This is a genomic window from Duganella sp. GW821-FHT07G03, assembly GCF_059418605.1.
In genome coordinates this window covers 1-56,656 of sequence record NZ_JBWKQE010000035.1, presented here as the reverse complement: position 1 = coordinate 56,656, position 56,656 = coordinate 1, and the positions used below count along the sequence as shown (strand labels likewise).

Sequence of the window (56,656 nt, the reverse complement as noted above, 5' to 3'; positions counted from 1 at the left end):
CTTCGCCATCCAGTTTGAAGACCGGGTGCCGCAGGCTTAAACGAAAACCCGTTTACACAGAATACAGTACACCCCCGAGGGGTGGTGGGCTCAAGAGGGAAAGCTTGGGTATTCCAAATCGCAACTTGACCTAAATCTGTCCCATCTTGGCCGGTTGAGGCTGAATTGATGTGCAACTTCCATTGCGCTGCATAAATCAATCGATGAGTTCACACGCTATAGTTGTAGCTATGTGATTCATATCAGTGGCAAATAGCTAAGCTTGGTTAGCATGAACTCAGTTTTATTGACAACATTGGCGTTGCCGCTGCAGTGTACGGAGTTGCTTCTGGGGCGATGTGGCTGGGCAGCTCAGCGTACAGTATGGGCATGATTCGCGGAACTGCTTTCAAATTAGTATCGCACGATTAGGCTCGACTTGATATTCAGGGAGGGACGGGATATGTGCGTTAAACAAATAGCTACGCTGGCATTATCGCTCGGAATCGTTGCGACGTTTGTTTTTGGCGTTGTGCGATTTGGATATAGTACAGCGGTATGCATTCTCACGCTGGACTTGCGCCTTCTCTCCATAGTCACGCTGAGCGGCTTGGCAGTCATGCTGGCATGTGTTATCGCATTGCGCAGGCGTAGATATCGCAACAGATGACGCCGAAAAAAAGCCGCTCAACGAGCGGCTTTTGCTTGATTACTCTTCGCGGCGCAAGTGCGGGAACAGCAGCACGTCGCGGATGTTCGGCGAGTCGGTGATGATCATCATCAGGCGATCGATGCCGATGCCGCAACCGCCGGCCGGCGGCATGCCGTATTCCAGCGCGCGGATGTAGTCGGCGTCGTAGAACATCGCCTCTTCATCGCCTGCATCCTTGGCAGCCACCTGCGACAGGAAGCGGGCCGACTGGTCTTCCGCATCGTTCAACTCGGAGAAGCCGTTGGCGATCTCGCGGCCGACCATGAACAGCTCGAAGCGCTCGGTGATGCCTTCGCGGGTATCCGAGGCACGGGCCAGCGGCGACACTTCGACCGGGTAGTCGATGATGTAGGTCGGTTCCCACAGCTGCGCTTCGGCGGTTTCCTCGAACAGCGCCAGTTGCAGCGCGCCCAGGCCGGCGGTGGCGAACGGCTTGACGCCGAACTTCAGCAGTTCTGTCTTGATGAACTCAGCGTCGTTCAGCTGCTCCGGCGTGTAGCCTGGCGCGTACTTGTTGATCGCATCGACGATGGTCAAGCGGTGGAACGGCTTGGCCAGATCCAGCTCGCGGCCGCCGTAGGTCAGCGTCGCGGTACCGTGCGCGTCGATCGCGGCCTGGCGGATGATCGCTTCGGTGAAGTCCATCAGCCAGTGGTAATCGGTATAGGCCGCGTAGAATTCCATCATCGTGAATTCAGGGTTGTGACGGACCGACACGCCTTCGTTGCGGAAGTTGCGGTTGATCTCGAACACGCGGTCGAAACCGCCCACCACCAGGCGCTTCAGGTACAGCTCAGGCGCGATACGCAGGAACATCTGCATGTCCAGCGCGTTGTGGTGGGTGATGAAAGGCTTGGCCGCGGCGCCGCCAGGGATGGCGTGCAGCATCGGCGTTTCCACTTCCATGAACTCGTTCTTCTCCATGAAGCGGCGCATCGACGAGATCGCGGCGGTGCGCGCCTTGAAGGTGCGGCGCGTCTCTTCGTTCATGATCAGGTCCACGTAGCGCTGGCGGTACTTGGTTTCCTGGTCGGCCAGGCCGTGGAATTTGTCCGGCAGCGGGCGCAGCGACTTGGTGATCAGGCGCAGTTCCGATACCTTGATCGTCAGTTCGTCGGTCTTGGTCTTGAACAGCGTGCCCACCACGCCCAGGATGTCGCCCAGGTCGTAGTGGTGCAGCGCGGCCATGGCGGCTTCGCCGGTCAGGTCCAGCGTGGCGTAGATCTGGATGCGGCCATCGGCCTTCGGGCCCGACGCATCCTGCAGCGTGGCGAAAGCGGCCTTCTTGCCGGCTTCTCGCTTGAGCATCATGCGGCCGGCCAGCACCACGGTCACGGGCGTGGCTTCCAGCTCTTCGCGCGACTTCTCGCCGTACTGCACGTGCAGGTCGGCGGCTTTGTGTTGCGGCTTGAAGTCGTTCGGGAAGGCGATGCCTTGCTCGCGGATGGCGGCCAGCTTGGCGCGGCGCTCGGCGATGATCTTGTTTTCGTCGGGCGCTGCTGCTTGTTCTTGAAGATCCGTAGTCATGGTCTGTTCTTTTGTTGAGGTGATGATTAGTTAATTGCGGCGGCGAAGAGCTCTTCGACATCCAGCTCGCTGAAGTCGCGCACGACCGCGATGACGTTGTCGAATTCGGCGAACGCTTCGGCCGGCAGGGTGGTGGTCAGGACCACCGCGCGCATGCCGGCGCGGCGCGCCGCTTCCACGCCCAGCGGCGCGTCTTCGAACACGATGCTGTTGGCGGGCAGGGCGCCGCTGCGTTCGGCCGCCAGCAGAAACACGTCCGGCGCCGGCTTGCCGCGTGCGACGTCGGCGGCGCCGGCGATGGCGTCGAACTGCTTGCGCAGGTCCAGGCCGTCCAGCGTGAAGTCGATGTTTTCGGTCGGTGCGGCGGTGGCCACGGCCAGCTTGACGCCCGCGCTTTTGGCGCGGGCGATGAAGGCCTCGAACCCGGCGACCGTCGCCAGGTGCGGCGCGTACAGCTCGCGGTACAGCGACTCTTTCTCGAAATCGAGCGCGGCGCTTTCTTCCTTGGTCATCTGCTGATCAAGATAGGTGTTCATGATTTCATGACTCTGGCGGCCGGCCGTGGCGCGGAAGAAGTCTTCGGCGTCGACGTCGTGGCCGCGACGGGCGAAAAAGGCCAGCCACGATTTGGTGTGGAAGGCCATGTTGTCGACGATGGTGCCGTCCATGTCGAAAATGAACGCGCGCTGCGAATTCGAGGTGCTCATTAGACGCCTTGTTTTAGCGATGCCGAGATGAAGTCGTCCAGGTCGCCGTCCAGCACGCCCTTGGTGTTGCCGGTCTCGAAGTTGGTGCGCAAGTCCTTGATGCGGGACTGGTCCAGCACATAGGAGCGGATCTGGTGGCCCCAGCCGACGTCGGTCTTGGAGTCTTCCAGCTTCTGCTGCTCGCTCATGCGCTTGCGCAGTTCCATCTCGTACAGCTTCGCCTTCAGCATTTCCATCGCCTCGGCCTTGTTGCGGTGCTGCGAGCGGTCGTTCTGGCACTGGACCACGATGCCGGACGGGCCGTGCGTCAGACGCACCGCGGAGTCGGTTTTGTTAATGTGCTGACCACCGGCGCCGGACGCGCGGTAGGTATCGATGCGCAGGTCGGCGGGGTTGATCTCGATGTCGATCGAGTCATCCACTTCCGGGTACACGAACAGCGACGTGAACGAGGTATGGCGGCCGTTGGCCGAGTCGAACGGCGACTTGCGCACCAGGCGGTGCACGCCGGTCTCGGTGCGCAGGTAGCCGTAGGCGTAGTCGCCTTCGACCTTGATGGTGGCGGTCTTGATGCCGGCCACCTCGCCGTCGGATTGTTCCATGACCTCGACCTTGAAGCCCTTGCGTTCCGCGTAGCGCACATACTGGCGCAGCAGCATCGACGCCCAGTCCTGGGCCTCGGTGCCGCCGGCGCCGGCCTGGATGTCGACGAAGCAGTTGTTCGGGTCCATCGGATTGTTGAACATCCGGCGGAACTCCATGCCCTCGATGACCAGGCGCACGTCCTCGGCATCGACGATCAGCGCTTCAAGCGTGTCGTCGTCGCCTTCTTCCTTGGCCATGGCGAACAGGTCGCTCATGTCTTTGAGGTCGGTGTCGGCCTTGGTCAGCGCGAAGACGATGGCTTCGAGCGATTTCTTTTCCTTGCCGAGATCCTGGGCCTTTTTCGGGTCGTTCCAGACCGTCGGGTCTTCCAGTTCTTCGTTTACTTGTTCGAGTTTCTCTGACTTTTTATCGAAGTCAAAGATACCTCCGTAGTTCGGCTTCGCGCGAGGTCATATCGGCGAGCAGGGCGGAGAGGGCGTTGATGCGTTCGGCTTCCATGTTTTCTTCTTTTCTAAGGCTGAAATGTAGGGTAGGAGAGACCCGTTACCGGACTCTCTCCCCCCTAAGAACCGTGCATGCGACTTTCACCGCACACGGCTCAAGCATAATAAAAGCCTCTATTCAGAGGCCGGTTTCACAACTTTCAACTTCAGGCTGTGAACCTGGGTATGGCAGTTTGGATGCAATAGAACGCGATTTCCAAGAACATCGGAGCCGCCGTCCACACGGTGTACTATGTGGTGGTCATGCCATCCTGTGTCCATATCCATCGCGCAACCGCATAGCGCGCACATACCTCGTTGGGAAACGTATAGTTTAACCCATTCAGTGCGGTACCGCATCTTATTGAGCATGCGTTCCTGCTGAAGAAGCTCGCCGTACATCTCCCAATTTGGGTCATAAGGGTGATAAGCGCCCTTAATTTTCTTGTGGCGTTCAATGGGCGTACTTGATAAAGAGTACAGTTCCATCCAACCGCGACTGCCATCTTTTCTGCTTACTCCTGCGGCAAACACCCAAGCCCGGTCACCGATTGATCGCCAATATTTCCAGCGAATCCACTCCGTGCTCTTGTTTGGATGCCTGCGTTTGGCCCAGCGCACCAATCGCCAGTACAACAGCGTGTCGATGCGCGAAAACGTCTCTTTGGCGACGACTGGGCTGTGATATTGCGCCCAGCCCCTCAGCATCGGATTGAGCAGGGTGATCAAATCCTCCTGCGTTTCACTGATGCTGCTGCCGATGACCGTCCTCAGCTTTTCATAGAACGTCTTCACGTTCTTCTTACTCGGCTTGATGAGCAGGGTTCCCGAGTATTTTCGGAAATTCCACCCGAGGAAGTCAAAGCCCTCGTCAATGTGCACGACTTTGGTTTTGGCCAAGGCAAGTCGCAGTCCCCGCTCCGCAAGGAATGCCTCTACCCATGGCCTTACCTCGTTTTCAAGGAGCTCTTTTGAAGCACCCGTAATAACAAAGTCGTCCGCGTACCTGATAACACCGACTTTGAGCTTCTGAACCTTGGCCGGGCCCCATTTCACACCGAGGTGTTTGATGAGTCCAGTTTCCAGTCCATTCAGCGTCCAGTTCGCCGCCGCAGGGGAAATGATGCCTCCCTGTGGCGTTCCTGCCGTCGTTGCAAGCATATGCGCGCGGTCCACAACCCCGCACTTCAACCACTTCCGAAGGACCGACCTGTCCATCCGGACATGGCCGAGCATCCAGTCGTGATTGATGTTGTCGAAGAAGCCTTCGATATCGGCATCCAATACCCATTGAGCCGAAGCTTTCTGGGACAGTCTGACAAATATCTGCGACATCGCATCGGCCGTTGAGCGGTTTTTCCTGAATCCGTATGAATTTGGATCGCTCACCGATTCCAAGACCGGATCGAGTCCCAGCAAATGCAGCGCCTGCTGGGCACGGTCGATCATGCAGGGGATGCCCAGCGGGCGCATCTTCCCGTTCGATTTTGGAATATAGACCCTGCGTAATGCACGGGGCCGATAACCGTGCGTCTTCAACCGCGCAACCGCAGCAAACTTCTGCTGCGGTGTTTCCCAAAGTTCGCGGTCGACTCCCGCCGTCCGCTTGCCTTGATTTTCGGTCACTCGTTTAACTGCCAGCGCCTTCGCGCAAAACGAGCGGGTCAGCCACCGTTGTAAGGCTTTCACCTTGCGCCAGTTGCCTTCCTGCGTTGTCTTCGTTAATCGAATCTGCATGGCTCTCACGTTCTGTTGGACCAGTCGCCAGTTGATGGCCGACCATTCCAATGGGGCGTGCGAGGACGCAGAACCGATCTGATGATCAGTTACTCTCATGCTGAGCCTCGGGTAGTAGTGCCCGCCGAGGACGCGATTCTCCCCGAAGGGAAAACAGCGACCCTTCGGGGCGGTTGAAAATGACTACTAAAGTTTATGCAGTCGTTGAACGACTATTACACCAGATGGAAGTGGGCGTCCTTTCGGACTGGGACAAATCTTGAATCCCTATCCGGGCCATTACAGTCCGGCGTTCGCTTTCTCCATCATCCTCTATCCGCTCCTCCGACAGCTCCCCTCGCGGGTCGCCTGCCATCTTCCGGACTCCGGAGGCGATGGCGGAAAATCGGACTTACCACGTTCCCTGCAATGCCGACGCGACCAGCGATTGCGTCGCGACTAACCGGTTAGGGCCTGTCTATTCCCCGATGGTTTTATGACGACGTATCCCCAAGTTTGAAAGGGATAACCAACCACATACCATTTTGGTTAAGGCCAACAGCAGTTTGGGCCTTTCAATCGTTACGAGGATTCAAGCGACAGTTCACTTACGTTGCCCATGCGGCATTCACCTAGCCCCTCGACCGCCTTGCTGCTGGCAGTGTCCACCGACTTGCTCGCGCAAATCCAGTGCCAAGTAAAACTGGGGGTACATTTTTCTCAAGGCTTCACACCCCGTCATTGCTGGCGACGCATGCTTGAGTAGGTGACGAATGGTCGTACACTCGGTTGTGGCGGCATCCAATCGTAACGTCGGGATTGAATGGAGCACAACAAGGCATCACAGAGCTTTGCGCTCTGAGTCTAAGATTGCGACAAGTAGACGTCGCAACCTATCCTTGAAAGGAGGCTGGCTATAAAGAAATTGTAAGCAGATGTGAAAATGCCTACTTTTGCATGCCTCTGAACACGATTTAAGTCTCGTAAGACAGGAATCGGCAAAATCCGTTCCTAACTGCAAAGACACTTGCAATTGGAGAATTTCTGCATGGATTCCTAAAGAATCGTACTCAACAAAGAGCTTCCGTTTTTGACAGAAGTTCCCGTCTCTAAAATCCCTGATAAATCAGGGACATATCACGCATTTGCGCGACGTTTCAAGGGCTGGGAATGTTTCTAGAGTCCTAGCATGCTCTGAACGCGACACGATGTCGCACCAAACCTTCGATTATACCCTAGCCGAGCCGCTCCTTCCCAGCTAAATAGCCAGTGAGGCGACGGGCAGGCACGCGATCGCTCCCGGTCCGCCCCGTCGGGCGCGAAATGCTGACTTTTTTACCACAAAAAGAATAAAATACGGCCCCTATGCCTTAAGTAGCTTGATGCAAGGAAATCCTCTGCGTATGATGTTGCGCATCGGTCCGTTGCCAAAAAGTTGCAACTTTAGATAATTTATCCATGCGTTCAGCGGTTTGCTGCATCTCCCTCGCGTTGCCCACCATGTTGCTCGGCTGTGCCGGTCTGCCGCAGGGCGCCCGGCCGCTTGCGGGCGCCGAGGCCACGCTGGCGCTGTTGGAGACCACCGACCTGCATGCGACCGTGCTCAGTTACGACTATTACAAGCTCAAGACCGATCCGTCGATCGGCCTTGAGCGCACCGCGACCTTGATCAAGCAGGCGCGCGCCGAATTCCCCAATAATCTGCTGCTCGATAACGGTGACGCCATCCAGGGCACGGCGCTGGCCGACTACCAGGCGCTGGTCGCGCCGGTCGCTTGCGGCGACACGCTGGCCATCTACAAGGCGATGAACCTGTTGGGCGTGGACGGCGGTGGCATCGGCAATCACGAATTCAATTACGGCCTGGCGTACCTGAACCAGGTCACCGCCAGCCATTTTGACGTGGACGGCGTGCCCGCCGACGCGCCGCGCTGCGCCGGGCCTCACTTTCCCATCGTGCTGGCCAATATCTACAGCGCCCGGACCAGGCAACCATTGTTCGAGCCATACCGCATCCTCACGCGGCAGATCAGCGCCACCGGTCCGGATGGCAAGCCGGTGACGGCGACCATCAAGGTCGGCATCATCGGCTTCGCGCCGACGGTGGTCATGTCCTGGGACCAGCATTGGCTGGAAGGTAAAGTCTACGCCGAGGGCGTGCGCGAAACGGCGCAGAAGTACATTCCACAGATGCGCGCGCAGGGAGCGGACCTGGTGGTGGCCATCTCGCACGGCGGCCTCGATGGCGCGCCGTACTCGCCGGAGATGGAAAACGCCAACTACTACCTGGCGCAAGTGCCCGGCGTGGACGCGATGATGATCGGTCACTCGCACCAGCCGTTCCCGGACGCGGCCAGCAAGGTGCCGGAATTCGGCCTGCCGAACGTGGACAAGGCCAATGGCACCGTCCATGGCGTGCCCGTCGTGATGGCCAACCTGTGGGGCAAGCATCTGGGCGTGATCGGCCTGCGCCTCAAATACGACGGCAACGCCTGGGTGGTGGACAAGAGCCGCACCACGGTTGAAGTACGCTCGACCCGGAACGCCGATGGCAGCTACATCGCAGCCGATCCGGCTGTCGCGCCGCTGGTGGCCGCCGAACACGAGGCCACCATCGGCTACGTGAAAACCCCGGTCGGCACCAGCGACTTCCGCATGACGACTTATTTCGCCGACGTCGGCGACATCAGCGCCATCGAGGTGGTGAACCAGGCGCAGACCGCCTACGTGCAGAACTACGTCAATGCCAAGCTGCCGCAGTACGCAACGCTGCCGGTGCTGTCGATGGCGTCGCCGTTCAAGGCCGGTGCGGCCGGCGCGGGCGACTACACCGACGTCAAGGCCGGCGGCCTGGCGCTGAACAACGTGGCCGACCTGTATCTGTACCCGAACGCGCTGCACGTGGTGAAGGTGGACGGCGCCGTCCTGAAAGCCTGGCTGGAAAAGGCGGCGGAGCGCTTCAACCGCATCGATCCGGCCAGCAGCGCGCAGCAGGAGCTGGTCAACACGGCCACCCCGGGATTCAACTTCGACATGCTGAGCAGCGCCGATGTCAGCTACCAGATCGACGTCACCAAGCCGGTCGGCCAGCGCATCACCGCCTTGCTGTACAAGGGGGCGGCCATGGCGCCGATGCAGGAATTCCTGGTCGCGACCAATAACTACCGCGCCAGTGGTGGCGGTGCTTTCCCTGGGCTGGACGGCAGCAAGACCATACTGGCGTCGCCGGATGCCAGCCGCGATGTGCTGATTGCCTACATCCAGCAGCGCAAGAACGTCAGCCGCGCCGGCAACGGCTCGACGCGCAGCTGGCGTTTCGCACCGGTGGCGACCAAGGGCACGGTGGTGTTTCACTCCGCCCCCGACATGGTGGAACTGGCGAGGGAGGCGGGCCTGAAGTCAGTCTCGCAGATTAAAACGGACGATGGCGGCGGCAAGGGCCTGGCCCTGTACAGCATCGATTTGTCGTTATGAGTGGAGGGCGCATGAAGCAGTTGCTGGCGGTGAGATTGATGACGATAGTGCTGGCGGCGGGCGCCGCAGGCGCCGTCGCGGCCGGACCGGTCGACGAAGCGCGCCACTACCTGCGCGGCGGTTCCGGCGCACCCGCCAACCTGCCGAAAGCATTTTCGATCTTCAGCGCCGCCGCCAAGTCCGGCGATCCGCTGGCTGCCTACTATCTGGGCATGATGTACCGGAACGGCATGGCGGTCGCGCGCGACACCAAGGCTGCGGCCCACTGGTTGCAGTTCGCGGCCAGCCGGCAGATGCCGGCCGCGATGTTCGCGCTGGCGAACCTGTATCTGAGCGGCGACGGCGTCAAGCGCGACGAGCAGGCCGCGCGCCGCCTGATAGAAAAAGCGGCGGACTTGGAGTATCCTGAAGCGGTGATGGCGATGGCCATCGGCCTGCGGGACGGCTCGATGGGCTTCGACCGCAACGAAGCGCTGTCCGAAACCCAGATGCGCTTCGCCAATCGCGCGCTGGCGCAGCGCACGTCCGGCATGTAGTGCAGGCCAAATGCAGGCCAAATTGCCGCCCAATTCTTACAACCAGCTTACACGCGGTGCCCCTTGGCGGCTTGCTGCGACGCCGCACATCTAGCAGTTGCTGCTGCCGTTCTACTAACCTACAATGCTCCATCGATGGTGCAGCTATCCAGCCGAGTTTCGCACGTAGGCAGCACGTAAGCAGCACGTAAGCAGCTACTATAAAAACGTTGTAAACAGGAGATGACAGATGAATTTCAAGTTGAAAATGCTCGTTGCGGGCATGGCACTCGGTTTCTCGGCTTCCGTGATGGCGGCAGAACCCATCAAGATCGGCGTGGCCGGTCCTTTCACCGGCGGTTCCGCGCCGATGGGGGTGTCGATGCGCGACGGCGTCAAACTGGCCGTGGCGGAGATCAACGCCAAGGGTGGCCTGCTGGGTCGCCAGATCCAGCTGATCGAACGCGACGACGAAGCCAAGAACGAGCGCGGCGTGCAGATCGCCCAGGAACTGATCAACAAAGAGAAAGTCACCGCCACCGTCGGCTACATCAACACCGGCGTGGCCCTGGCCTCGCAGCGCTTCTACCAGGAAGCCAAGATCCCGGTCATGAACAACGTCGCCACCGGCTCCATCGTCACCAAGCAGTTCGCCGACCAGCCTGAGAACTACATCTTCCGCAACTCGGCCAACGACACGATCCAGTCGCACATGATCGTGCAGGAAGCGATCGACACGCGCAAGTTCAAGAAGGTCGCCATCCTGGCCGATTCCACCAACTACGGCCAGCTCGGTCGCGAGGACCTGGAAAAAGCGCTGGATAAAAAAGGCATCAAGGCCGTCGCCATCGAAAAATACAATCTGAAGGACGTCGACATGACGGCCCAGCTGCTCAAGGCCAAGCAGGCCGGCGCCGAGGTGGTGCTGACCTACGGTATCGGCCCGGAGCTGGCGCAGATCGCCAACGGCATGGAAAAACTGGGCTGGAAAGTGCCGCTGATCGGCAGCTGGACGCTGTCGATGGCGAACTTCATCGACAACGCCGGCAAGAACGGCAACGGCACCCGCATGCCGCAGACCTTCATCCAGGAGCCGACCTCGCCCAAGCGCAAAGCCTTCATCGACGCTTATGTGAAGGCCTACCATCCACCTGGCGACCGCATGCCGTCGCCGGTGTCGGCAGCGCAGGGCTACGATTCGATCTACCTGCTGGCGGCCGCCATCAAGCAGGCCGGTTCCACCGAAGGCCCGAAGGTCAAGGCCGCGCTGGAAAGCCTGAACGAAAAGGTTGACGGCGTCGTCACCACCTACAGCAAGCCGTTCAGCAAAGACAACCACGAAGCGATCACCGCCGACATCACCGTCTTCGGTGAAGTCAAGGACGGCAAAGTAGTGCCGGTCAAGTAAGCTCGCGCCGCATTGGTACCGGCCAGTCTTGAGGATTCAAGCCTGGCCTTTTTCTTGTCGTCCTACAGTGGTGGTCATCATGGAAATCTTCCTGCAACTGGCATTCAGCGGCATCGCGCTCGGCATGATCTACGCCGTCATCGCGTTCGGCTATCAGCTCACCTTCGCCACTTCCGGCACGCTTAACTTCGGCCAGGGGGAGTCGCTGATGCTGGGTGCACTGGTCGGGCTTAGCCTGGTCGGCACCATCCACGGCGGGCCTTACATGAGCTATCTGCTGATGATCCCACTGGTGATCGTGTTCGGCGCGCTGCAGGGCATGTTCGTCGAGTGGATAGGCGTGCGGCCGGCGATCAAGATCAAGTCGGAATTCGGCTGGATCATGTCGACCATCGCGCTGGCCATCATCTTCAAGAACGTGGCCGAGAATATCTGGGGCAAGGACGACCTGACCTTCCCGTCGCCGCTGAGCTCCACGCCGTTCCAGGTGCTGGGCGCGAACGTGCAGCCGATGCAGGTGGCGGTGATCGTCGGCGCGCTGGCCATCATGGCGGCGGTGGAGATCTTCAACCGCAAATCGATCTACGGCAAGGCCGTGGTGGCCACCGCCAACGACCGCGACGCGGCGGGCCTGATGGGCATTAACACCCGCATGGTGATCACCTTCTCGTATGCGTTGTCGTCGGCCACGGCGGCATTCGCCGGCGTGCTGGTGGCGCCATTGACGCTGACCGGCGCGACGATGGGCGCCTCGCTGGGCCTGAAGGCGTTCGCGGTGGCCATCATCGGCGGCTTGACCTCGGGCGTGGGCGCCATCGTCGGCGGCCTGATACTGGGCATCGCCGAGACCACCACCGGCTACTACATCTCGACCGGCTACAAGGAAGTACCGGGATTGCTGCTGCTCCTGCTGGTACTGGCGATCAAGCCGTCCGGCCTGTTCGGCAAAGCCGCCATCAAAAAGGTCTGACCCATGAATAAGAAACTCCTCGCGGCGAGCGTATTGGGACTGGCGGCGCTGGTGCTGTATCCGGTGCTGATCCCGAATCCGTACTACATCCATTTGTTTGAAACGATACTGATCTACGCCATCCTGCTGTTCGGATTGGACATCGTGGTCGGCTACACGGGGCAGGTATCGCTGGGCCACGCCGGCCTGTTTGGCATCGGCTCCTACGCCACCGGCGTGATGGTGTTCAAGCTTGGCGCGCCGTTCTGGATCGCGATCCCGGCCAGCGTGGCCGGTGCCGCGGTGTTTGGCGCCATCCTCGCCCTGCCGGCCTTGCGCGTCACCGGCCCATACCTGGCGATGGTGACGCTGGCCTTCGGCACCATCATCCAGATCCTGATCAACGAGATGACCTTCCTCACCGAAGGCCCGATGGGCATCAAGATCGGCAAGCCCACCATCATCGGCCAAAAGCTCGGTGAAGTCGGCTACTACTACATGGTGGCGGCGCTGATGGTGGTGTCGCTGATCGTCGTGCACCGCATATTGAAATCGAACCTGGGCCGTGCCTTCGAGGCGCTGCGCGACAGCCCGATCGCCTCCGATTGCATGGGCGTCTCGGTGTATCGCTACAAGGTCTACGCCTTCATCATCAGCGCCGGCTTTGCCGGCTTGGCCGGCAGCCTGTATGCGTATTCGGAAGAGTATATCTCGCCCAACACCTACAACTTCGAGCTGACCATCCTGTTCCTGCTGGCGGTGATCATGGGCGGCCGCAAGACCCGTTCCGGCTCGCTGATCGGCGCGATGATCGTGGTGATGCTGCCTAGCCTGTTGGCCGATATTGAGCTGTTCCGCCAGATCGCCGTGGCCGCCGCCGTGCTGGGCGTGGTCGGCTCGGCGTGGATGCTGTACAAGAAGCGCGCCACCGTGCGCGGCGTGATGGTGCCGCTGATCGCCACCATCGGCATGGCGGGCTACTCCTACAAACTGGAAAATATCGTCGACTGGCGCCTGACCATCTTCGGTTTGATGACGCTGTTCGTGGTCTACTATCTGCAAGACGGCATCGTCGGCTTCCTGCAAAGCCTGATGGGGCGGGGCGCCGTGCATGCCAAGGCGGTGCAGGCCAGCGGCGCCGAGCCGTTCGCGCGCGCCAAGGGCGGTGCGGCCGGCGAGACGCTGCTCAGCGTTGACCAGATACTGATGCAGTTCGGCGGCCTGAAGGCGCTCAACCAGGTCGACTTGCACGTGGTGCAGGGATCGGTGCACGGCTTGATCGGCCCTAACGGCTCCGGCAAGAGCACCATGATGAACGTGCTGACCGGGATCTACAAACCCACCGCCGGCAAGGTGTCGTTTGCTGGCGCGGTGATCTCCGGCCGCACGCCGTCCGAGATCGCGCTGGGCGGCGTGGCGCGCACCTTCCAGAACGTGCAGTTGTTCGGCGAGATGACGGCGACCGAGAACGTCCTGGTCGGCCTGCACAACACCTTCGAATCGAATGTGCTGGATGTGATGCTGCAGACGCCACGCTACAAGCGCGAGGAGCGCGCCGCGCGCGAGCGGGCCGCCAGCATCCTGGAGTTCGTCGGCCTGACCGCCATGGCCGACGAAGAGGCGCGCAACCTCCCATACGGAAAACAGCGCCTGCTGGAGATCGGCCGCGCGCTGGGCCTCAGCCCGCGCCTGTTGCTGCTCGATGAACCGGCGGCCGGCCTGACCGCGCCGGACATCAAGGAGCTGATGGCGATCATCCGCAAGATCCGCGACCACGGCATCACCATCATCCTGATCGAGCACCACATGGACGTGGTGATGTCCTTGTCCGACACGGTGACGGTGCTGGACTTCGGCCAGAAGATCGCCGAAGGCAAACCGGCCGCCGTGCAGAGCGACCCCAAGGTGATCGAAGCCTACCTGGGCGGCAGCGGTGAAGAACACGGTGGCACCAAAGCGCCTGCGGCGCATTAACGAGGACAGCACATGCTATCGATCACCAATCTGCAAGCGTCGTACGGCAAAGTCGAAGTCCTGCACGGCATCTCGCTGGAGGTCCCCAAGGGCAAGCTGGTCACGCTGATCGGCTCCAACGGCGCCGGCAAGACCACCACCATGCGGGCCATTTCCGGCATGATCAAACCCAAAGGCGGCAAGGTCACGCTGGGCGGCAAGGACATCACCGGCGCCGATTCTCACATGATCGCGCGCGCCGGCCTGGCCCATTCGCCGGAAGGACGGCGCGTGTTCGCGTCGATGACGGTCACGGACAACCTGCTGCTGGGCGCCTTCCCACGCTTCACGCGCGCGCGGCCCAAGGGCGACATCAAGCACGACCTGGAAAAGGCGCTGGAGCTGTTCCCGCGCCTGAAGGAACGCCAGCACCAGCTGGCCGGCACGCTGTCCGGCGGCGAGCAGCAGATGCTGGCGATGGCGCGCGCCGTCATGCTCAATCCGGAAGTGATCCTGCTCGACGAGCCGTCGATGGGCCTGGCGCCCATTCTGGTGGAGGAAGTGTTCCGCATCATCCAGCGCCTGAAATCCGAAGGCGTGACGATGCTGCTGGTGGAGCAGTTCGCCGCCGCCGCGCTCAACGTTGCCGACTACGGCTATGTGCTGGAAAATGGCGCGATCTCGGTCCACGGCCCGGCGGAAAGCTTGAAAACCGACCCGAAAGTGATCGCGGCCTACCTCGGTGGCGGGCAAGGGCACTAAGCAACTATCAGAATAAAAGTTATATATTTTAGAATAAATTAATTGCCATACGGAAACTCGATAGATATAATTTGCAACTGTTGAGTTTTTGTAAGGCAATTAATGCAACAAATAAGCAGTCGGTTGCGCGGCGCGGTACTGCTGTGCAGCCTGGTCCACCACGGCGCGCACGGCCAGAGCCAGGCCGAGATCGCGGCGCAGCAAATCCAGCGTCAGCAACAGAAGGAGCGGGCACAGAACGAGCAGGCCGAGGAGCAGCGGCCCGCCGTGCGGCTGCCGCGCGAGCCGGTCCAGGCCGCGGCAGGCTATCCGCTGAACGAGACCCCGTGTTTCCCGATCCGCCACATTGCCCTGCAGGGCGACCAGGCGGCGCGGTTCGCCTGGGCGCTGGACGCGGCCGCCGATGCCGCCGGCCTGTGCCTGGGCAGTGGCGGCGTCAACGCCGTGATCGGCAAGGTGCAGAACGCGCTGATCGCGGCCGGCTACGTCACCACCCGCGTGCTGGCCGCGCCGCAGGACCTGCGCGGCGGCGAGCTGCAACTGGTGCTGGTGCCGGGCCGTATCCGCACGATCCGTTACGCCGCACCGGCGGCCGGCGCCAGCAACGACCGCGCCTCCTGGCGCACCGCGCTGCCGGCCCGGCCCGGCGACCTGCTCAACCTGCGCGACATCGAGCAGGCGCTGGAAAACCTCAAGCGCGTGCCGACCGCCGAGGCCGATATCGAAATCGTGCCCGGCGAGCAGCCCGGCGAAAGCGACCTGCTGATCAAGTGGCGCCAGGCGCTGCCGGTGCGCCTGAGCCTGTCTGCCGACGACAGCGGCAGCGACTCCACTGGCAAATACCAGGGCGGCGCCACGCTGTCGCTGGACAATCTGCTGGGCTGGCAGGAGCTGGCCTATGTCAGCGTCACCCGCGACCTGTCCGGTGTCGGCGCGGGCCGCGACCACGGCACCCGCAACTACGCGCTGCACTATTCGATGCCGGCCGGGTATTGGCTGTTCTCGCTCAACGCCAGCCGCTACCGCTACTACCAGGGCATCGCCGGCGCCAACCAGACCTATGTGTACAGCGGCACCAGCGGCAACCTGGAGTTCAAGGCCGCGCGCGTGCTGTACCGCGACGCCGCGCGCAAGACCACCGCCTCGCTGCGCCTGTACCGCCGCCGCAGCAACAACTTCATCGACGATACCGAAGTGCAGGTGCAGCGCCGCCAGATGGGCGGCCACGAGCTGGGCCTGTCGCACAAGGAATTCCTCGGCGACGCCACGCTGGACGCCAACCTGCTCTACAAGCGCGGTTCCCATCTGTTCGGCACCTTGCCGGCGCCCGAGGAACAGTTCGACGACGGCACCGCGCGGCCCACCATCGTCAATGCCGACGCCACGCTGACGCTGCCGTTCGCGCTGCGTTCGGTCAAGCTGCAATACCAGGCCAACTGGCGCGCGCAATGGAACCGCTCGACGCTGATCCCGCAGGACCGCTTCGCCATCGGCGGGCGCTACACGGTGCGCGGTTTCGACGGCGAGGCCAGCCTGTCGGCCGAGCGCGGCTGGCTGCTGCGTAACGACCTCGGCTGGTCGATCAACGAGCGAACCCAGTTGTACCTGGGCCTGGACTATGGCCAGGTCGCGGGGCCGCACGCCGCCGCGCTGGCGGGCACCAGTCTGGCCGGCGGCGCGCTCGGCTGGCGCGGCCAGTTCGGCGGCGCCCAGATCGATCTCTTCATCGGGCGGCCGATCCGCAAGCCCGAACATTTCCGCACCGCCCACAATGCCGGCGGCTTCAACGTCAACTATCAGTATTAATTTTCTTGGCCGGCCCCAACCCCGCCGGCGGAAGGATTCGCAATGAACAAGCTCTGCTACCGTATCGTCTTCAACAAAGCCCGAGGCCTCTGCATGGCCGTACAGGAAACCACCCGCAGCCGGGGCAAGGGCGCGGGGCAGGCGGGGCCGGCGGGCGCGGCGGCGGCGGGCGGCCGGCAGGGCGGCATGGCGACGCGCCTGCGCAGCCTGGCCCTTGCGCTGCTCGGTGCGTTTGGCGGCACGGCCTTGCTGGCCGGCCTGGCCTCGGCGCAGATCATTGCCGATCCGAACGCGGCAGGGCGCCAGCAGGCCACGGTGCTCAACGCGGCCAACGGCGTGTTGCAGGTCAACGTGCAGACACCGAGCGCGGCGGGCGTGTCGCGCAATGTTTACAGCCGCTTCGATGTGCCCAAGACGGGCGCCGTGCTGAACAACTCGCGCACCGCCGTGCAGAGCCAGCTGGGAGGCTGGATCGACGCCAATCCGTGGATGGCGCACGGCACCGCGCGCGTGATCCTGAACGAAGTCAATTCCAACGATCCGAGCCAGTTGCGCGGCTATATCGAGGTGGCGGGCGCGCGCGCGGAAACGGTGATCGCCAACCCGGCCGGCATCGTGGTCGACGGCGCAGGTTTCATCAACGTCAGCCGCGTCACGCTGACGACCGGCAAGCCGCTGCTGGACGAGGCCGATGGCGCCTTGCGCGGTTATGCGGTGCGGGGCGGCATGATCAGCATCGGCGGCGCTGGCCTGGATGCGCGGCAAACCGACTACACGGCGCTGATCGCGCGCTCCGTGCAGCTGAACGCTGGCCTGTGGGCGCAGCTGCTGGACGTGACGACCGGCGCCAATGACGTGACCCAGGCCGCCGATGGCGCGGCGGCCGGCAGCACGGTGGCCCCGGTGGCCGGCGGCGGGGAGGCGCCCCGTTACGGTATCGATGCATCGCAGCTGGGCGGCATGTATGCCAACAAGATCACGCTGGTCGGCACCGAAGCCGGCGTCGGCGTGCGCAATGCCGGCGCGCTGGGTGCGGCGGCGGGCGAGCTGGTGGTCACCACCGAGGGACGGCTGGAAAATACCGGCAGCCTGGCGGCCAGCCGGACCTTGTCGGTGACGGCGCGGGATGGCGTGACCAACGGTGGCGCCATCTCGGCCGCCGCTGCGCTCACGCTGAGCACGCCTGCGGCCGTGTCGAACAGCGGCACCATCAGCGGCGCGGCGGGCCTGCAGTTGGCGGCCGCCAGCCTGGGCAACAGCAATCTGATCAGCAGCGGCGGCCGCGCCGAACTGACGTTGACGGGAGAGGTCGACAACCGTCACGGCGTCATCCAGGCGCACAGCCTTGCGTTGAGCAGCGCGGCCGGCGGCATCAACAACCAGGCGGGCAAGCTGCTGCAATCGGCGGCGGTTGCGCTGGATGTGGCGGTCGGCGGCCTGCACAATGCCAACGGCGGACAGGTGGGGGCGGCGACGCCTTCGCCCGGCGCCGACGGCACAGGCAGCGGCGGCGTGAGCGCGGGCGCCGGCAGCGGGGCGAACACCGGCGGCGCCGATAACGGCGGTAACGGCAGCAATGGCAGCAACGGCAACGGCAACGGCGGCAACACAGGCGGTGGAACCGATGCCGCTGGCACCGGCGCAGCGCCGCCGTTGCCGATCGCGCCTGGCCTGGTGCACGCTGCCGGCATGCTGAACAACGACGGCGGCCAGATCCTGTCCGGCGGCGGCATCGCGCTGGCGGCGGCCGCGCTGGACAACACCGGCGGCCAGATCAAGCTGTCGTCGCTGACGGTCAGCGGAGGCGCTTTCAGCAATCATGGCGGGCAGCTCAATGTGCAGCGCGCCGCCAGCATCCACGCCACCGGGTTCGACAACCACGACGGCAAGCTGGTGGCCGGCGCCGGCATCGACATCCGGGCGCAGGGTCTGGACAATGGCAACGGCTCGCTGTCGGCCGGCGCCGACCTGGCGCTCGATAGCGCCACCCTCGTCAACCGCGACGGCAAGCTGGTCGCTGCCGGACGGGCGTCCATCAACGCCGCCGGCGCGGTGGATAACCGCAACGGCCAGATCCAGGCCGTCAGCGGCCTGGCGTTCAAGGCTGACGGCAAGCTGGATAATCAGTCCGGCGTGGTGGAATCGATCGGCGCCGCCGGCGCCCTGCAGGTGCTGGCCGGCGAGATCGACAACAGCAAGGGCCGCATCGCCAACGCCGGCAACGGCGCCAGCGATATCGGCGCGGCCGGCGGCCTGACGAGCAGCGGCGTTATCGGCGCCAACGGCGCGCTGAGCGTGAGCGCGCTGACGCTGCGGAACCAGACCGGCGGCACCATCCAGGCCACCGGCGCGCTGGCGTTGTCGGTGCGCCAGCAGCTGGATAACCAGGGCGCCATCGCCAGCGGCGGCGCGCTCGGCTTCGACGAAAGCGGCGCCACGCTGAACAACTCCGGCCAGATGGCGGCCGGCGGCGCCATCCACATCGCCGTGCGCCACGCCGGCAATGACGGCGGCCAGATCGGCACCGCCGCCGCGTCCGGCGCCAGCCTGATGCTCAGCGCGGCCGATGTCAGCAACCGCGGTGGCAGCCTGCTGGCCGACCGGGATGTGAGCATCACGGCCGCGCAGGGCGGCCTGGACAACAGCACGGGCCTGATCCACGCCGGCCGCGACGCCAGCATCGGCGCGCTGCAAACGCTGCTCAACCAGGGCGGCGTCATCGAATCGGTGGCCGCGAACAGCAAGCTCAAGCTCGACACCGGCGCGATCCAGAACCAGGGAGGCCGCATCGTCAACGCGGGCCACGGCGACAGCACGGTCGCAGCCAGGGGCGCGATAGTCAGCGACGGCCTGATCGCCGGCAACGGCGGCCTGGGGATGACGGCGGCGACCATCACCAACAGCGGCACGCTATCGAGCGGCGGCGCCTTCAAGCTGGCCGTGACGGAGCAACTCGACAACTCCGGCCTGATCAGCAGCGGCGCCGCCCTGGACCTGGGCAACGCCAGCGCTGACATGCGCAACACCGGCAAGGTCTATGCGGTGGGCGACATCGGCGTGCAGGCGCGCAATGTCGTCAACGCCGGTCAACTGGCCACCACGGCCGCCGGCGGCGGCATCACGCTGCACGGGGCCGCGCTGGACAACCACGGCGGCGGCATCGCCGCCAGCGGCGCCGTCGACCTGCAACTCGATGGCGCGTTCAACAATGCCTCCGGCCTGGTGCAGGCCGGCCGCGACCTGGGCATCGCCGCCAAGGGCGCGCTGGACAACAGCGCCGGCGTGGTCGAAGCGCTCGGCGCCGGCAGCGCCATGCGGGTGAACGCGGGCGCCATCGTCAACGCGGCCGGGCGCATCGCCAACGTCGGCACGGGCGACGCCGCCATCGCGGCGGCCGGCGACATCCAGAACAGCGGCCTGATCGCGGGCAACGGCGCAGTCGATGTGGCTGCCAAGACGGTGCATAACAACGCCGCCGGCGCCCTCACGTCCGGCACGCAGATGACGCTGGCGGTGGACCAGCTGCTGCGGAACGACGGCGCCATCCGCAGCGGCGCCGCGCTGTCTTTCAGCAAGACCACTGCGGTAGTGGGCAACACCGGCAGCATCGTCGCCGACGGCGCCATGCTCATCAAGGCCGGCACGCTGGTCAACGACGGCGGCCAGATGTCGACCACCCAGGCGGGCGGGGCGGACCTGAAGATAGAGAGCCAGCTGCTGCGCAACTATGCAGGCCGCATCCTGGCCGCGGGCAACGCCGGCATCACGGTGGCCGGCGCGGTGGACAACCGGCTCGGCGTGATCCAGGGAACGCAGGGCCTGTCGCTGGGCGCCGGCGACGCGCTGGACAACGGCGGCGGCACGATCGAGGCGCTGGACGCCGGCAGCCGGCTGACGGTGCAGGCCATCGGCATCGACAACATGGCGGGCAGCATCGTCGGCGCGGGCGGCGTGGGCGTCAGCAGCGCGAGCTATGTCTGGAACGGCGGCCGTATCGGTGCGCGCGACAGGCTGGACCTGGACGCGGCGTCGGTCCTCAACACCGCCGACGCCAGCATCACGGCCGGCGCCGGCCTCGGACTGTCCATACGCGACTTGCTGGACAACCACGGCCTGGTCAGCAGCTATGGCTCGCTGAGTTTCGGCCTGGCCACTAGCCAGGTCAACAACGACGGGCAGATCGTCTCCGCCGGCGGCATCGCCTTGCAGGCTGGCGTATTGAACAACGACGGGGGACAGATATCGACCGTCAAGCAGTCGCAGACGGATCTGAGCATTGCCGCCGACCGCGTCAGCAACCAGGGCGGCATCATCGTCGGCGACCGCAACGCAGTGCTGACGATCACCGGCGCGCTGAACAACGCCCAAGGCGTGGTCCAGTCCGGCAACAACTTGCGGGCCAACGTCGGCGCGGCGCTGACCAACATCCGGGGCGTGATCGAGGCCACCGGCGCCGCCAGCGCCCTGAACGTGCAGGCCGGCTCCATCGACAACACGGACGGGCGCATCGTCAACGTCGGTGCCGGCGCCAGCAGCGTCGGCGCGCGGGGAACGCTGCTCAACGGCGGCCTGATCGCCGGCAACGGCGGCCTGGCGGTCGATGCCGCGACCTTGCAGAACAGCGCCGCCGGGACCATCTCGGCCGGCCGCGATCTGGCGCTGGGCGTGAGCCAGCAACTGAACAATTATGGTGCCCTCAGCAGCGGCGGCCAGCTCGACTTCACGCAGGCGACGGTGGCGGTGCGCAACGCCGGCACCATCGTCAGCGGCGGCGCGTTGAACATCCGCGCGGGCGCCTTCGACAACGACGGCGGCCAGTTGGCCACGGTGCGCGGTTCCGGCGCCGATATCGCGCTCAACGCCCAGAGCCTGAGCAACCGTTCCGGCGTGATCCAGTCCGACCGGAGTGTCGCCGTCGGCGTCGCCTACACGGTGGACAACACGCACGGCACCATCCAGGCGAAGCAAGACCTGCAATTGGCGGCCGGCGCGGCGCTGAACAACAACAGCGGCGTGATCGAGGCGATCGGCGCCGGCAGCGCCTTGCGTGTGCAGGCCGCGTCCATCGACAACAGCGCGGGGCGCATCGTCAACGTCGGCGTTGCGGCGGCCTCGGTAGCGGCGCAGGGCGCCATCGTCAACAGTGGCGTGATCGCCGGTAACGGCGCGCTCAGCCTGGCGGCCGGCAGCCTGCGGAATCAGGCGGCCGGGTCGGTGTCGTCCGGCGCGGCGATGGATCTGGCGGTCACGCAGCAGCTGGACAGCCTGGGCGCCATCAACAGCGGCGGCGCGCTGGAATTCAGCAAGACTACCGCCGTGGTCAACAACAGCAGCCAGATGGTCGCGGCCGGCCAGATCCATGTCGCGGCGGGCGCCTTGAACAACGATGGCGGCCAGATCGCGACGCTGAAGGACAGCGGCGCTAGTATCGCCATCGACAGCCAGAGCTTGAGCAACCAGGGTGGCAGCGTGGTCGCCAGCGGCAGCGCGATGCTGGCCGTCGCCGGCGCCGCCAACAACGCGCACGGCACTATCCAGGCGAAGCTGGACCTGCAATTGGCGGCCGGCTCGACGCTGAACAACAACAGCGGCGTGATCGAGGCGATCGGCGCCGGCAGCGCCTTGCGTGTGCAGGCCGCTTCCATCGACAACAGCGCGGGACGCATCGTCAACGTCGGCGCTGCGGCGGCCTCGGTAGCGGCGCAGGGCGCCATCGTCAACAGTGGCGTGATTGCCGGTAACGGCAGCCTCGGGCTGGCGGCCGGCAGCCTGCGGAATCAGGCGACCGGGTCGGTGTCGTCCGGCGCGGCGATGGATCTTGCGGTCACGCAGCAGTTGGACAACCAGGGGGCGATCAACAGCGGCGGTGCGCTGGCGTTCAGCAAGACTACCGCTGTGGTCAACAACAGCAGCCAGATGGTCGCGGCCGGCCAGATCCATGTCGCGGCGGGATCCTTGAACAACGATGGCGGCCAGATCGCGACGCTGAAGGACAGCGGCGCCGGCATCGCCATCGATAGCCAGAGCTTGAGCAACCAGGGCGGCAGCGTGGTCGCCAGCGGCAACGCGACGCTGGCGGTCGCCGGCGTCGCCAACAATGCGCACGGCACCATCCAGGCGAAGCTGGACCTGCAATTGGCGGCCGGCGCGGCGCTGAACAACAACAGCGGCGTGATCGAGGCGATCGGCGCCGGCAGCGTCTTGCGCGTGCAGGCCGCCTCCATTGACAACAGTACGGGGCGCATCGTCAACGTCGGCGTTGCGGCGGCCTCGGTAGCGGCGCAGGGCGCCATCGTCAACAGTGGCGTGATCGCCGGTAACGGCGCGCTCGGCCTGGCGGCCGGCAGCCTGCAGAATCAGGCGGCCGGGTCGGTGTCGTCCGGCGCGGCGATGGATCTTGCGGTCACGCAGCAGCTGGACAACCAGGGGGCGATCAACAGCGGCGGCGCGCTGGAGTTCAGCAAGACCACCGCCGTGGTCAACAACAGCAGCCAGATGGTCGCGGCCGGCCAGATCCATGTCGCGGCGGGCGTCTTGAACAACGACGGCGGCCAGATCGCGACGCGGAAGGACAGCGGCGCCAGTATCGCCATCGACAGCCAGAGCTTGAGCAACCAGGGCGGCAGCGTGGTCGCCAGCGGCAGCGCGACGCTGGCTGTCGCCGCCGCCGCCAACAATGCGCATGGCACGATCCAGGCGCAGCGCGACCTGCAGTTGACGGCCGGCGGCGCGCTCAACAACGCGAGTGGGAACATCGAGGCCGTCACCGCCGCCAGCAGCCTGACGCTGCAGGCGGGCTCGATCGACAACAGCGGCGGCCGGGTGGTCAACGTCGGCACCGGCGCGGCCACGCTGAGCGCGGCGGGGCTCGTCACCAACAGCGGCCTGATCGCGGGCAACGGCAGCCTCGACCTGGCCGCCGGCAGCTTGCGCAACCTGAGCGGCGGAACCGTGTCGTCGGGCCAGCGCATGGGCCTGGGCGTGGCGCAGCAGCTGGACAATCAGGGCGGCATCAACAGCGGCGGCGCGCTGACCTTCAGCCAGAGCACGGCGGTGGTCAACAACAGCGGGCAGATGGCATCGGCCGGCCAGGCGACCATCGCCGCTGGCAGCCTGAACAACGACGGCGGCTTGATCGCGACCCTGCCGAATTCCGCTTCCGGCATCGCCGTCACCAGCCAGAGCCTGAGCAACCACGGCGGGCGTGTGCAGGCCAGTGGCGATGCCGTCTTCAACGTCGGCGGCGCGCTGGACAACGCCCAAGGCACGCTGCAGGCCGGCCAGGATCTGCGCCTGAGCGCCGGCGGCACCCTGAGCAACAACGCAGGCGTGATCGAAGCGCTGGCGGCTGGCAGCGCCCTGCAAGTGCAGGCGGGCGCAATCGCCAACGGCGGCGGCCGCATCGTCAATGTCGGCGCGGCGGCGACCACCGTGGGCGCGCTGGGCGGCATCAGCAGCAGCGGCGCCATTGCCAGCAACGGCACGCTGGACTTGAGCGCGCAATCGCTGCAAAACACCGGCGCGATCTCGTCGGAACGCCAAATGACGCTGTCGCTGTCGCAGTTGCTGGACAATGGCGGCGCCATCCACAGCGGCGGCGGCCTCGACTCCCTGCAGGCGACGGCGCAGTTCAACAACAGCGGCACCATGGCGGCCGCCGGCGCGATCGGCATCAACGCGGGCAGTGTGAATAATAACGGCGGCCAGATCGCCACCTTGAGCGGCTCCGGTGCCGATATTGGCCTGAACAGCCAGAGCATGAGCAACCGCGGCGGCAGCGTGCTGGCCAGCGGCAACGCCGGCCTGGACGTATTCGGCGCGCTGGACAATGCCAACGGCACGCTGCAGGCCGGCCGCGACATGCGGTTGAATGCCGGCGGCGCGCTGGGCAACGCCGGCGGCGTGATCGAAGCGCTGGCGGCAGGCAGCACGATGACGGTGCAGGGCCAGGCCATCGACAACACTGCGGGCCGCATTGTCAACGTCGGCAGCGGCGACACCCGGATCGGCAGCCAGAGCACCCTGATCAACAGCGGCATGGTGGCCGGCAATGGCAAGCTGCTGCTGGCCGCCGTGAGTGCGCAAAACAAGGCGGGCGGTACGCTGGCCGCCGGCGGCGACCTGGCGTTGGCGGTCACCGGGCAGATGCAGAACCAGGGCACGGTCAGCAGCGCCGGCAAGCTGGACTTCGTGCAAGCCGCTGCCAGCTTCAGCAACAGCGGCCAGATGATTTCCGGTGGCGCGGCCACCATCAACGCGGCCAGCTTCAGCAACGACGGCGGCCAGATCGCCACCACCAGCGCCTTCGGCGCCGACATCAGCGTCACCAGTCGGAGCATCAGCAACCACGGCGGCAAGATCCTCGCCAGCGGCGATACCACGCTGAGCAGCGGCGCCGGCCTGGATAACAGCGCGGGCACGCTACAGGCCGGCAAGAATCTGAAGCTGGGCGCCGTCGGCGCGCTGGGCAACGCGGGCGGCACGATCGAGGCCGAGGGCGGCGCCAGCACGCTGGCGCTGACGGCGGCCACGCTCGACAGCAGCGGCGGGCGCATCGTCAACGTCGGCAGCGGCGACACCACCCTGCTGATCGGCAGCCATCTGGTCAACAGCGGCCTGATCGCCGCCAACGGCAATCTCAGCGTGACGGCGCATACGCTGCAGAACAATGTCGGCGGCGCCATCGGCTCGGCCGGGAACCTGTTGCTGGCGGTGGGCCAGCAAGTGGACAACCATGCCGCCATCACCAGCACCGGCACGCTGACCTTCAAGCAAGCCGGCGCCAACCTGAACAATGACGGCCAGCTCGTCGCGGGCGGCGCCATGACCATCGTCGCCAAGGCCGTCAACAACAATGGCGGCCAGATCGCCACCGCCAAGGGCAGCGGCGCCGACCTGGCGTTGACCGCGGCCACCCTGAGCAACGAGAAAGGGCAGATCCTGGCCGATGGCAAGGCCGCGCTGGCCATCGCCGGCGCCTTGGACAATGTGCAGGGCACCATCCAGTCCGGCAAGGACATGCTGGTCAACGCCGGCGGCGCGCTGGGCAACGACGGCGGCGCCATCGAAGCGGCCGGCGCGGTCTCCGCGCTGACGTTGACCGCGTTGTCCATCGACAATGGCAGCGGCCGCATCGTCAACGCCGGCAGCGGCGACACCAGCGTCACCAGCGCTGGCGCCGTGGGCAATGGCGGCGTGATCGCCGGCGGCGGCAATCTGCTGCTCAATGCGGTGACGCTGCAAAACGGCGGCGCCGGCATGATCGCCGCCGGCAAGGACATGAGCCTGCAGGTGACCCAGCTGCTGGACAACCAGGGTACGATCAACAGCGCCGGCACACTGACCTTCAACCAGGCCGGCGCCAAGCTGAACAACAGCGGCCTGATCGTCTCCGGCGGCAACGGGCTGATCGTCGCCAATCAGATCAACAACAACGGCGGCCGCATCGGCACCGGCGCCGGTTCCAGCGGCGACCTCAGCCTGACGGCGCAACTGCTGAGCAACGAGGGCGGCCACCTCACCACCGGCCGCGACCTGGCCGTCAGCACCCACGTCATGCAGGGCAGCGGCGAGCTGCAAGGCGGCCGCGACCTGGCCTTGAGCATGGACGGCGACTACACCCAGGGCAACGGTACCCAGCAGTTCCATTCGAACCGCGACCTGAGCCTGACGGTGACGGGCAACATCGTCAACAACGCCACCTTCGAGGCGGCCGGCAAGCTCACGCTGAGCGGCAACAACGTCAGCAACAGCGCCGGCGCCGTGATGCAGGGGCAGGGGGTGGCGGTCAACGCGGCGGGCAACCTGGGCAACGCCGGCCAGATCAACGGCACGGCCACGGTGGATTTGAAGAGCGGCGGCACCATCGACAACAGCAACGCCATCGTCGGCGGCAAGCTGACGCTGGAGGCGCAGAACCTGAACAACACCGGCGCCAGCACCTTGCTCGGCTCGACCGGTTCGATGGCGCTGGGCGTGGCGGGCACGCTCAACAACACCGGCGGCGCCAGCGTCTACAGCGGCGGCGGCCTCAGCATCGCCGGCGCGCTGGCCGGCGGCACGGCCGGGCTGGTCAACAACGTGTCGTCGACCATCGAGGCGGCCGGCGACCTGTCGCTGAACGCGGCCAGCGTCAACAACATCCGCGAGAACGTCACGCTGGTCAAGGTGCAGACCATCGATGAAACCGCGCAGATGTCGCTGCCGAGCTGGTATCACCACGGCGACAACTTCAACCACTACGACCCGAACTCCAGCAATTACCATCCAACCGAGATCTACTACGTCAACCCGGACGACATCCTGGAAGACAAGGTCTTGTACGCTCCCGACGGCAATGTCTATGGCCGCGCGGTGATCCGTACCCACGCCAACGACTCCGCCTTCTTCGTGGCCGCAAGCGGTGCCTACACTGCGCAAGGGGAGCGCCTGCGCATGTCGGTGAGCGACGGCACGCGCGAGCTGTACTACATTGTTCGCCGCAACAACGAGGTGAATCCGGACCAGGGGGGAGCATCCCCTCTCGATCTGGCGATTGTCAACCACTGGAACAGCGCACCGGTAGCGTTTTCCAGCCAGTACGGCAGTTGCTCGACCAACTGCGTGCGTTTCGACGCCCAGCCTGCCTACAATCCCGCCACGGAGATCATCCGGGACACGGCGCGTGCGTTGGCGGGCCAGTCCGGCAAGCTGGAGCAATCACGGGTAGCGCACCACACGGCGGTGGAAGACCAGATCGCGCCCGGTTCGGGCGCGGTGGCGCAGATCCTTTCCGGTGGCAATATGCACCTGACCGTCGGCCAGGCGCTGACCAACCAGTACGGCCAGATCATGGCCACCGGCACGCTCGCCATCGACGGCGGCGCGGCCGTCAGCAACCAGGGCGCGACGCTGTACCGCAACCATACCTTCGACGGCACCTGGAAGACCGACGACGGCGAGGTGATCGCCTACACCATGCCATCGCAGGCTGAAATTATCGGTTCCGCCGCCGGTGTGATCTCTGGCGGCAAGGGCGTCTCGATCACCGGCCGCAGCTTCAGCAACGTCGACATCACCGCCGGCACCGTCGGCAATATCCGCGACAGCGTCACCGTGCTCACGAGCGCCAACAACAGCGCCAGCGCCGCCAGCCACGCCACCGGCAACGGCGCCAGCGCCGGCAGCGCCGGCGGGCAGGTCGGCGGCAGCGGCATCGGCAATCATGCCAGCGGTGCGAGCGCGGCCGGCGCCAGCGGTATCGGCAACAACGCCAGCGGCGCGAACGCGGCCGGCGCCAGCGGCATCGGCAACAACGCCAACGGCGCGAACGCGGCCGGCGCCAGCGGCATCGCCAACCAGGCCAGCCGAGGCGCGCTGGCCGGCGGCAGCGGCGCCGGCAACCATGCGGCACTGGGCGGACCGGCCGGCGGCAGCGGACTGTCCAATCAGGCGGCGGAGGCCGGAGCGGCGTCCGGCAGCGGCATCGGCAACCAGGCGCACGCGCGCCTGGACACCCGCGGCAGCGGCGTCGGCAACGCCTCGCGCGAGGTCGATAGCATCGACGCCAGCGGCAAGACCAGCACGGCCACGACCAGCGGCGCGGCCCAGGGCAGCGGCGCCGGCGGCAAGGCGCTGGGCGACGTCGGCACCGGCCACGGCGCCAGCCTGGCGCAGAATGCCGCCGACAGCGGCGCGGTGGTCAAGGTGGCGCCGAACGGCTTGTCGCTGCTGAACCCGAACGCCAACGGCAGCTATGTGTTCGAGACCCGCCAGCAGTTCGCCAATCACGGCGACTGGATCAGCAGCGACTACCTGCTCAAGGCGCTCGACACCGACCCGGCCGTGACGCAAAAGCGCCTCGGCGACGGTTTTTATGAACAACGCCTGGTGCGCGACCAACTGATCGAATTGACCGGCCGCGCACCCACCGGCGGCCAGAGCGACGACAGCCGCTACAAGGAATTGCTGACCAGCGGCATCAGCGTCGCGCAGCAATACGGCCTGCGTCCGGGCATCGCGCTGAGCGCCGACCAGATCAGCCACCTGACCAGCGACATCGTCTGGATGGAGACGGAAACGGTCAGCCTGCCGGACGGCACGGTGGAAAATGTGCTGGTGCCCAAGGTCTACCTGGCCCATGCGGGCGCCGGCGCCGTCAAGGCCAGCGGCGCGCTGGTGACCGGCGACGGCGTCGCCATCAACACCAGCGACAGCATCGTCAACCGTGGCGGCCTGATCGATGGCGCCAACGGTCGCACGCTGCTGGTGGCCGGGCAGGACATCGTCAACCAGGGCGGCGCCATCAAGGGCGGCGCGGTCGGCCTGCAGGCCGGGGGCGACGTGATCAACCAGTCGCTGACGGTCAAGCAGGAATACGCCAGCGTCAACACCAGCGGCAGCTACACCACCTTGTCCAATCAGGCCAGCATCACGGCCGGCGGCGCGCTGGCGATCAAGGCCGGGCGCGACGTGACCGACACCGGCGGCACCATCGCCGGCGCCAGCGTCGGCATGGTCGCTGGGCGCGACGTCAACTTCAACGCGCTGCAGACCGGCAGCACCTACGCCTCGCAAGTGTCCGGCTTCACGGAAAAAGACAGCACCACCACCTACAAGACCGGCCAGGTCGCCAGCACCGGCGACCTGAAGCTGGTGGCCGGCCAGGACATCAAGCTGAGCGGTACGCAGGTGGCGATCGGCGCCACCGGCAACGGCACGCTGGTGGCCGGACGCGACGTGAGCATCGCGGCCGTCGTCAACGAAGTCAACATCAGCAAGCAGAACGATCCGGGCAGCAAGCTGTACGACAAGGAGACCCGCCAGAACCAGAGCGTGGTCGGCGCGTCGGTGGCGGCCGGCGGCAACCTGGCGGTCAAGGCCGGCGATAGCGGCCTGGGCAATCTGGCGATCGCCGGCAGCAGCCTGGCCGGCGGCGGCAAGGTGCAACTGGCGGCCAGCGGCGACGTCAGCATCACGCAGGTGCAGGAAACCCATCTGAGCGACCTGGCGCACCATGACGAGTCGAGCAGCATGTTCAAGAAGAGCAGCAACAGCTCGGCCGATTACAGCAACGTCAGCAAGGTGGTGGGCAGCAGCGTCAGCGGCGACGCGGTCACGGTGCAGTCCGGCAAGGACATCGTCGTCACCGGCAGCGAGCTGAGCGCCACCGGCGCGCTGACCCTGAACGCGGGCCGCGACCTGCTGGTGTCCAGCGCGCAGCAAAGCGACAGCGAGCAGCACAGCGAACTACACGAGCGCAGCGGCTTCTCGTTCAATGTCGCCTCCGGTGCGCTCGGCTACAGCAAGAGCGAGCAGGCCAAGGCCGGCAACGGCGACACGGTGACGCAGGTGGGCAGCGTGCTCAGCGGCGGCAGCGTCAGCGCCAGCAGCGGACGCGACACGGTCCTTAGCGGCAGCACGGTGGTGGCCGACAAGGACATCGTCATCGACGCCGGGCGCAACCTGAGCATCGTCAGCGCCGAGAACAGCAGCGACGGCGCGTCGTCGAGCAGCAGCAAGAAGTCCGGTTCGATCGGCACGACGTTCCAGCCGGCCATCGGCACGGTCAAGAACGCGAGCGACGGCACCAGTGCCGGCGTGACGCAGGTGGGCAGCCAGATCGCCAGCCTGGGCGGCAATGTGATGCTGAAGGCGGGCGAGCAGTACACGCAAACGGCCAGCGAGGTGAAGGCGCCGAAGGGCGACATCGACATCAGCGCCAAGGACGTGCTGATCAACGCCGCCATGAACAGCAGCGACAGCAGCGACCATACGAGTTACAGCAAGACGGCCATCGGCGGCACGGTCAGCATGCCGCTGGTCGATGCGTTGAAGAGCGCGAACAGCATGGTTAACGCGGCGAAGAACACCAGCGACGGCCGCATGCAGGCGCTGGCGGCGTTGAACGCGGCGGGCAGCCTCAGCGACGCATATGCCGCCGCCGGCGCCATTAAAGGCATCCAGAGCGCGGGCATCAGGGTGAGTGTCAGCCTTGGCAACCAGACGAGCGACAGCACGGTGGCGCACGCCAGCGATACGGCGGTGGGCTCGACCGTCTCGGCCGGCGGCAGCGTGACCATCAACGCGAGCGGCGCCGGCAAGGACAGCAACCTGACGGCGATCGGCAGCGACATCAAGGCAGGCAAGGACGTCAGCCTGTCGGCCGACAACCAGGTGAATTTGCTGGCGGCGCAGAGCACGGCCAGCCAGCACAGCACCAACAGTTCCAGCGGCAGCAGCATCGGCATCGGCTTTGGCATCGGCGGCACGTCGAACGGCTTCACGATCGATCTGGCGGTGAGCCAGGCACGCGGCAAGGCCGACGGCGACGACATCGGCTATACCAACAGCCACGTGACGGCCGGTAGCCAGGTCAACCTGAACAGCGGCGGCGATACGACGTTGAAGGGCGGCGTGATCGCGGCGCCGACGGTGGTGGCCGACATCGGCGGCAACCTGAACATCGAGAGCCTGCAGGACAGCAGCAAGTTCAACAGCAAGCAAAGCAGTTCCGGCCTGAATGCCAGCCTGTGCATTCCACCGTTCTGCTACGGCGCCAGCACGGTGGGCGGCAGCATCGGCAAGTCGCATGTGGACGGCGACTTCCTGTCGGTGCTGGAGCAAAGCGGCATCAAGGCCGGCGACGGCGGCTTCCAGATGGCGGTGGGCGGCAACACCGACCTGAAGGGGGGGCTGTTGAGCAGCAGCCAGACGGCCATCGACCGGGGCAACAACGTGCTGGTTACCGGCAGCCTGACCACCAGCGACCTGCAGAACAAGGACCACTATGATGCCGGCGGCTTCGCGTTGTCCGGTTCGGTCAGCGGCAAAATGGGCGATCAGAGCAAGTTGCCCGACACACTGAGCAAGGAACAAAAAGAGGCCGCCGTCGCCGACGGCAAGCCGGGCGCCAGCGGCGGCTTCGGCTCGGCCAGCGGCGACCAGGGCAGCACGACGGCAAGCGGCATCAGTGGCGGCCTGATCGCCATCGCCGACCAGGCGAAACAACTGGCGACGGGCAAGGATGGCGCTACGGCAGTGGCCGGCGTGGACCGCGACGTGACGACCGAATCGGCCGCCGCCAAGGCCAACACGCTGACCAAGGGCTGGGATGCTCAGCAATTGCAAAAGGATGTCGATGCCCAGATCGCCATCACGCAGGAGTTCAGTAAGCAGGCGCCGAAGGCGATTGCAGACTTTGCGGATAAGCGCATATTGGATATCAAAGTCCAGATGAACACGGAAACCGACGCAGTCAAGTATGCAACGCTGAGGGCCGAACTCGACAAGTGGGACGAAGGCGGGGCATATCGCACAGCCTTGCATATGGCAGCTGGCGGGTTGAGTGGTGGGGTGGCGGGAGCCATCGGCGCTGCAGCGAGCGCTGCTTCAGCAGACCTGCTGGCTGATCTTCAATTAGGTACGAAAGCTGCGTTGGAGCAGAAGGGGATGAGCTCGGAGCAGGCTGGTATGGTGGCGCAAGGAATCGCCGAGCTGACTTCACTGGGACTCGGTGCTGCGGTTGGTGGGACTGTAGGGGCTGCGACTGCGATCACGACCGACACCAATAATCGGCAATTGAATCAAGGCGACAAGACAGTGGCCAAGCGATTGGCACAACTGAGCGGTGGCGCCTACACGGAGGCGCAGTTGCTGGGGGCATTGCGCGACGCGGGCTTGAAAGATAGCCAAGGCAGGGCGATCGTACCGGAGGGCACGCGCGAACTGTTCTTGAACATCAATGGTCAATTGAAGGATCCGGTCACGGGCAAACCTATCCAAGAGACCTTAAATGCCGATGGCTCAATCATATTGCGGCCAGAGCCGAACAATCCTACCCGTAGCTTGATTGAGGATAAACCCACGGTACCCGGTAACGACGTGATGGCCTATATCATTGCCAACACTGGTGGCACGGCCAGTCCTTATATCTTCACGCCGTCAAAGATCTCTGCTCCCTATCAGGGGCTGCCTCCCGCTCCGGAGGGAACGCATCGTGTCACTATGGTCGTAGACGGCATCAGCTTTTCGCCCTTGGCTGCATCTTGCCCGGCTGCGAGCTGCACCAACGGAGATCCAATAGCGGCTGCGATACCTGATGCGGAGACTAAGGCTTATACTGATGCGGTTGCTCGACATGAAGAGAAGAAGCTGAATATCCTTTTAGCTGCAACTGGGATTCTAGGACGGGTTAGCGGTGCGTTAGACGCAGCCACAGAGCTTTTCAATGTCACGAAAGCAAACGCTGGTGTGTTGATTGTCGATGGCGCTGGTGGTGCTACAAAAATTCCAACAACGATCGCATACAAACCGACTGGATCAATGGTGATGCAAGGTGCCGACCCTGTCTGTGGTCCCGCATGCGCTGCCATGACCATCACGGATAAAACCGGAAAATCTGTTAGCCTTTCTGAAACAATAGGAAGTTTTGAAAATGGCATTCGACCTACCGGTGTAAATACCTCGGAATTGTCAACAGTTATATCTAATGCGGGCGTGAAAAATTCGATGGAGACAGTCATGTTTCCTGGTGAACTTAATAAAGCACTGGATGCGGGGCAAACTGCTATCGTAAACGTACAAGGACATTTTATAATTGTTGATGGAAAAACTACTGTTGATGGTGTTTCTTATTATCTGACTCGAGATCCCCACATGGGGCCGCGCGGAGTATTATCTAGCATGTTGGATAAAGTCATGGCAAATGGTGTAAATGCAATTAAGATTGGAGAATGATATGGATATTAAAGAAATATTTGATAAGGCGACCCTTGATGATGGAGCTAATATTGAAATAAGTGGTTGGTTGGTCGATCGATCTGATGGTTTATTTATTTTAGGTGATCATTTTCCTGAAAATTATGATTTTCCTTATAGGGTAAGGGTCGCAAATGAAAATATTATTTATCTTATTTTGCAACAGATTCCGAGTTTGGGTGGAGGTAAATCCCTTCTTTTCTATAAAGCGAAAATTAAAGGAAAATTCATAAAAGGCGCGCAGCCAGGAGTGTTGGTGAATCAGATTTTTGTAAAGTATGATCGAGACCTCGGCGAATTTCATGAAATAAAATTTGATAAAAATGAAATTGATAAATTGGTTGAAATTTTTGGTGAATATAAATTTAATCGACCAAGAGAACCAATGCGGGATTGGCTGGATGATTGTAATGGGTAATAAATAGTTTCTTCGCTGTCTGGTTTTAGTTGGTTGTACATATGGTTATTGTAAATATGATTCGCTGATCGGCCAGAGGACGAAGATAGTGCCAGCCTGGCGCAGAACGCCGCCAACAGCGGCACGGTGGTCAAGGTGGCGCCGAACGGGCTGTCGCTGCTGAACCCGAACGCCAACGGCAGCTACGTGTTCGAAACCCGTCCGCAGTTCGCCAACCACGGCGACTGGATCAGCAGCGACTACTTGCTGAAGGCGCTCGACACCGATCCAGCCGTCACGCAAAAACGCCTGGGCGACGGCTTCTATGAACAGCGCCTGGTGCGCGACCAATTGATCGAACTGACCGGCCGCGCACCCAGCGGCGGCCAGAGCGATGACAGCCGCTACAAGGAATTGCTGACCAGCGGCATCAGCGTCGCGCAGCAATACGGCCTGCGTCCGGGCATCGCGCTGAGCGCCGACCAGATCAGCCACCTGACCAGCGACATCGTCTGGATGGAAACGGAAACGGTCAGCCTGCCGGACGGCACGGTGGAAAACGTGCTGGTGCCCAAGGTTTACCTGGCCCACGCGGGCGCCGACGCCGTCAAGGCCAGCGGCGCGCTGGTGACCGGCGACGGCGTCGCCATCAGCACCAACGACAGCATTGTCAACCGTGGCGGCCTGATCGACGGCGCCAACGGTCGTACGCTGCTCCAACTTGGAAGACCATAACTATGAATAGCAACTTAACACCAATCTCTTTTCCTCAAGCAAGAGCGATCGCTGAACAACATGCCAGTGCCGAGCCGGAGGAATTCGTCGGTTCATCTTCACAGATACTGAAGAGCGAATTTCTTGAGGCTGAACACTGCTGGATGTTTTTTAGAGCCGAGGAACTTCACGTTCCAACTGAGGCCACGCTTGGAATGAGATGGGCGTATGTAGTAAGCAAAAAGGGCACGTATAGCATGGTTCAGGATTTCTCTGATGATCAGCAAAGACTTAAAGCATATTTGCACACGATGTCAGATTATTTTCAGCGCCGTGGTGAGTAGGGAGGAAAGGTCTGCAACTATGCTTTAGGGAGATCAGCCACCTGACCAGCGACATCGTCTGGATGGAAGCGGAAACGGTCAGCTTGCCGGACGGCACGGTGGAAAACGTGCTGGTGCCCAAGGTCTACCTGGCCCATGCGGGCGCCGATGCCGTCAAGGCCAGCGGCGCGCTGGTGACCGGCGACGGCGTCGCCATCAACACCAGCGACAGCATCGTCAACCGTGGCGGCCTGATCGACGGCGCCAACGGCCGCACGCTGCTGGTGGCGGGGCAGGACATCGTCAACCACGGCGCGGTCGGCCTGCAGGCGGGGGGGGAGACGTGGTCAACCAGTCGCTGACGGTCAAGCAGGAATATGCCAGCGCCAACACCAGCGGCAGCTACACCACGCTGTCCAACCAGGCCAGCATCACGGCCGGCGGCGCGTTGGCGATCAAGGCCGGGCGCGACGTGACCGACACCGGCGGCACCATCGCCGGCGCCAGCGTCGGCATGGTCGCGGGGCGCGACGTCAACTTCAACGCGCTGCAAACCGGCAGCACCTACGCCTCGCAGGTGGCCGGCTTCACGGAAAAAGACAGCAGCACCACTTACAAGACCGGCCAGGTCGCCAGCAGCGGCGACCTGAAGCTGGTGGCCGGCCAGGACATCAAGCTGAGCGGCACGCAGGTGGCGGTCGGCGCCGCCGGCAACGGCACGCTGCTGGCCGGACGCGACGTGAGCATCGCGGCCGTCGTCGACGAAGTCAACATCAGCAGGCAGAACGATCCGGGCAACAAGCTGTACGACAAGGAGGTTCGTCAGGACCAGAATGTGGTCGGCGCCTCGGTGACGGCCGGCGGCAACCTGACGGTCAAGGCCGGCGACAGCGGCCTGGGCAATCTGGCGATCGCCGGCAGCAGCCTGGCCGGCGGCGGCAAGGTGCAACTGGCCGCCAGCGGCGACGTCAGCATCACGCAGGTGCAGGAAACCCATCTGACCGACCTGGCGCACCACGACGAGTCGAGCAGCTTGTTCAAGAAGAGCAGCAACAGCTCGGCCGATTACAGCAACGTCAGCAAGGTGGTGGGCAGCAGCGTCAGCGGCGACGCGGTCACGGTGCAGTCCGGCAAGGACATCGTCGTCACCGGCAGCGAGCTGAGCGCCACCGGCGCGCTGACCCTGAGCGCGGGCCGCGACCTGCTGGTGTCCAGCGCGCAGCAGAGCGACAGCGAGCAGCACAGCGAACAACACGAGCGCAGCGGCTTCTCGTTCAATGTCGCCTCCGGCGCGCTCGGTTACAGCAAGAGCGAGCAGGCCAAGGCCGGCAACGGCGACACGGTGACGCAGGTGGGTAGCGTGCTCAGCGGCGGCAGCGTCAGCGCCAGCAGCGGACGCGATACGGTCGTCAGCGGCAGCACGGTGGTGGCCGACAAGGACATCGTCATCGACGCCGGGCGCAACCTGAGCATCGTCAGCGCCGAGAACAGCAGCGACGGCGCGTCGTCGAGCAGCAGCAAGAAGTCCGGTTCGATCGGCACGACGTTCCAGCCGGCCATCGGCACGGTCAAGAACGCGAGCGACGGCACCAGTGCCAGCGTGACGCAGGTGGGCAGCCAGATCGCCAGCCTGGGCGGCGACGTGACGTTGAAGGCGGGCGAGCAGTACACGCAAACGGCCAGCGAGGTGAAGGCGCCGCAGGGCGACATCGGCATCAGCGCCAGGGACGTGCTGATCAACGCCGCCATGAACAGCAGCGACAGCAGCGATCACACGACTTACAACAAGACGGCCATCGGCGGCACGGTCAGCATGCCGCTGGTGGATGCGTTGAAGAGCGCGAACAGCATGGTCAGCGCGGCGAAGAACACCAGCGATGGCCGCATGCAGGCGCTGGCGGCGTTGAACGCGGCGGGCAGCCTCAGCGACGCATATGCCGCCGCCGGCGCCATTAAAGGCATCCAGAGTGCGGGCATCAGGGTGAGTGTCAGCCTGGGCAACCAGACGAGCGACAGCACGGTGGTGCACGCCAGTGACACGGCGGTGGGGTCGACCGTCTCGGCCGGCGGCAGCGTGACCATCAACGCGAGCGGTGCCGGCAAGGACAGCAACCTGACGGCGATCGGCAGCGACATCAAGGCCGGCAAGGACGTCAGCCTGTCGGCTGACAACCAGGTGAATTTGCTGGCGGCGCAGAGCACGGCCAGCCAGCACAGCACCAACAGTTCCAGCGGCAGCAGCATCGGCATCGGCTTTGGCATCGGTGGCACCTCGAACGGCTTCACGATCGATCTGGCGGTGAGCCAGGCGCGCGGCAAGGCCGACGGCGACGACATCGGCTACACCAATAGCCACGTGACGGCCGGCAGCAAGGTCAACTTGAGCAGCGGAGGCGACACGACGCTCAAGGGCGGCGTGATCGCGGCGCCGACGGTGGTGGCCGACATCGGCGGCAACCTGAACATCGAGAGCCTGCAGGACAGCAGCAAGTTCAACAGCAAGCAAAGCAGTTCCGGCCTGAACGCCAGCCTGTGCATTCCACCATTCTGCTACGGCGCCAGCACGGTGGGCGGCAGCATCGGCAAGTCGCACGTGGACGGCGACTTCCTGTCGGTGTTGGAACAAAGCGGCATCAAGGCAGGCGACGGCGGCTTCCAGGTGGCGGTGGCCGGCAACACCGATCTGAAAGGCGGCCTGTTGAGTAGTAGCCAGACGGCCATCGACCGGGGCAACAACGTGCTGGTCACCGGCAGCCTGACCACCAGCGACTTGCAGAACAAGGACCACTACGATGCCGGCGGCTTCGCGTTGTCCGGCTCGGTCAGCGGCAAGATGGGCGACCAGAGCAAGTTGCCCGACACACTAAGCAAGGAACAAAAAGAGGCCGCCGCCGCCGACGGCAAGCCGGGCGCCAGCGGCGGCTTCGGCTCGGCCAGCGGCGACCAGGGCAGCACGACGGCAAGTGGCATCAGCGGTGGTCTGATCGCCATCGCCGACCAGGCGAAACAACTGGCGACGGGCAAGGATGCGGCAAGAGCCGTGGCTGGCGTGGATCGCGATGTAACGACGGAATCGGCTGCGGCCAAGGCTGGTGCGCTGACCAAGGGCTGGGATGCTCAGCAATTGCAGAAGGATGTCGATGCCCAGATCGCCATCACGCAGGAGTTCAGCAAGCAGGCGCCGAAGGCGATTGCCCAGTATGCCGGAGATGAGCGTGATGCACTGCTGAAGCAGGCCGAGCGCGAGACCGACAAGGCGAAGCAAAAAGCGCTGCAGGATGAGGCCGCGAAATGGGACGAGGGTGGCGCTTACCGCGTAGCGCTGCATGCCGTCAGCGGTGGGTTGACTGGCGGTTTGAGTGGCGCCCTTGGTGCCGGGGTGGTCGCTGATAGGGCGAAAGTTTTGGATATTCTGCAGGTCCAAGCCCGAGACGCATTGATAGCGCAGGGCGCCGATCCAGAGCTGGCCAAGGCAATTTCTCAGGGTGTGGTGGAAGCAGCCGCGTTAGGAATTGGCGCCGCCGTGGGCGGTACCGCAGGCGGGGGCGCAGCGCTGGCGACCGACACCAATAATCGACAGCTCCATCCGACGGAAATATCCTGGATCGCCTCGAACGCGAAATCTTTTGCGAAGACTTTATCTGAAAAACTAGGACGTCCTGTCTCCGAATTACAAGCGACGCAGTGGTTGACAATGGCGGGCGAGGCGGATGTCGACTTGAGTTACCTAACTTTGGCGTCCAGGCAAATTGGCTCAGCGGCATCCGAAGAAAGCATGGCATTCTTTACTGCAAAGCAGTTCATCGTCCAATACGGCAAGGGCAGTTTTGTTGATGATAGTGGCAAACAACAGACCCTGTTTGTCGCCAAGCGCGGCGACTTCCAAAATGGGGCAGTTTTTAGCGAGTACCGAAACGACAAGAACTATCGTGACTACTACTGGACGGTCATGGGGGACAATCTGAGACCGGACAACCCCACGGCGCAGGAGTTGGCGGTTTACAATGAGCGAGAAGCGATACGTCTTGGTAATGCTGCGAAGGGATTAGCAGTTAATTTAGCTCCGGGTTTGATTGCTTTCTTGGCGGGGCGTGTCTCCGCAGGGCCTAATAGGCCTGCAGACCCGACTGTTATAAAAAATAATCCTAGCGTTGGTGTGAAAGAAGAGCCACCGCTGACGGACGTGAAGTCTACCGGGTTAAATGGCTCCGCCAAAGTGACCCTATTACCGCCTGGCGTGCCGCCGTCGCTTCTCGATAGCGAGGGTAAACTCCCCGCAGGTATTGGTGGCTTAGGGACACCGATTCCTATGCCGCCATCTGCGACGCCTAATGCTACAGCGGAGGCGTTCGCACGGGCCGCATTCAACGGACAGGTCCCGGACAAGATCGTTTCAATTCTGAGCGGTGGTTCTTGGGTCGCAAAACTGCCGGATGGCAGCGTGGTCACGTTCAGGGTTGCAGGGGACGCTTCTGTTGCAACCGCCGCTGCAACAGCTACAGTTGAGGTGAACAGTGCGGCGGTCAAAGGTATTAACAACGGCAACGTGGCAAAATTCAAATTTCCTGACCAGAGAGGTACGCATGATTAAATTCGATATTGAAGTGCAGCGACAAATTATTTCGCTTGGATTGGATGATTTCTCTCCTAATGCAATGTTGCCAAAAGTGCATGGTGGACAGTATGGAGAAACGCCTGAGGAGTGGCGAAAAGAAGTAGTTTCATTTGCGTGCGGTATGTTGGCGGCGGGACTTGTTATACCATTGCCAGGGATAGAAGGCTATCAAGGGAAGAGTTCCATGGAGATCAGGGACCTTTTGCAGCAAGGTGATTCGGAAAACGGACTAGACGCTGATTTGGTTTGGGATGTCATACATTTTTCTGGCACTCAAAAGTTGCTTGAGTTGCTGCTGATGTTTGAACTCAATAATTGGCAGGCGACGCATTCAGGATTGTCGCAGTCTCTTGGTAAAGCTCTTGCGGAAATGGATGTTGTATGCTTTTAATTTAAGGGCAAGATCAAAGGAATTGTTTTGAAGGTGAGGCGCCTCGTCTGGATATGCACAGCAGTGGCGCCTACAACGGCGCCCGCGACATCGACAACATCAACACCAGCGGCAAGGCATTGGCGATATCAGCACCGGCCACGGCGCCAGCCTGGCACAGAACGCCGCCGACAGCGGCGCAGTGGTCAAGGTGGCGCCGAACGGGCTGTCGCTGCTGAACCCGAACGCCAACGGCAGCTATGTGTTCGAAACCCGTCCGCAGTTCGCCAACCACGGCAACTGGATCAGCAGCGACTACCTGCTGAAGGCGCTCGACACCGATCCAGCCGTCACGCAAAAACGTCTTGGCGACGGCTTCTATGAACAGCGCCTGGTGCGCGACCAATTGATTGAATTGACCGGCCGCGCACCCACCGGCGGCCAGAGCGACGACAGCCGCTACAAGGAATTGCTGACCAGCGGCATCAGCGTCGCGCGGCAATACGGCCTGTACCCGGCATCGCGGTGAGCGTCGACCAGATCAACCACCTGACCAGCGACATCGTCTGGATGGAAACGAAAATCGTCAGCCCGCCGGACGGCACTGTGGGAAACGTATTCAATAGGAAAAGCTAAATAGGATGAAATGGGCGAAGTTAGATGGGGTTGATGCTGAGAACTATTTGCTTTACGTGGTTATGATGTGGGTTGTCGCTCCGTACAGCAACCGCCCAGTCGATCATTTTCTTAAAAGAGTTCTTGGATATGAACGAGGCCTTGGTGGTGATCCTGGTTGGGAGATTGAATGGTTGTCAGATATGCCAGATGGAGATCACTTCAGAGTTTGGGCTGATAAGGACATAAGCTGTCTTGACCATGAGGAGTCTGTCTACGATGGAAAAACTTTTTATACGGCCATTCGGGAGACTTTATTGGCTTATGCTGTAGCGCATCCACATCGTGCCGCTGAGATAGCCGAAGTAATAAGGCACTATGGGTTTGATTTAATTTAAAGTTGAGTTCAGTTACAAGGAACTGCTGACCGGCATGACGAACGCTCGCTTCGAATGCAGATAGTTTATCGAATTTGCCAAAAAAGCACCGTTGGGGATACCATACGTTTTTTAACGGCAGGCGCCACGATGAAAACTGTGAGCTTCCCTTCGGGATCAACGGTGCCAGTGCTGGGGCAGGGCACCTGGAACATGGGCGAGGAATCGGCCCGCAAGCACGATGAAATCCGCGCCCTGCAACTGGGCCTGGACCTCGGTATGACGCTGATCGACACCGCCGAGATGTACGGCGAGGGCGGTGCCGAGGAAGTGGTGGGCGCCGCCATCGTCGGCCGCCGCGACGAGGTCTACCTGGTCAGCAAGGTCTATCCGCACAACGCCAGTTTCGAAGGCACGCAGGCCGCGTGCGAGCGCAGCCTGCGCCGCCTGAAGGTCGACAGCATCGATCTCTACCTGCTGCACTGGCAAGGCCACTACTCGCTGGACGAAACCGTCGCCGGGTTCGAAGCGCTCAAGATGGCCGGGAAAATCAAGTCCTACGGCGTCAGCAACTTCGACCTCGACAGCATGCAGGACGCCATCGGTTGCGGCGCCGTCGCCACCGACCAGGTGCTGTACAACCTGTGCAAGCGTGGCGTCGAATTCGACCTGCTGCCGTGGTGCCGCCAGCAGGGCATGCCGCTGATGGCCTACTCGCCGCTGGAGTCGCACGGCCGCGAACAGGCCGCGCTGCTGGACAACCCCGGCCTGCGCGCCGTCGCCGATGCCTACGGTGTGACACCGGCGCAGATCGCGCTGGCGTGGGTGCTGCATCAGGACGGCGTGATCGCCATCCCCAAAGCCACCGACCCGGTACACGTGCGCGCCAACCGCGCCGCCGCCGATATCAAACTCTCCCCGCAGGATCTGGTCGCGCTCGACCTGGCGTTCCCGCCACCACGTCGCGCCCGTGTGCTCGACATGCGCTAACTAACTACAACGGCGTGCGGCTCTGCTACACTGCTGGACGGCTCAAACTGTCCAGCAAATTATGTTCAACCGAATCAAACACCTGTTCTCTCCCAAGGATACCAGTCATCACATTCTGATCAACGCCTACTGCACGGCGGCCGAGGTGCCAAAACCTGGCTTCCCGCATGTGCTCATTGCACGGCGCGACCTGTCCGATCCCGAATTGCAGCCCCATCTCAACGGCTTCATGAACCACCTGGCGCAAGCCGGCGAAGGCCGCATGACGCAGGTCCGCTATCACGTGATTCGCCACGTTCAACGCGTGCGCCAGCATGTCAGCCTGTCCATCGAGGCGGGTGCGATGGACAGCTTCGCCGCCTGGGCGGAGGCCGCAAACGCCATCGTCTTCATGGTCGACGGCAGCGTGCGCGATCCGCAAGGGCGCATCCTGCTGCCCGCCACCGGCGACGACGGCGATCCGCAAGCCGTGGTTCCATACCCGCCGCAGGCCTGGCAGCGCAAGGCGCGCTCGGACGAGCTGCTGGCCGGACGCAAGATCGCCGTGCCGGCGACGCTGCCGCCGCTGGTGTCCGAGCCGGAGCTGCGCTTGCGCACGCCGGAGGATGTGCTGCGCAGGATGTTGGCGCTGTTCGTGGTCGCGATCCGCGCGGAATCGCTGGCGGGCGGCCGCGCCATCGCGGTCGACGATCTAAAAGAACGCTTTCCGCCAGCCTTCGCCGGCTTGACCGATGCCGAACGGGCTTTTCTTGCGCAGGAGGCGCCAACGGAGCGGGAGACCACTCAGTTCCTGTGGCGCTATGAAGCCATCCTTGTGCTGCAGTGGGTGCTCGGCCTGCAAGAGGCGCTGCCGTTCGCCGATGCGATCTGCGACGTGGCCGCGATCTCGCGCACCGTCATCGATCGCGGCACCGAAGGCCTGCGCAAGCAACTGGCCATGCGTCCGGCGACGGAGATCCTCGATGCGCTGGATCTGCACTACCGCCTGCACTGGGCCACCCGCCAGGCGATCTTGAAGAAAACCACCGCTCCGGCGGGGTTGAATGACGGCGTGCTGCAAGAGCGCCATCATGGCTTGAACTGGCTGGTGCATTTCGAGGACCGCGACTGGGACGAAGTCGATACCCCTACCTGACCTGCAAACTTCTATGAGCCTTCAATCTGTTCGTGAGTTTTTCCTCGCCCGAGATCTTCAACTTCCCATCGTGGAGCTGGATGTCAGCACCGCCACCGCCACCGTGGCGTTGGCGGCCGAGGCGCATGGCGTCGAGCCGGGACGCATCGCCAAGACACTGGCCTTCCGGGTTCGCGACAAACGGAAGCTGGCCTTGCTGGCGATGCTGGGCGTTACCGCGCACGTGTCGGACTAAGTGGCGCCGTTCGGCGCCGTGAGCTCTGCCACCTGTTCCTTGAGCTGCTTCAGTTGAGCGAGCAGCGGCGCTGTCATGGCGGTGACTTCCTGCTCCGTGTAGCGGGGCGTGATGTGCTGCGGGCAGTTCCAGTCGTAGCCTTCAACGGTGATGATGAAGGCCCGCTCGATGCGTGCTTTGTAGCCCTGCATGTGCAACAGCTCCATCAACGCCGGATCGTCGGCTGCTTCCACGATGCGTGTGCGACCGATGATTTTCATCCGCACCTGCCTCGCATAGTCGACCAGTATCATCGAGATGCGGTCATCCCCCTTCAGGTTGCCGACGCTGAGGTACTGCAGATTGCCGCGGAAATCGGCGAAGGCCAGCGTTTTCGCGTCGAGCGCGCGCAGAAATCCTTGCGGGCCGCCGCGATGCTGCACATAGGGCCAGCCGGTTTCGCTGACGGTGGCCTGGTAAAAATGATCCATCTCCTCGATGAAGGCGATTTCCCTTTCGCCCAGGCTGTCCTGCCGGTCTTCCATCTGGTCGAGAAACGCATAACGGGCGCGGCTCCCCATGCTGCCTTGAACCTCACGCACCGCCGGCGTGAAGGTGATATCGGAATAGGCGCGACCCATGATGTGCTCCTCGATCAGTGTGAAATCAGGCTGCGATTTTCAGGTCGACTTTCGGGAAGTCGATCTCCACGCGGCCGGCTTTAGCGAGAATATTGGTCAGGAAGTTCATGCCGACGTGGGTGATGATCTCGACGATGTCCGATTCGCTGTAGCCCGCGCTGCGGATAGCCGCCAGCTCGATGGCGCTTACTGCACCCTTGTTCTCCATCAGGCTTTGCGCGAACTTCACCGCGACATCGGCTTGCGCATCCGCGCTGTTTCCGCTGCGGGCGGCGTTCATTTCTTCGGTGTTCAAGCCGGTCTTGCGGCCGATCGCGGTATGGGCGGAGAGGCAGTATTCGCAGCTGTTCTGCTGCGCCAGCGCCAGCGCGATGCGTTCGCGGGTCAAGGCGTCGAGCGTGCCGCCATTGGCCACGCCGTGCAAGCCGAGGAAGGCGCGCAGCGCGACCGGCGAATTGGCGAACACTTTCAGGAAGTTGGGCACCATGCCGAGTTGTTCCTGGATGGCGTCCAGCAGGGCTTTTTGTTCGGCGTTGGCGGTGGCGGTTTCGATGGTGGCGATACGGTTCATGGTGGTTTTCCTTTAGGTTGGGTTGTTTGTTCAGCGAACACTTGCAGTTTCATCGATGTGCGTAATAATGAGAATCCGTTCTTTATGCAATAGACTATTTCGAATGAGGGAATAATATGGACAAGCTTTCCGCCATGGCGATCTTTGTGGCAGTCGTCGATGAAGGCGGCTTTGCCGCCGCCGCCCGCAAGCTGAAGATCTCGCCGCCGGTGGTCACGCGCGCCGTCACGGAGCTGGAGGAGGGCATGGGCGTGCGCCTGCTGCTGCGCACCACGCGCGTGGTGCGGCTGACCGAAACCGGCGCGCGCTACGCAGCCGATTGCCGCCGCATCCTGGTCGACGTGGCGGATACCGAAACCTCGGCCGCCGGCGCGCACGGTGCGCCGCGCGGACGGCTGGTGATCACGGCTTCGGTGATGTTCGGCGCGATGTACGTCACGCCCATCGTCACCGAATACCTGCGGCGCTACCCGGAAACCGATGTCGAATGCCGCTTCCTCGACCGCGTGGTCAACATGATGGACGAGGGCGTGGATGCGGCGATCCGTATCGGCGCCTTGCCCGATTCCAGCTATCAGGCGGTGCGCGTGGGGCAGGTGAGGCAGGTGGTGTGCGCCGCGCCGGCCTATCTGGCTGCGCGTGGTATTCCTGCTACGCCGCAGGACTTGGCCGGGCATGACCTGATCGCCGCCACCGCTGTCACGGCGACCAACGATTGGCGCTTCGAGCATGACGGCAAATCGCAAACCGTGAAGGTGCGCCCGCGCCTGAGCAGCACCAGCAACGACGCCGCCTTGCGCGCGGCGCTGGACGGTTTCGGCATCACCCGCGTGCTGTCCTACATGGCCGCGCCGTATCTGGCCGATGGCCGTTTGAGCGCCGTCCTGTCTCCCTACGAAGCCGCAGCGGTGCCGGTCAGCGTGGTGCACCACGAGGGCCGGCATTCGTCCCGCAAGCTGCGCGCATTCCTCGATCTGGCGATTGCCACGTTGCGTGAAGACGGCGCGCTACGATAGAAAAATTGTATACAAAATTCGTTGACAATGTATCCGACGAGGCGCAATATCGTTGTCAATTAAACGCGTCGGTCACGAGCTGTTGCGTTGCTAGGCATCATTTCTACGCACGGTTAAGGGCAGCCCGTGTGGGTAGTAGTTGCAAAGTAACGCCCAATAAAAAAGACAGATGGAGACGCGTTTATGAATCACTTGTTATTTCAGGTCGAGGATCGACCACCCCTATTGACCACCGTACTGCTGGCGGCGCAGCACATGCTTGCCGCGTTGGGCGGCATCATCGCCGTGCCGCTGGTGGTGGGCGCCGCGCTCAAGCTACCTGCGGACCAGATCATCACCCTGATCAACGCCGCCTTGCTCGGCTCCGGCATCGTCACGATTATTCAATGCAAAGGCGTAGGCCCAGTCGGCATCAGGCTTCCTTGCGTGATGGGCACCAGCTTCGCCTTCGTCGGCGCGGCCATCAGTATCGGTCTTGAACACGGCGTTCCGGCGATACTCGGCTCGTCGCTGGCGGCTTCGCTGGTGATGATCGTCGGCAGCTGCTTCATGCCGAAGATCCGCAAGCTGTTCCCCCACGCCGTCACGGGTGTGGTGGTGACGATGATCGGCCTGTCGCTGGTGCCGGTGGCGGTGGACTGGGCTGCGGGCGGCCATGCGCCGGGCGCTGTTTATGGTTCGCCACTCAACCTGGGCATCGCCGCGTTCGTGTTGGTGACGGTCATCATGCTGGTCCAATTCGGCAAGGGGATTGTATCCGCCGCCGCCGTGGTGATCGGCATGTTCATCGGCTACGTGCTGTGTGTTTCGCTGGGCATGATCGACTTTACCCAGGTGCGGAATGCGCCGGTCTTCGCGCTGCCGCAGCCGCTCCATTACGGCATGACCTTCCCGGTGGCCGGCATCGTCGCGATGGCGATTGCCTACCTGGTGACAATGGTGGAAACCACCGGCACCTTCATGGCGCTGGGCGCCGCCACCAACACCAAGATGCGCGGCAAAACGCTGGCGCGCGGCATCCTGTGTGACGGCGTCGGTTCGGCCTTCGCCGCGCTGATGTCCAGCCCTCCGGTATCGACCTTTGCGCAGAACGTCGGCGTGGTGTCGTTGACGGGTGTGGCCAGCCGCCACGTGGTGGCGCTGACCGGCGTGATGCTGCTGCTGGCTGGCTTGTTCCCGGTGTTGGGCGCGGTGGTGGTGACGATCCCGCAACCGGTACTTGGCGGAGCTGGGTTGATGATGTTCGCGATGATCATCTCGGCCGGCGTGCAGTTGCTGAGCCATGTGGAGCACACCAAGCGTAACGGCGTCATCATGGCGGTGTCCATCGGCTGCGGCCTGGCGGTGACGGTGCGGCCGGAACTGCTGTCCCAACTGCCGGCCTTCGTCAAGGAAGTCTTCGGCTCGGGCATCACGGTTGGCGCGCTGGTCGCGGTGGCCCTGAACCTGGTGCTGCCTGAACGTCCGGTAGAATCGACCGACGACGATGAAGAAGAGGATGTACCACAGGCTTTTTTAACCGCCGAGCGTGAAGCAGCTTAAAATACGCCGGATATCAACCTAACTGTTTCCGCAGTGCCCGTGCATTGTTTCCGCAGTGTTTAACTATCATAGAAATTATGACTAAAACTCTACTGATCAAAAATGCGCGCGTGCTGGTAACGATGGATGACGAGCGCCGTGAAATCGCCGACGGCGCCGTCTACATCCGGGACAACGTGATCGAACAAGTCGGCCGCAGCGCCGACCTGCCGCAGCAGGCCGACGAGATCATCGACGCGGCCAACCATGTGGTGATGCCCGGCCTGGTCAACACCCATCATCATATGTACCAAAGCCTGACGCGTGTGATTCCCGCTGCGCAGAACGGCGAACTGTTTAACTGGCTGACCAACCTGTATCCGATCTGGGCCAACCTGACGCCGGAGATGGTCAACGTGTCGACGCTGGCGGCGATGTCGGAGCTGATCATGTCCGGCTGCACGACCAGCAGCGACCACCTGTACATTTACCCCAACGGCTGCAAGCTCGATGACAGCATCGCGGCGGCCGGCAAGATCGGCATGCGTTTCCATGCCGCGCGCGGTTCGATGAGCGTGGGCCAGTCCAAGGGCGGCCTGCCGCCGGACCGCGTGGTGGAAGAGGAGGGCGCGATCCTCAAGGATACGCAGCGCCTGATCGAAACCTATCACGATGCCGGCCGCTACGCGATGCAGCGCATCGTGGTGGCGCCATGTTCGCCGTTCTCGGTCTCGCGCGATCTGATGAAGGAAGCCGCGACGATGGCGCGCAGCTTCGGCGTATCGCTGCACACCCATCTGGCTGAAAACGCGAACGACATCGCCTACAGCCGCGAAAAATTCAATATGACGCCCGCCGAATATGCCGAGGATTGCGGCTGGGTGGGCCATGACGTCTGGCACGCGCACTGTGTGCAGTTGGACGACGACGGCATCTACATGTTCGGCCGCACCGGCACCGGCATCGCGCATTGTCCCTGCTCGAATATGCGGCTGGCGTCGGGCATCGCGCCGATACGCAAGATGCTCGACAGCGGCGTCTCGGTGGGCCTGGGTGTCGACGGTTGCGCCTCCAACGATTCCGGCCACATGATGGGCGAAGTGCGGCAGGCGATGCTGTTGCAGCGCGTGGGCTTCGGCCCGGATGCGATGACGGCGCGGCAGGCGCTGGAAGTCGCCACGTTGGGCGGCGCCAGGGTGCTGAACCGCGATGACATCGGCGCGCTCAAGCCGGGCATGGCGGCGGACATCGTGATGTTCAAGCTCGATACGATAGGCTTTGCCGGCGCGCTGCACGATCCGGTCGCGGCGCTGGTGTTCTGCACGCCGCCGAATGTCTCGTACAGCATCATCAACGGCAAGGTGGTGGTGCGCGAGGGTGTGCTGTGCACGATCGACCTGCCGGTGGTGATCGAGCGCCACAACGCGCTGGCGCATCAATTGGCGCTGGCTGCCCGCTGATAGCAGGCGATACCGCGATTTCGTATCGCTACATCAGCAGTGCGGAGATCAGGTCTTTCTTCGCCGGACTGGCATTGACGTCGAAATTGAGCGCCGCTTCAACGTGGCTCAGATGGTGCAGCATCAGCTCCGCCGCCTTGTCCGCGTCACCCGAGCGGGCGGCGGCCAGGAAGGCGCTGTGTTCGTCGGACGAGCAGGCGGCGTCGCGTTCGGACTGATACAACATGGTGATCAGCGAACTGCGGCCCACCAGCTCGCGCACGATTTCCTTCAGCACCTCGTTGCCCACCACATCCGCCAGCAGCACGTGGAAATCGCCCAGCAGCTGCTGCCGCATCTTCGACGGCACTTGCGACAGCGCGTTGCGTTCTTCCTTCAAATGCTTCTCCAGCATTTTGTAATCGGCCGGCTTGGCCTTGGCGGTGAACTCGCGCGCCAGCGCCGCTTCGATGATGCGACGTGCCGCGAAGATCTCGCGTGACTCGCGCTCGCTGGGTTGGCTGACCACGGCGCCCTTGTCGGGAACCATGTTAATCAGCTTGTCCTTCGACAGTATCAGCAGCGCCGCGCGGATCTTGGTGCGGCTGACCGAGTACAAACGACACAACGCCTCTTCCCGCAGCTTGGTCCCAGGCGGCAGCTTGCGCGCCGCGATGGCTTCGGCGAGGTTGTTGGCGATATCGTTGGCGCTTTCGACGGGGAGTGTGCTGGACATGAGGTGGCTATGGATCTCGTAGTGTCGTTTTTTCACCCCATCATACATGGGCTGCCGGGGATTGACTATCTGGCAGTATCTCGCGAGTAATCGCATTACATCTGTGTCGTACGGAAATTGTGTGGAAGCGATTCCTGCAGGGGAATGTAAAAACCGTAGCGAATTTCGCTTGTTGTTTACTGTAGTTCTGCTACATTTTATCTGGGCTGCAGTATTTCCCAAAATACAAAATATAACGACACGGAGATAAAAATGATGAAAACCTTACTGGCCGCCGGCCTGCTGGGCGGTTGCGCCCTCGCGCCTGCGCATGCCGCCTTCAACCCCGCCGATACGTCGGTACAGATGTTCCGCTGGAAGTGGAACGACATCGCCAAGGAATGCACCAACTGGCTCGGCCCGCAGGGCTTTGGCGCGGTACAGGTATCGCCGCCGCAGGCCTCGGCCAGCCTGGGCGCCTGGTGGGATGTGTACCAGCCGGTGAACTTCGCTTCGTTGAAGAGCAATATGGGCACCGAGGCCGAGTTCCAGACCATGATCAACACCTGCCACACCGCCAAGGTGCGTGTGTATGCGGACGTGGTGGTCAATCACCTGGCGGCCGGTTCGGGTACCGCCACCGACGGCTCGACGTGGAATTCGGCTACGCTGGCCTATCCCTTCTTCAGCGCCAGCGATTTCCATCCGGCCTGCGACATCGCCGGCAGCGACTACGGCTCGCCGGGCAACCGTTACAACGTGATGTTCTGCCGCCTGAGCGGCCTGCCGGACCTGAAGACGGACGGCTCCTACGTGCAAGGCCAGGTCAAGACCTACCTGACCAAATTGATCAACATGGGCGTGGACGGCGTGCGCTTCGACGCCGCCAAGCATATGCAGCCCAGCGATCTGCAGGCGATCATGAGCGGCGTCACGCACACCACCCTGGCTGGCGAGTCGCTGTGGATCACGCAGGAGGTGATCCCGGACAGTAATGTGGTGCGCTCCGACTACTACAGCGTCGGCACGCTGAACGAATTCCAGTACACCTTCGCCATCAAGGCCATGTTCCGCAACGAGAACGGCGCCAGCCTGTCGCAGGTGCGCGCCATCATGGGCACGCCGGGCAACTGGGGCGGCACCTGGGGCTTTGTGCCGAGCGAGAAGGCGACTGTCTTCGTCAATAACTGGGACACGGAGCGCAATGGCAGCTCGCTGGTGGCCAGCAATTATGTCTCCGGCACGACCAACGACACGCAAGGCACCAAGCGCTACGACCTGGCGAACATCTTCATGCTGGCCTGGCCATATGGCTCGGCGCAGCTGCACTCGGGCTTCCGCTTCACCAGTTTCGACCAGGCGCCGCCGAGTGCCAGCCCGTTCGACGCCAGCGGCAACCCGCTGATCAACCAGCAGTGGGACTTCATCCACCGCTGGAGCGACATCTCCAACATGGTCGCGTTCCGCGCGGCGACGTCGGGGCAGGGCGTGGACTACTTCACCAACGGCACCGCCAACCAGATCGCGTTCGGGCGCGGCGCCAAGGGCTTCGTGGCGATCAACAATGAGTATTCGGCCTGGAACGCGTCGCTGCAAACCCTGCTGCCCGCCGGGACCTACTGCAACGTGGTGCACGGTCAGCTGAACGCGGGCGGCACGGCCTGCACCAGCGACAGCGTCACCGTCGGCAGCAATGGCGTGATCAGCGTGAGCATCCCGGCCAATGGCGGCGCGACGGTGCCCGCGGTGGCGCTGCATATCAACCAGAAGATCGGTGGCGGCGGCACGTGCACCACGGTGCCGGTGACCTTCCGTGTGGCGAACGCGAATACGGTAGTGGGTCAGAACGTGTACGTGGTGGGTAATCGCGCGGAGCTGGGCAACTGGGTGCAGGGCGCCAGCGATCAGCTCAATATCGAAGGCAGCGGCGCCAATGCTCCGTGGTCGCGCACCTTCCAGCTGCCGCCGTCGACGGCGATCCAGTACAAGTTCATGAAGTACGGCGTGAGCACCGTGTGGGAGAGTAACCAGTCCACCGCCAGCGGCAATCGCGAAGCGACCACGCCGGCTTGCGGCGGATCGGTCACGCTCGACGCGGGCAGCTTCCAGTTTTAATGCACGCTGGCTGGAACAGCCTTCTCCTGCTGCACGAGGATGAAGGGGCTGACGACGACTGCCCACAGTTGGGCGTTGGTCTCCAGCCAGGTCGCAGCCTGCTCGTCGCTGACTTTGGCGAGCAGGCCGGCGTTCATCCACTGGCCGATGTGGGTCTTGTCGTCGTGCGAGATGCGCACGGCCACGTCGACCAGGTCCAGCGAATTGGCGATCCACACCACATTGCCGGCGGCGAAATGTTTGAGCAGTTCGGTCCAGGGCAGGCGCGCGGTCTCGCGGTTCACTTTGAGGCGCAGGTCGGTGTCGTTTTCAGGTTTGGTTTGCATGATTCAGATAATTTCGATGATCGGTACGGGGTTACCTCGCCATGTTAACCGATAGGCCGCGCCTTTGCGAACATTGCCCACCAGCGCAGGGCGGAAGCAGGCCAGGTTGGTGCCGCCGTCCAGCCGCACGCTTGGGTAGATGATGCCCAACGAGCCGCCATCGAGCAGGCGCTCGGCCAGGATCTGCGACTCGATATAGCTGTCCGGCGTCAGGCAGCCCAGGTAGCGCGCCTGGCCGCGCAGGTCGTGGAAGGGGGCGGTGAAATCGGCCAGCATGGTCTGGTACTGGACGCTGTCGTCGAAGCGGTTGATCTCGGCATATTCGACGGCCTTGTGGAAGCTGACTTCGGCCAGCGCGGTCTGGACGTCGAAGGCGCAGTACCACGCGCCGCGATCGCCGCCGTTGAAGCGGCTGCCTTCAGGGCGGGCGTAGGTAAAGGCCGCGTTCACGATGCGGAAGTTCGGTACGCCGAACACCAGTTCATCCATCGTGATGCCGGCGGCGCCGCCGTTCTGCGCCTGCAGGCGGGCGTTGGTGGCGTTATCCAGTTCGAACAGATCGTGCAGGTCCTGTTCGTTGTCGGCCAATGGCGATAGCACCGAGTCTTCGAGATCGGCGAAGCGCGAGGGCAGCAAACGGCAGGTGTCGAACTGGCGCAGCGTGGTGAGGGGCGGAATCAGGCTGACCGGCACTTACAGTCCTCCGCGGCGCGCGTCCAGCAACTGGCGCACGATCTGCATGGCGGGCAGGCCGCCGGCAGCGATATAGGTCAGTGGCGTGCGGCCGCCGAAGATCAGGTTGGTATTGGCAAGGCCCATCCACTCGTCGGCCAGTTTGTCGCCGTAGAGGATGTGCAGCGCTTTGTAGATGCCCAGCAGGTAGGAGATGCGCGTGATGCAGTCCACCTCCAGCGTGCGTTCCGGGTTTTTTTTCCACTCGTAGTAGGCGCTGCTGGAGATGCCGCCCAACAGTTCGCGGGCGTCGTCGTCGCGCAGCTTCCAGGCGGCGGCCAGTTTGAAAAAGCCCTTGAGGGCGGCCTTGGACAGTCGTTCGCGCTCGGGCTTGGCGTGCAGGTCGACCAGGATGGTGGGCTCGAAGCGGCTGCGGGGGTAAGCGTAGGTAAGATTCATAAATCCTCCGTTGATGGACTAGTTATACTCCTTTTTCGGATGAATAGCAATCAGGGACCAACTGGACTAATATCGTCTTGTCTACAAAACAGGGGAGGGTGGCCATGAAATGGGGGAATTTGGTGGTGGCTGGGGTATTGGCGTTGGCTGCGGCCGCAGCGAGTGCGGCGCCGGCGTTCACGGGAGTGCAGGAGCAGGTGGCCAACGTCGAGCGGGCCTTTGCCGCAACCATGAAGGCGCGCGATCATGCGGCTTTCGTGACTTTTCTGTCCGAAGAGGCGGTGTTCAGTGGCGCCGGGCAGTCCTTGCGCGGGAAGCAGGCGGTGGCCGACGATTGGAAGAAGTTCTTCACCAAGCCCGGTGCGCCATTTTCCTGGGAGCCGGATGAGGTTGAAGTGCTGGCGTCGGGCACGCTGGCCAAGACATCCGGTCCCGTGCATGGGCCGGACGGCAAGCTGATCGCGAGATTCAGCTCGGTCTGGCGGCTGGAGGCGCCGAATACATGGCGTATCGTGTTCGATGGTGGTGTCGAGGTTTGCGGCGGAAAATAAAGAGCAGTAGCTCAGACTGGGCAAATTGATGAGGGTCGGCTTACGCCCCAAAGCGGAAGTTCGAAATCTATTCCTCGTCGCGTAATCGCTCACGTGCGTCAGACAGCGCTTGTTGATACTCCATATTGAATGGACTTACCAATTTCTTCTCAAAAATACAGCACAGATTCCAGAGTGCCCTTTGCTCTGCTTGGTCTACTATGATCAGCTGGTCTGAATCAGAATAGCGGCTCAAAAATTCAAATAACACTAACGTTTCGTCACTAGTAAGTGATATTTTAACTTCAGAACTTATTTTCTCATCCATTGTAAATCTGCACTTTATCTTTGTCTGCAACTGACCGCTAAGCGCTATCGGAAGCCCTTTCAGTAACTCGGCGTCAAACCAGACATCTTCATAACCTGGCGCGAGCAAAATTCGCCATCCTGGTGGTAGGGCTAGATAAGGAACAATCGCAGCGCAGTAGTCTGCAAGGTGAGAGACGCACAGTGGCTGATAAAAATCTACATCCGCCAATTGCTCACCTCCATGAATGTACCATCCACAATCACCATTTTCTGGCTGGGCCCGGACTGCATGAACCGGAAAATTCTTCAATGTCGCCAGCGCAACCCCTACTTTTTCGTCCGCATCAGGCGGCGTATAGGACGTATTGAATCGCTGGCAAATTTCTTTTTGCTCATCAGGCATATTTGGTTTCTGTACTGAAATTCAAGAGCAACTTTTTTCCCCATACAGCCTCAACCTTACAGTTCTAGCCGGTTCACAAGTTTTTGGAAGTTTTCAGCCATACGTATTGCATCGTCGGGCCCCATTCCAATCATGGCTAGTGGCCGAAAACAGGCAGCAGTTTTACCTTGGTGCACGAGGCGCCTAATAAAATTCCAAGAGACGATTCTTCAGCATTTCCCAAGCTTCATCACGATTTAAAAAACCATTTCGTTCCTCCGAGCACTCAACCATAATTCCGGAAGGTAAATGCGTAATTCGAACACAACATTTTGTGTTGTCGGTAGAGCCAGGAAAAAGGAGTCTCCCTGGGACAGGAACGCGAATGGTCTCTATCCGCACAACGGTCGTATCAAATTTTTCGTTTTCCGTAACGGTAAAAATACCAATGTTATTATTGCAATGACCAGTAATATAAAATTTTTGCCATTATTTGGCATTCGTTACTTTTTTTAAATGTCCGTTAATGGCCGTCAGCCATCTTGCTATTGAACTGATAGCCTAAAATGTATATCGACTGAACAATGCAAGCCAGGCGGCCCACGGCCACTCTGGCACAAATGGCTGATGAGCACGAGTGCGTAAGTTGATAATCAAATCTGCGCCCCTCGTAGCAGCTCGTTCCACTGCCTCTTTGCATGCGGAACATCGTAGACGTAATTCTTCATCGGTCATTTCTTTTTCGTCACGAGCAATTATTTCCATAGCGATTCTGAACGCTCCAATATTGCTGTATACGAACACAATATCCTCGGAGAGCAAGACCCCGAGCAGGCCGAGCTTTCCAACCACGTCCTCATATACTCGGTCACGAGGTCGTTCGAATGGTCTTAAAAATGTAGCCTTCCTTTGTTCGGAATCGATATTGCTGACGATGCCATTCAACATAGCTACTATCATCGGCAAGGCTAATTCGTAAGCCGCGAGCTCGCCAGCTAAGCTTGCGGCAAGAGCTGAGCCGTCACGAAACCTCCTAAGACTCTCCGCCAAAAAACTATTTAAATACGCAACACAAATGGCGACACTACCTGCTATTAGTGCAACTATGACACCGTCAGACATTTACATCTCCAATATATTCTTGCAGCATCGACATTTAACCACGGTCCGCAATTGGCCGATACGCGACTACATGCGTTCAATAGTGACGGTTTAATTTCAAATCCTTTCAAGCCGCCTTCTCACAAAGTACGAAGCGATTGGTCTTCGCATTCCAGCTATCCCCACGTCCCTGTAGAAAAATGAGCTGCCCATATTCATCCATGCTTGTTTGACGCCCAGACCTATGCAACCATTCATCATAGATTTTATCGAACTCTTCTTCGCTAAGTTGCGGTAGCTTCGTCGCCGAGAAATCGAAAACCACAGAAAAATCCTCGTTCGATAACAACGGGGTCTCCGTCACGAAATCCACGCCAAGAAGATTCATCAAAATCTTAAACTCGTCGTCGCTTTCAAGAACAACTGGAAAATACTCCTGACAAGCTTCATCCATCGCAATGAGCGAAGCCGATGCGGACGAAATTTGTCTATCAGTGGCCGTGAATAAATAATTCCTCATGTCATTCTTTATGGTTGCCGTTTGCGCTTGTTTCGTCCGGTGTTGGCCGAACACAGTCATCCGATAGCTGCGTTGATTTCCAATCCATCTGCCAGCAAAACTACTGCTGACTCCAAAACTTATAGGAATCGCTTTCACTTATCTCGTTTATGCGAGCATTAGTTCTTGAAATCATGCAATCGATCGAAGCATTCGGGCCACCATTTCCGCCAAAAAATTGAATATCAATAAGGTCGCCGCACTCGACTTTAACAAGGGAACGCCATTTTTCGTCAGCCGTATTTATACCTGCAATCACCGACGCTTTCGCCTTTTTATTAATTTCAGAATTCTTGGAGGTAACTGTCGCAGATTCCACCTTAGCTATAAGCTGCTTGACTTTTTGCCTCTCCAACTTCTCGGCAACCCTGAGTTCTTTAATCAGGCAGTCGTAGACGCTACCGTTACTATCAAAGCACGGGCTATCTTCAAACGCATACGCTGACGAAAATAAAATCGACAGCATTACGGCAGATGTTGTTCGTATTCTTCTTGGCGGCATAAAATCCAATTCATAAAAAAATTGCCAACAGCGAACGTCTGCAACTGGCCGCATTCTGCCAGTCAATAATGCATCAAAGTCAGTCAATGTATCAATTGACCGGTCGTTTTTTCATGTCCAGCAACATGAAACGACTGCCAGAATCACAGCCATCATTGCACCAGATTCCCCAAGCTGAATCGCCGTAATCGAAGAAATACTGCGTGATTGTTTTTCCCGATACCGATTTCAAATCAAGACGATATCCGATAGGCAGAACCTTGTCTCGGTCAAGGCCGAGATGGAAAGCGTCATAGGCTTTTACGAACTCATCACCCGTAACTTTCGAAAGCGCAATCTTCGTGAAATATGACTTATTGCCAATCTCTTCAGGATTGTTGCGCACCATTTGCGACGGAATGAAAACTGGTGCATAGGAGCCAGGTTGCGACCAAACCCAACCGACGTGGCCTTCGATAACATGACCATACGGCGTACAAGTAATCTGAGCCCATGTCGCCATAGGTCCAGGGAGTTCAACCACTGCATCGCCGGGTGTCCCAGCGCAGTCACCCACCGGCGCCGCTATAGATTGCGAGCTTACCAGAATGAGCGCTAACAAAAAATATTTAAATATCGAGTTCAATTTAGACCTTTAGGGAAGCGCTGATTTAATCGGTCTCTGGCGTCGGAACCGTCGGTAAGCTGTCACAATATCACCTTCATTCCTCGCGAG

40 protein-coding genes are annotated in these 56,656 nt (G+C 62.1%); 24 read left to right on the top strand and 16 right to left on the bottom strand.

Annotated features, from left to right (window positions below; all coding sequences use genetic code 11):
• Window positions 1–688: 688 nt before the first annotated feature.
• From lysS to ltrA, 4 genes are all read right to left on the bottom strand, one after another.
• Entirely contained in the window at window positions 689–2,218 is a 1,530-nt protein-coding gene (lysS, locus tag AC07OK_RS29205) for a lysine--tRNA ligase (RefSeq protein ID WP_494693560.1), read from the bottom strand.
• Between the two features lie 26 nt (window positions 2,219–2,244).
• A complete protein-coding gene (locus AC07OK_RS29200; RefSeq protein WP_494693559.1) occupies window positions 2,245–2,925 on the bottom strand; it encodes an HAD family hydrolase in 681 nt (226 codons plus the stop codon).
• Window positions 2,925–4,029 (bottom strand): peptide chain release factor 2 gene (gene prfB, locus AC07OK_RS29195; protein ID WP_494693558.1). Its coding sequence is split into 2 segments (ribosomal slippage): window positions 2,925–3,947 and window positions 3,949–4,029, totalling 1,104 coding nucleotides; the frame shifts between segments, so codons are not numbered across the junction. Before prfB ends, AC07OK_RS29200 begins: the two co-directional genes overlap by 1 nt.
• A gap of 119 nt (window positions 4,030–4,148) precedes the next feature.
• Window positions 4,149–5,849, bottom strand: a complete 1,701-nt coding sequence (ltrA, locus tag AC07OK_RS29190; RefSeq protein WP_494693557.1) for a group II intron reverse transcriptase/maturase — start codon at window positions 5,847–5,849, stop codon at window positions 4,149–4,151.
• 1,338 nt (window positions 5,850–7,187) lie between these two features.
• On the opposite strand from ltrA, the gene AC07OK_RS29185 reads away from it, so the two are divergent.
• From AC07OK_RS29185 to AC07OK_RS29095, 19 genes are all read left to right on the top strand, one after another.
• Window positions 7,188–9,203, top strand: coding sequence for a bifunctional 2',3'-cyclic-nucleotide 2'-phosphodiesterase/3'-nucleotidase (locus AC07OK_RS29185; RefSeq protein ID WP_494693556.1), 2,016 nt, complete (start codon window positions 7,188–7,190; stop codon window positions 9,201–9,203).
• An 11-nt stretch (window positions 9,204–9,214) separates the two neighbouring features.
• A complete protein-coding gene (locus AC07OK_RS29180; protein ID WP_494693555.1) occupies window positions 9,215–9,739 on the top strand; it encodes a tetratricopeptide repeat protein in 525 nt (174 codons plus the stop codon).
• Window positions 9,740–9,968: 229 nt separating this feature from the next.
• Window positions 9,969–11,126 (top strand): ABC transporter substrate-binding protein, encoded by a 1,158-nt coding sequence (locus AC07OK_RS29175; RefSeq protein WP_494693554.1) that lies wholly within the window; start codon window positions 9,969–9,971, stop codon window positions 11,124–11,126.
• 79 nt (window positions 11,127–11,205) lie between these two features.
• A complete protein-coding gene (locus AC07OK_RS29170) occupies window positions 11,206–12,096 on the top strand; it encodes a branched-chain amino acid ABC transporter permease (RefSeq protein ID WP_008447933.1) in 891 nt (296 codons plus the stop codon).
• A gap of 3 nt (window positions 12,097–12,099) precedes the next feature.
• Entirely contained in the window at window positions 12,100–14,049 is a 1,950-nt protein-coding gene (locus tag AC07OK_RS29165) for a branched-chain amino acid ABC transporter ATP-binding protein/permease (RefSeq protein ID WP_494693553.1), read from the top strand.
• 12 nt (window positions 14,050–14,061) lie between these two features.
• A complete protein-coding gene (locus tag AC07OK_RS29160; RefSeq protein ID WP_494693552.1) occupies window positions 14,062–14,790 on the top strand; it encodes an ABC transporter ATP-binding protein in 729 nt (242 codons plus the stop codon).
• A gap of 102 nt (window positions 14,791–14,892) precedes the next feature.
• Entirely contained in the window at window positions 14,893–16,596 is a 1,704-nt protein-coding gene (locus AC07OK_RS29155; RefSeq protein WP_494693551.1) for a ShlB/FhaC/HecB family hemolysin secretion/activation protein, read from the top strand.
• A 42-nt stretch (window positions 16,597–16,638) separates the two neighbouring features.
• The gene (locus tag AC07OK_RS29150; RefSeq protein ID WP_494693550.1) at window positions 16,639–33,312 is read left to right on the top strand and encodes a hemagglutinin repeat-containing protein; all 16,674 of its coding nucleotides are present in this window, start codon (window positions 16,639–16,641) and stop codon (window positions 33,310–33,312) included.
• 1 nt (window position 33,313) lies between these two features.
• Complete coding sequence (locus AC07OK_RS29145; RefSeq protein ID WP_494693549.1) at window positions 33,314–33,751, top strand: hypothetical protein; 438 nt, start codon at window positions 33,314–33,316, stop codon at window positions 33,749–33,751.
• A gap of 135 nt (window positions 33,752–33,886) precedes the next feature.
• Complete coding sequence (locus AC07OK_RS29140) at window positions 33,887–34,465, top strand: hypothetical protein (RefSeq protein WP_494693548.1); 579 nt, start codon at window positions 33,887–33,889, stop codon at window positions 34,463–34,465.
• Window positions 34,466–34,467: 2 nt separating this feature from the next.
• Window positions 34,468–34,788: a hypothetical protein gene (locus AC07OK_RS29135; protein ID WP_494693547.1), complete on the top strand. Its 321-nt coding sequence runs from the start codon at window positions 34,468–34,470 to the stop codon at window positions 34,786–34,788.
• Window positions 34,789–34,850: 62 nt separating this feature from the next.
• Window positions 34,851–35,129, top strand: coding sequence for a hypothetical protein (locus tag AC07OK_RS29130; RefSeq protein ID WP_494693546.1), 279 nt, complete (start codon window positions 34,851–34,853; stop codon window positions 35,127–35,129).
• Window positions 35,111–39,358 (top strand): hemagglutinin repeat-containing protein, encoded by a 4,248-nt coding sequence (locus AC07OK_RS29125; RefSeq protein ID WP_494693545.1) that lies wholly within the window; start codon window positions 35,111–35,113, stop codon window positions 39,356–39,358. The genes AC07OK_RS29130 and AC07OK_RS29125 overlap by 19 nt, the downstream gene beginning before the upstream one ends.
• A complete protein-coding gene (locus tag AC07OK_RS29120; protein WP_494693544.1) occupies window positions 39,351–39,773 on the top strand; it encodes a hypothetical protein in 423 nt (140 codons plus the stop codon). Before AC07OK_RS29125 ends, AC07OK_RS29120 begins: the two co-directional genes overlap by 8 nt.
• 190 nt (window positions 39,774–39,963) lie before the next feature.
• Entirely contained in the window at window positions 39,964–40,281 is a 318-nt protein-coding gene (locus tag AC07OK_RS29115) for a hypothetical protein (protein WP_494693543.1), read from the top strand.
• 112 nt (window positions 40,282–40,393) lie between these two features.
• The gene (locus AC07OK_RS29110; protein ID WP_494693542.1) at window positions 40,394–40,765 is read left to right on the top strand and encodes a hypothetical protein; all 372 of its coding nucleotides are present in this window, start codon (window positions 40,394–40,396) and stop codon (window positions 40,763–40,765) included.
• Window positions 40,766–40,894: 129 nt separating this feature from the next.
• On the top strand, window positions 40,895–41,734 hold the full coding sequence (locus AC07OK_RS29105; protein ID WP_494693541.1) for an aldo/keto reductase: 840 nt from the start codon (window positions 40,895–40,897) through the stop codon (window positions 41,732–41,734).
• A 61-nt stretch (window positions 41,735–41,795) separates the two neighbouring features.
• Window positions 41,796–42,869, top strand: a complete 1,074-nt coding sequence (locus tag AC07OK_RS29100) for a DUF4272 domain-containing protein (protein ID WP_494693540.1) — start codon at window positions 41,796–41,798, stop codon at window positions 42,867–42,869.
• 70 nt (window positions 42,870–42,939) lie between these two features.
• The gene (locus tag AC07OK_RS29095) at window positions 42,940–43,104 is read left to right on the top strand and encodes a hypothetical protein (RefSeq protein WP_494693539.1); all 165 of its coding nucleotides are present in this window, start codon (window positions 42,940–42,942) and stop codon (window positions 43,102–43,104) included.
• Here AC07OK_RS29095 and AC07OK_RS29090 read toward each other — a convergent pair.
• Window positions 43,101–43,724 (bottom strand): pyridoxamine 5'-phosphate oxidase family protein, encoded by a 624-nt coding sequence (locus tag AC07OK_RS29090; RefSeq protein WP_494693538.1) that lies wholly within the window; start codon window positions 43,722–43,724, stop codon window positions 43,101–43,103. The genes AC07OK_RS29095 and AC07OK_RS29090 overlap by 4 nt on opposite strands.
• A 25-nt stretch (window positions 43,725–43,749) precedes the next feature.
• Window positions 43,750–44,295: a carboxymuconolactone decarboxylase family protein gene (locus AC07OK_RS29085; protein ID WP_494693537.1), complete on the bottom strand. Its 546-nt coding sequence runs from the start codon at window positions 44,293–44,295 to the stop codon at window positions 43,750–43,752.
• A gap of 116 nt (window positions 44,296–44,411) precedes the next feature.
• Here AC07OK_RS29085 and AC07OK_RS29080 point away from each other — a divergent pair, with 116 nt between their 5' ends.
• The 3 genes from AC07OK_RS29080 to AC07OK_RS29070 all read left to right on the top strand — a co-directional run bounded on the left by AC07OK_RS29080 (window position 44,412) and on the right by AC07OK_RS29070 (window position 48,292).
• On the top strand, window positions 44,412–45,311 hold the full coding sequence (locus tag AC07OK_RS29080) for a LysR family transcriptional regulator (RefSeq protein ID WP_494693536.1): 900 nt from the start codon (window positions 44,412–44,414) through the stop codon (window positions 45,309–45,311).
• 183 nt (window positions 45,312–45,494) lie between these two features.
• Complete coding sequence (locus tag AC07OK_RS29075; protein ID WP_494693535.1) at window positions 45,495–46,853, top strand: nucleobase:cation symporter-2 family protein; 1,359 nt, start codon at window positions 45,495–45,497, stop codon at window positions 46,851–46,853.
• 77 nt (window positions 46,854–46,930) lie between these two features.
• On the top strand, window positions 46,931–48,292 hold the full coding sequence (locus AC07OK_RS29070) for an 8-oxoguanine deaminase (RefSeq protein WP_494693534.1): 1,362 nt from the start codon (window positions 46,931–46,933) through the stop codon (window positions 48,290–48,292).
• A 28-nt stretch (window positions 48,293–48,320) separates the two neighbouring features.
• Here the strand turns inward: AC07OK_RS29070 and AC07OK_RS29065 are convergent, their stop codons facing one another.
• Window positions 48,321–49,007, bottom strand: coding sequence for a GntR family transcriptional regulator (locus tag AC07OK_RS29065; protein WP_494693533.1), 687 nt, complete (start codon window positions 49,005–49,007; stop codon window positions 48,321–48,323).
• 252 nt (window positions 49,008–49,259) lie between these two features.
• Here AC07OK_RS29065 and AC07OK_RS29060 point away from each other — a divergent pair, with 252 nt between their 5' ends.
• The gene (locus AC07OK_RS29060) at window positions 49,260–51,101 is read left to right on the top strand and encodes a carbohydrate-binding module family 20 domain-containing protein (protein WP_494693532.1); all 1,842 of its coding nucleotides are present in this window, start codon (window positions 49,260–49,262) and stop codon (window positions 51,099–51,101) included.
• Here the strand turns inward: AC07OK_RS29060 and AC07OK_RS29055 are convergent.
• Genes AC07OK_RS29055 through AC07OK_RS29045 form a run of 3 tightly spaced genes read right to left on the bottom strand, consistent with a single transcriptional unit; the run spans window position 51,098 to window position 52,558 of the window.
• Window positions 51,098–51,427 carry a DUF2288 domain-containing protein gene (locus tag AC07OK_RS29055; protein WP_494693531.1) on the bottom strand — a complete coding sequence of 110 codons (330 nt, stop codon included), beginning with the start codon at window positions 51,425–51,427 and terminating at the stop codon, window positions 51,098–51,100. The two genes, AC07OK_RS29060 and AC07OK_RS29055, sit on opposite strands and share 4 nt — an antisense overlap.
• A 3-nt stretch (window positions 51,428–51,430) precedes the next feature.
• A complete protein-coding gene (locus tag AC07OK_RS29050) occupies window positions 51,431–52,120 on the bottom strand; it encodes an RES family NAD+ phosphorylase (protein ID WP_494693530.1) in 690 nt (229 codons plus the stop codon).
• A complete protein-coding gene (locus AC07OK_RS29045) occupies window positions 52,121–52,558 on the bottom strand; it encodes an antitoxin Xre/MbcA/ParS toxin-binding domain-containing protein (protein ID WP_494693529.1) in 438 nt (145 codons plus the stop codon).
• 104 nt (window positions 52,559–52,662) lie between these two features.
• Here AC07OK_RS29045 and AC07OK_RS29040 point away from each other — a divergent pair, with 104 nt between their 5' ends.
• A complete protein-coding gene (locus AC07OK_RS29040) occupies window positions 52,663–53,109 on the top strand; it encodes a YybH family protein (RefSeq protein WP_494693528.1) in 447 nt (148 codons plus the stop codon).
• A 67-nt stretch (window positions 53,110–53,176) separates the two neighbouring features.
• On the opposite strand, the gene AC07OK_RS29035 is transcribed toward AC07OK_RS29040, so the two are convergent.
• The 6 genes from AC07OK_RS29035 to AC07OK_RS29010 all read right to left on the bottom strand — a co-directional run bounded on the left by AC07OK_RS29035 (window position 53,177) and on the right by AC07OK_RS29010 (window position 56,566).
• Window positions 53,177–53,800, bottom strand: a complete 624-nt coding sequence (locus tag AC07OK_RS29035) for an immunity protein Imm33 domain-containing protein (RefSeq protein WP_494693527.1) — start codon at window positions 53,798–53,800, stop codon at window positions 53,177–53,179.
• Window positions 53,801–53,983: 183 nt separating this feature from the next.
• Entirely contained in the window at window positions 53,984–54,181 is a 198-nt protein-coding gene (locus AC07OK_RS29030; protein WP_494693526.1) for a peptide chain release factor family protein, read from the bottom strand.
• A 159-nt stretch (window positions 54,182–54,340) separates the two neighbouring features.
• Window positions 54,341–54,901, bottom strand: coding sequence for a hypothetical protein (locus tag AC07OK_RS29025; RefSeq protein ID WP_494693525.1), 561 nt, complete (start codon window positions 54,899–54,901; stop codon window positions 54,341–54,343).
• A 106-nt stretch (window positions 54,902–55,007) separates the two neighbouring features.
• A complete protein-coding gene (locus tag AC07OK_RS29020; RefSeq protein ID WP_494693524.1) occupies window positions 55,008–55,538 on the bottom strand; it encodes a hypothetical protein in 531 nt (176 codons plus the stop codon).
• On the bottom strand, window positions 55,501–56,028 hold the full coding sequence (locus AC07OK_RS29015) for a lysozyme inhibitor LprI family protein (protein ID WP_494693523.1): 528 nt from the start codon (window positions 56,026–56,028) through the stop codon (window positions 55,501–55,503). Before AC07OK_RS29015 ends, AC07OK_RS29020 begins: the two co-directional genes overlap by 38 nt.
• 4 nt (window positions 56,029–56,032) lie before the next feature.
• A complete protein-coding gene (locus AC07OK_RS29010; protein ID WP_494693522.1) occupies window positions 56,033–56,566 on the bottom strand; it encodes a hypothetical protein in 534 nt (177 codons plus the stop codon).
• Window positions 56,567–56,656 lie beyond the last annotated feature (90 nt).

Bases quoted from the DNA above. Each gene is read 5' to 3' on its own strand.
- lysS (WP_494693560.1), bottom strand. From the start codon at position 2,218: ATGACTACGGATCTTCAAGAACAAGCAGCAGCGCCCGACGAAAACAAG.
- AC07OK_RS29200 (WP_494693559.1), bottom strand. From the start codon at position 2,925: ATGAGCACCTCGAATTCGCAGCGCGCGTTCATTTTCGACATGGACGGC.
- ltrA (WP_494693557.1), bottom strand. From the start codon at position 5,849: ATGAGAGTAACTGATCATCAGATCGGTTCTGCGTCCTCGCACGCCCCA.
- AC07OK_RS29185 (WP_494693556.1), top strand. From the start codon at position 7,188: ATGCGTTCAGCGGTTTGCTGCATCTCCCTCGCGTTGCCCACCATGTTG.
- AC07OK_RS29180 (WP_494693555.1), top strand. From the start codon at position 9,215: ATGAAGCAGTTGCTGGCGGTGAGATTGATGACGATAGTGCTGGCGGCG.
- AC07OK_RS29175 (WP_494693554.1), top strand. From the start codon at position 9,969: ATGAATTTCAAGTTGAAAATGCTCGTTGCGGGCATGGCACTCGGTTTC.
- AC07OK_RS29170 (WP_008447933.1), top strand. From the start codon at position 11,206: ATGGAAATCTTCCTGCAACTGGCATTCAGCGGCATCGCGCTCGGCATG.
- AC07OK_RS29165 (WP_494693553.1), top strand. From the start codon at position 12,100: ATGAATAAGAAACTCCTCGCGGCGAGCGTATTGGGACTGGCGGCGCTG.
- AC07OK_RS29160 (WP_494693552.1), top strand. From the start codon at position 14,062: ATGCTATCGATCACCAATCTGCAAGCGTCGTACGGCAAAGTCGAAGTC.
- AC07OK_RS29155 (WP_494693551.1), top strand. From the start codon at position 14,893: ATGCAACAAATAAGCAGTCGGTTGCGCGGCGCGGTACTGCTGTGCAGC.
- AC07OK_RS29150 (WP_494693550.1), top strand. From the start codon at position 16,639: ATGAACAAGCTCTGCTACCGTATCGTCTTCAACAAAGCCCGAGGCCTC.
- AC07OK_RS29145 (WP_494693549.1), top strand. From the start codon at position 33,314: ATGGATATTAAAGAAATATTTGATAAGGCGACCCTTGATGATGGAGCT.
- AC07OK_RS29135 (WP_494693547.1), top strand. From the start codon at position 34,468: ATGAATAGCAACTTAACACCAATCTCTTTTCCTCAAGCAAGAGCGATC.
- AC07OK_RS29130 (WP_494693546.1), top strand. From the start codon at position 34,851: ATGGAAGCGGAAACGGTCAGCTTGCCGGACGGCACGGTGGAAAACGTG.
- AC07OK_RS29120 (WP_494693544.1), top strand. From the start codon at position 39,351: ATGATTAAATTCGATATTGAAGTGCAGCGACAAATTATTTCGCTTGGA.
- AC07OK_RS29110 (WP_494693542.1), top strand. From the start codon at position 40,394: ATGAAATGGGCGAAGTTAGATGGGGTTGATGCTGAGAACTATTTGCTT.
- AC07OK_RS29105 (WP_494693541.1), top strand. From the start codon at position 40,895: ATGAAAACTGTGAGCTTCCCTTCGGGATCAACGGTGCCAGTGCTGGGG.
- AC07OK_RS29100 (WP_494693540.1), top strand. From the start codon at position 41,796: ATGTTCAACCGAATCAAACACCTGTTCTCTCCCAAGGATACCAGTCAT.
- AC07OK_RS29090 (WP_494693538.1), bottom strand. From the start codon at position 43,724: ATGGGTCGCGCCTATTCCGATATCACCTTCACGCCGGCGGTGCGTGAG.
- AC07OK_RS29085 (WP_494693537.1), bottom strand. From the start codon at position 44,295: ATGAACCGTATCGCCACCATCGAAACCGCCACCGCCAACGCCGAACAA.
- AC07OK_RS29080 (WP_494693536.1), top strand. From the start codon at position 44,412: ATGGACAAGCTTTCCGCCATGGCGATCTTTGTGGCAGTCGTCGATGAA.
- AC07OK_RS29075 (WP_494693535.1), top strand. From the start codon at position 45,495: ATGAATCACTTGTTATTTCAGGTCGAGGATCGACCACCCCTATTGACC.
- AC07OK_RS29070 (WP_494693534.1), top strand. From the start codon at position 46,931: ATGACTAAAACTCTACTGATCAAAAATGCGCGCGTGCTGGTAACGATG.
- AC07OK_RS29065 (WP_494693533.1), bottom strand. From the start codon at position 49,007: ATGTCCAGCACACTCCCCGTCGAAAGCGCCAACGATATCGCCAACAAC.
- AC07OK_RS29060 (WP_494693532.1), top strand. From the start codon at position 49,260: ATGATGAAAACCTTACTGGCCGCCGGCCTGCTGGGCGGTTGCGCCCTC.
- AC07OK_RS29055 (WP_494693531.1), bottom strand. From the start codon at position 51,427: ATGCAAACCAAACCTGAAAACGACACCGACCTGCGCCTCAAAGTGAAC.
- AC07OK_RS29045 (WP_494693529.1), bottom strand. From the start codon at position 52,558: ATGAATCTTACCTACGCTTACCCCCGCAGCCGCTTCGAGCCCACCATC.
- AC07OK_RS29040 (WP_494693528.1), top strand. From the start codon at position 52,663: ATGAAATGGGGGAATTTGGTGGTGGCTGGGGTATTGGCGTTGGCTGCG.
- AC07OK_RS29035 (WP_494693527.1), bottom strand. From the start codon at position 53,800: ATGCCTGATGAGCAAAAAGAAATTTGCCAGCGATTCAATACGTCCTAT.
- AC07OK_RS29025 (WP_494693525.1), bottom strand. From the start codon at position 54,901: ATGTCTGACGGTGTCATAGTTGCACTAATAGCAGGTAGTGTCGCCATT.